The organism is Rhizobium sp. AN68 (assembly GCF_030758035.1).
In the GTDB taxonomy this organism is placed as follows: Bacteria; Pseudomonadota; Alphaproteobacteria; order Rhizobiales; family Rhizobiaceae; genus Agrobacterium; species Agrobacterium tumefaciens.
Genome location: NZ_JARWMI010000003.1, coordinates 347567 through 404084, shown reverse-complemented (window position 1 = coordinate 404084; position 56518 = coordinate 347567). Strand labels below are relative to the sequence as shown.

The 56518-nt window shown below is 58.7% G+C and carries 54 protein-coding genes, 3 tRNA genes, 1 pseudogene and 1 riboswitch (2 of these 59 cut by a window edge); of the genes and pseudogenes, 24 read left to right on the top strand and 34 right to left on the bottom strand.

Annotated elements, in window-relative coordinates:
• The 4 genes in view from RBH71_RS14985 to mnhG are tightly spaced (each overlapping or abutting the next) and all read left to right on the top strand, a layout consistent with a single transcriptional unit that may run on beyond the window.
• Positions 1–83, top strand: the 3' portion of a protein-coding gene (locus RBH71_RS14985) for a monovalent cation/H+ antiporter subunit D (protein WP_003514992.1). 1564 nt of this gene lie to the left of the window's left edge; 83 of the gene's 1647 nt are visible here — the last part of the coding sequence; its start codon lies beyond the left edge, outside the window; it ends in the stop codon at positions 81–83.
• Positions 80–568, top strand: coding sequence for a Na+/H+ antiporter subunit E (locus tag RBH71_RS14980; RefSeq protein WP_003514990.1), 489 nt, complete (start codon positions 80–82; stop codon positions 566–568). Before RBH71_RS14985 ends, RBH71_RS14980 begins: the two co-directional genes overlap by 4 nt.
• On the top strand, positions 565–846 hold the full coding sequence (locus RBH71_RS14975) for a K+/H+ antiporter subunit F (protein ID WP_003514989.1): 282 nt from the start codon (positions 565–567) through the stop codon (positions 844–846). The genes RBH71_RS14980 and RBH71_RS14975 overlap by 4 nt, the downstream gene beginning before the upstream one ends.
• The gene (mnhG, locus tag RBH71_RS14970; protein ID WP_003514988.1) at positions 843–1187 is read left to right on the top strand and encodes a monovalent cation/H(+) antiporter subunit G; all 345 of its coding nucleotides are present in this window, start codon (positions 843–845) and stop codon (positions 1185–1187) included. Before RBH71_RS14975 ends, mnhG begins: the two co-directional genes overlap by 4 nt.
• Before the next feature lie 246 nt (positions 1188–1433).
• On the opposite strand, the gene RBH71_RS14965 is transcribed toward mnhG, so the two are convergent.
• The 6 genes from RBH71_RS14965 to RBH71_RS14940 all read right to left on the bottom strand — a co-directional run bounded on the left by RBH71_RS14965 (position 1434) and on the right by RBH71_RS14940 (position 7897).
• A tRNA-Phe gene (locus tag RBH71_RS14965) sits at positions 1434–1509 on the bottom strand.
• A 285-nt stretch (positions 1510–1794) separates the two neighbouring features.
• Positions 1795–2217, bottom strand: coding sequence for a hypothetical protein (locus RBH71_RS14960; protein ID WP_013635445.1), 423 nt, complete (start codon positions 2215–2217; stop codon positions 1795–1797).
• A gap of 169 nt (positions 2218–2386) precedes the next feature.
• Complete coding sequence (locus tag RBH71_RS14955; protein WP_323687404.1) at positions 2387–4603, bottom strand: 3-hydroxyacyl-CoA dehydrogenase NAD-binding domain-containing protein; 2217 nt, start codon at positions 4601–4603, stop codon at positions 2387–2389.
• A 33-nt stretch (positions 4604–4636) separates the two neighbouring features.
• A complete protein-coding gene (locus RBH71_RS14950; protein ID WP_003514982.1) occupies positions 4637–4849 on the bottom strand; it encodes a hypothetical protein in 213 nt (70 codons plus the stop codon).
• Positions 4850–4859: 10 nt separating this feature from the next.
• Entirely contained in the window at positions 4860–6068 is a 1209-nt protein-coding gene (locus tag RBH71_RS14945) for an acetyl-CoA C-acetyltransferase (protein ID WP_003514969.1), read from the bottom strand.
• Between the two features lie 32 nt (positions 6069–6100).
• On the bottom strand, positions 6101–7897 hold the full coding sequence (locus tag RBH71_RS14940; protein WP_003514967.1) for an acyl-CoA dehydrogenase C-terminal domain-containing protein: 1797 nt from the start codon (positions 7895–7897) through the stop codon (positions 6101–6103).
• A gap of 376 nt (positions 7898–8273) precedes the next feature.
• Here RBH71_RS14940 and podJ point away from each other — a divergent pair, with 376 nt between their 5' ends.
• The 4 genes from podJ (at position 8274) to RBH71_RS14920 (ending at position 14657) form a co-directional block, all read left to right on the top strand.
• On the top strand, positions 8274–12047 hold the full coding sequence (podJ, locus tag RBH71_RS14935; protein ID WP_003514965.1) for a cell division protein PodJ: 3774 nt from the start codon (positions 8274–8276) through the stop codon (positions 12045–12047).
• A gap of 263 nt (positions 12048–12310) precedes the next feature.
• On the top strand, positions 12311–13237 hold the full coding sequence (locus tag RBH71_RS14930) for a sulfite exporter TauE/SafE family protein (protein WP_003514964.1): 927 nt from the start codon (positions 12311–12313) through the stop codon (positions 13235–13237).
• Positions 13234–14058 (top strand): TIGR02186 family protein, encoded by an 825-nt coding sequence (locus tag RBH71_RS14925; RefSeq protein WP_003514962.1) that lies wholly within the window; start codon positions 13234–13236, stop codon positions 14056–14058. Before RBH71_RS14930 ends, RBH71_RS14925 begins: the two co-directional genes overlap by 4 nt.
• 161 nt (positions 14059–14219) lie before the next feature.
• Positions 14220–14657 carry a universal stress protein gene (locus RBH71_RS14920; protein WP_003514961.1) on the top strand — a complete coding sequence of 146 codons (438 nt, stop codon included), beginning with the start codon at positions 14220–14222 and terminating at the stop codon, positions 14655–14657.
• 18 nt (positions 14658–14675) lie between these two features.
• On the opposite strand, the gene pdeM is transcribed toward RBH71_RS14920, so the two are convergent.
• Together pdeM and RBH71_RS14910 are read right to left on the bottom strand one after the other, a co-directional pair.
• Entirely contained in the window at positions 14676–15404 is a 729-nt protein-coding gene (gene pdeM, locus RBH71_RS14915; RefSeq protein WP_003514959.1) for a ligase-associated DNA damage response endonuclease PdeM, read from the bottom strand.
• A gap of 34 nt (positions 15405–15438) precedes the next feature.
• Complete coding sequence (locus tag RBH71_RS14910; protein ID WP_323687403.1) at positions 15439–18030, bottom strand: ligase-associated DNA damage response DEXH box helicase; 2592 nt, start codon at positions 18028–18030, stop codon at positions 15439–15441.
• A 50-nt stretch (positions 18031–18080) separates the two neighbouring features.
• On the opposite strand from RBH71_RS14910, the gene RBH71_RS14905 reads away from it, so the two are divergent.
• The gene (locus RBH71_RS14905; protein WP_003514956.1) at positions 18081–18578 is read left to right on the top strand and encodes an RrF2 family transcriptional regulator; all 498 of its coding nucleotides are present in this window, start codon (positions 18081–18083) and stop codon (positions 18576–18578) included.
• 101 nt (positions 18579–18679) lie between these two features.
• A complete protein-coding gene (locus RBH71_RS14900) occupies positions 18680–19141 on the top strand; it encodes a carboxymuconolactone decarboxylase family protein (RefSeq protein WP_003514954.1) in 462 nt (153 codons plus the stop codon).
• Between the two features lie 26 nt (positions 19142–19167).
• Here RBH71_RS14900 and RBH71_RS14895 read toward each other — a convergent pair whose 3' ends face one another.
• From RBH71_RS14895 to RBH71_RS14885, 3 genes are all read right to left on the bottom strand, one after another.
• On the bottom strand, positions 19168–19809 hold the full coding sequence (locus tag RBH71_RS14895) for a YitT family protein (protein ID WP_003514952.1): 642 nt from the start codon (positions 19807–19809) through the stop codon (positions 19168–19170).
• Positions 19810–19882: 73 nt separating this feature from the next.
• Positions 19883–20494 carry a YitT family protein gene (locus tag RBH71_RS14890; protein WP_003514951.1) on the bottom strand — a complete coding sequence of 204 codons (612 nt, stop codon included), beginning with the start codon at positions 20492–20494 and terminating at the stop codon, positions 19883–19885.
• A gap of 134 nt (positions 20495–20628) precedes the next feature.
• Positions 20629–21570 carry a class I SAM-dependent DNA methyltransferase gene (locus tag RBH71_RS14885; protein ID WP_003514950.1) on the bottom strand — a complete coding sequence of 314 codons (942 nt, stop codon included), beginning with the start codon at positions 21568–21570 and terminating at the stop codon, positions 20629–20631.
• 169 nt (positions 21571–21739) lie between these two features.
• Here RBH71_RS14885 and RBH71_RS14880 point away from each other — a divergent pair, with 169 nt between their 5' ends.
• Positions 21740–22006 carry a DUF6460 domain-containing protein gene (locus tag RBH71_RS14880; protein ID WP_003514949.1) on the top strand — a complete coding sequence of 89 codons (267 nt, stop codon included), beginning with the start codon at positions 21740–21742 and terminating at the stop codon, positions 22004–22006.
• Position 22007: 1 nt separating this feature from the next.
• Entirely contained in the window at positions 22008–22505 is a 498-nt protein-coding gene (locus tag RBH71_RS14875) for a CAP domain-containing protein (protein ID WP_003514948.1), read from the top strand.
• A 123-nt stretch (positions 22506–22628) separates the two neighbouring features.
• Here the strand turns inward: RBH71_RS14875 and RBH71_RS14870 are convergent, their stop codons facing one another.
• Together RBH71_RS14870 and RBH71_RS14865 are read right to left on the bottom strand one after the other, a co-directional pair.
• Entirely contained in the window at positions 22629–23720 is a 1092-nt protein-coding gene (locus tag RBH71_RS14870; protein ID WP_003514947.1) for a quinone-dependent dihydroorotate dehydrogenase, read from the bottom strand.
• Positions 23720–24073, bottom strand: a complete 354-nt coding sequence (locus RBH71_RS14865) for a DUF952 domain-containing protein (protein WP_003514946.1) — start codon at positions 24071–24073, stop codon at positions 23720–23722. Before RBH71_RS14865 ends, RBH71_RS14870 begins: the two co-directional genes overlap by 1 nt.
• Positions 24074–24317: 244 nt before the next feature.
• On the opposite strand from RBH71_RS14865, the gene RBH71_RS14860 reads away from it, so the two are divergent.
• Complete coding sequence (locus RBH71_RS14860; protein ID WP_003514945.1) at positions 24318–24968, top strand: response regulator; 651 nt, start codon at positions 24318–24320, stop codon at positions 24966–24968.
• Positions 24969–25079: 111 nt separating this feature from the next.
• A complete protein-coding gene (locus tag RBH71_RS14855) occupies positions 25080–25730 on the top strand; it encodes a S24 family peptidase (protein ID WP_003514944.1) in 651 nt (216 codons plus the stop codon).
• A 74-nt stretch (positions 25731–25804) separates the two neighbouring features.
• Here the strand turns inward: RBH71_RS14855 and RBH71_RS14850 are convergent, their stop codons facing one another.
• Both RBH71_RS14850 and uppY read right to left on the bottom strand, forming a co-directional pair.
• On the bottom strand, positions 25805–26557 hold the full coding sequence (locus RBH71_RS14850) for a polysaccharide deacetylase family protein (protein WP_003514943.1): 753 nt from the start codon (positions 26555–26557) through the stop codon (positions 25805–25807).
• Between the two features lie 27 nt (positions 26558–26584).
• On the bottom strand, positions 26585–27880 hold the full coding sequence (gene uppY / locus RBH71_RS14845; protein WP_323687402.1) for a Wzy-type polysaccharide biosynthesis protein UppY: 1296 nt from the start codon (positions 27878–27880) through the stop codon (positions 26585–26587).
• 351 nt (positions 27881–28231) lie between these two features.
• Between uppY and uppX the strand changes: the two genes are divergently transcribed.
• The gene (gene uppX, locus RBH71_RS14840; RefSeq protein ID WP_003514941.1) at positions 28232–29458 is read left to right on the top strand and encodes a Wzx-type polysaccharide biosynthesis protein UppX; all 1227 of its coding nucleotides are present in this window, start codon (positions 28232–28234) and stop codon (positions 29456–29458) included.
• A gap of 40 nt (positions 29459–29498) precedes the next feature.
• On the opposite strand, the gene RBH71_RS14835 is transcribed toward uppX, so the two are convergent.
• Positions 29499–30260 carry a transporter substrate-binding domain-containing protein gene (locus tag RBH71_RS14835; protein ID WP_003514940.1) on the bottom strand — a complete coding sequence of 254 codons (762 nt, stop codon included), beginning with the start codon at positions 30258–30260 and terminating at the stop codon, positions 29499–29501.
• A 166-nt stretch (positions 30261–30426) separates the two neighbouring features.
• On the opposite strand from RBH71_RS14835, the gene RBH71_RS14830 reads away from it, so the two are divergent.
• Complete coding sequence (locus RBH71_RS14830) at positions 30427–32367, top strand: glycosyltransferase family 2 protein (protein WP_323687401.1); 1941 nt, start codon at positions 30427–30429, stop codon at positions 32365–32367.
• A gap of 135 nt (positions 32368–32502) precedes the next feature.
• On the opposite strand, the gene RBH71_RS14825 is transcribed toward RBH71_RS14830, so the two are convergent.
• The 4 genes from RBH71_RS14825 to RBH71_RS14810 all read right to left on the bottom strand — a co-directional run bounded on the left by RBH71_RS14825 (position 32503) and on the right by RBH71_RS14810 (position 34955).
• A complete protein-coding gene (locus tag RBH71_RS14825; RefSeq protein WP_003514938.1) occupies positions 32503–32796 on the bottom strand; it encodes a hypothetical protein in 294 nt (97 codons plus the stop codon).
• Between the two features lie 90 nt (positions 32797–32886).
• Positions 32887–33573 carry an aquaporin Z gene (gene aqpZ / locus RBH71_RS14820; protein ID WP_003514937.1) on the bottom strand — a complete coding sequence of 229 codons (687 nt, stop codon included), beginning with the start codon at positions 33571–33573 and terminating at the stop codon, positions 32887–32889.
• A 154-nt stretch (positions 33574–33727) separates the two neighbouring features.
• A tRNA-Gly gene (locus RBH71_RS14815) sits at positions 33728–33801 on the bottom strand.
• Positions 33802–33857: 56 nt separating this feature from the next.
• On the bottom strand, positions 33858–34955 hold the full coding sequence (locus RBH71_RS14810) for a 2'-deoxycytidine 5'-triphosphate deaminase (protein ID WP_003514935.1): 1098 nt from the start codon (positions 34953–34955) through the stop codon (positions 33858–33860).
• Between the two features lie 73 nt (positions 34956–35028).
• Positions 35029–35107, top strand: a riboswitch (SAM riboswitch).
• Between the two features lie 42 nt (positions 35108–35149).
• Between RBH71_RS14810 and RBH71_RS14805 the strand changes: the two genes are divergently transcribed.
• Positions 35150–36334 (top strand): O-succinylhomoserine sulfhydrylase, encoded by a 1185-nt coding sequence (locus RBH71_RS14805; RefSeq protein ID WP_003514934.1) that lies wholly within the window; start codon positions 35150–35152, stop codon positions 36332–36334.
• A gap of 228 nt (positions 36335–36562) precedes the next feature.
• A complete protein-coding gene (apaG, locus tag RBH71_RS14800; protein WP_003514932.1) occupies positions 36563–36955 on the top strand; it encodes a Co2+/Mg2+ efflux protein ApaG in 393 nt (130 codons plus the stop codon).
• Between the two features lie 38 nt (positions 36956–36993).
• Here the strand turns inward: apaG and RBH71_RS14795 are convergent.
• From RBH71_RS14795 to RBH71_RS14785, 3 genes and pseudogenes are all read right to left on the bottom strand, one after another.
• A pseudogene (locus RBH71_RS14795) lies at positions 36994–37984 on the bottom strand (Hsp33 family molecular chaperone).
• A gap of 223 nt (positions 37985–38207) precedes the next feature.
• On the bottom strand, positions 38208–39125 hold the full coding sequence (gene argF / locus RBH71_RS14790) for an ornithine carbamoyltransferase (RefSeq protein WP_003514928.1): 918 nt from the start codon (positions 39123–39125) through the stop codon (positions 38208–38210).
• Between the two features lie 54 nt (positions 39126–39179).
• Positions 39180–40382, bottom strand: a complete 1203-nt coding sequence (locus RBH71_RS14785; protein ID WP_003514925.1) for an aspartate aminotransferase family protein — start codon at positions 40380–40382, stop codon at positions 39180–39182.
• A gap of 430 nt (positions 40383–40812) precedes the next feature.
• On the opposite strand from RBH71_RS14785, the gene RBH71_RS14780 reads away from it, so the two are divergent.
• Positions 40813–41346, top strand: coding sequence for a GcrA family cell cycle regulator (locus tag RBH71_RS14780; protein WP_003514924.1), 534 nt, complete (start codon positions 40813–40815; stop codon positions 41344–41346).
• Between the two features lie 298 nt (positions 41347–41644).
• Here RBH71_RS14780 and phoB read toward each other — a convergent pair whose 3' ends face one another.
• From phoB to phoR, 7 genes are all read right to left on the bottom strand, one after another.
• Positions 41645–42328 (bottom strand): phosphate regulon transcriptional regulator PhoB, encoded by a 684-nt coding sequence (gene phoB, locus RBH71_RS14775; protein ID WP_003493692.1) that lies wholly within the window; start codon positions 42326–42328, stop codon positions 41645–41647.
• Between the two features lie 31 nt (positions 42329–42359).
• Positions 42360–43085 (bottom strand): phosphate signaling complex protein PhoU, encoded by a 726-nt coding sequence (phoU, locus tag RBH71_RS14770; RefSeq protein WP_003514921.1) that lies wholly within the window; start codon positions 43083–43085, stop codon positions 42360–42362.
• Positions 43086–43183: 98 nt separating this feature from the next.
• Positions 43184–43999, bottom strand: a complete 816-nt coding sequence (gene pstB, locus RBH71_RS14765) for a phosphate ABC transporter ATP-binding protein PstB (RefSeq protein ID WP_003514913.1) — start codon at positions 43997–43999, stop codon at positions 43184–43186.
• Positions 44000–44013: 14 nt separating this feature from the next.
• Positions 44014–45336, bottom strand: a complete 1323-nt coding sequence (pstA, locus tag RBH71_RS14760; RefSeq protein ID WP_003514911.1) for a phosphate ABC transporter permease PstA — start codon at positions 45334–45336, stop codon at positions 44014–44016.
• Entirely contained in the window at positions 45333–46817 is a 1485-nt protein-coding gene (gene pstC, locus RBH71_RS14755) for a phosphate ABC transporter permease subunit PstC (protein ID WP_003514909.1), read from the bottom strand. Before pstC ends, pstA begins: the two co-directional genes overlap by 4 nt.
• 274 nt (positions 46818–47091) lie before the next feature.
• A complete protein-coding gene (locus RBH71_RS14750; RefSeq protein WP_003514907.1) occupies positions 47092–48126 on the bottom strand; it encodes a substrate-binding domain-containing protein in 1035 nt (344 codons plus the stop codon).
• Between the two features lie 195 nt (positions 48127–48321).
• On the bottom strand, positions 48322–49581 hold the full coding sequence (gene phoR / locus RBH71_RS14745; protein WP_050923853.1) for a phosphate regulon sensor histidine kinase PhoR: 1260 nt from the start codon (positions 49579–49581) through the stop codon (positions 48322–48324).
• 240 nt (positions 49582–49821) lie between these two features.
• Between phoR and ppk2 the strand changes: the two genes are divergently transcribed.
• A complete protein-coding gene (gene ppk2, locus RBH71_RS14740) occupies positions 49822–50703 on the top strand; it encodes a polyphosphate kinase 2 (RefSeq protein ID WP_003514903.1) in 882 nt (293 codons plus the stop codon).
• A 61-nt stretch (positions 50704–50764) separates the two neighbouring features.
• On the opposite strand, the gene RBH71_RS14735 is transcribed toward ppk2, so the two are convergent.
• A complete protein-coding gene (locus RBH71_RS14735; RefSeq protein ID WP_003514901.1) occupies positions 50765–51910 on the bottom strand; it encodes a hypothetical protein in 1146 nt (381 codons plus the stop codon).
• A 255-nt stretch (positions 51911–52165) separates the two neighbouring features.
• Here RBH71_RS14735 and RBH71_RS14730 point away from each other — a divergent pair, with 255 nt between their 5' ends.
• The 4 genes from RBH71_RS14730 to RBH71_RS14715 all read left to right on the top strand — a co-directional run bounded on the left by RBH71_RS14730 (position 52166) and on the right by RBH71_RS14715 (position 54238).
• On the top strand, positions 52166–53128 hold the full coding sequence (locus RBH71_RS14730) for an NAD(P)H-dependent flavin oxidoreductase (protein ID WP_003514899.1): 963 nt from the start codon (positions 52166–52168) through the stop codon (positions 53126–53128).
• A gap of 138 nt (positions 53129–53266) precedes the next feature.
• A tRNA-Thr gene (locus tag RBH71_RS14725) sits at positions 53267–53342 on the top strand.
• Between the two features lie 167 nt (positions 53343–53509).
• Positions 53510–53668, top strand: a complete 159-nt coding sequence (locus tag RBH71_RS14720) for a YqaE/Pmp3 family membrane protein (protein ID WP_003514897.1) — start codon at positions 53510–53512, stop codon at positions 53666–53668.
• Positions 53669–53995: 327 nt separating this feature from the next.
• Complete coding sequence (locus tag RBH71_RS14715) at positions 53996–54238, top strand: DUF982 domain-containing protein (protein ID WP_003514896.1); 243 nt, start codon at positions 53996–53998, stop codon at positions 54236–54238.
• 60 nt (positions 54239–54298) lie between these two features.
• Here RBH71_RS14715 and RBH71_RS14710 read toward each other — a convergent pair whose 3' ends face one another.
• From RBH71_RS14710 to RBH71_RS14700, 3 genes are all read right to left on the bottom strand, one after another.
• Entirely contained in the window at positions 54299–54691 is a 393-nt protein-coding gene (locus tag RBH71_RS14710) for a PRC-barrel domain-containing protein (RefSeq protein WP_003514894.1), read from the bottom strand.
• Positions 54692–54818: 127 nt separating this feature from the next.
• On the bottom strand, positions 54819–55700 hold the full coding sequence (locus tag RBH71_RS14705; RefSeq protein ID WP_003514892.1) for a helix-turn-helix transcriptional regulator: 882 nt from the start codon (positions 55698–55700) through the stop codon (positions 54819–54821).
• Positions 55701–55801: 101 nt separating this feature from the next.
• Positions 55802–56518: the end of a TonB-dependent siderophore receptor gene (locus RBH71_RS14700; protein ID WP_075807505.1), read on the bottom strand. Its footprint extends 1473 nt past the window's final position; 717 of the gene's 2190 nt are visible here — the last part of the coding sequence; the start codon falls outside the window, past its right edge; it ends in the stop codon at positions 55802–55804.

The window sequence follows — 56518 nt, the reverse complement described above, 5'->3', positions numbered from 1 at the left end:
GTATTCTCGATCTGCCGGCCAGCTACATTCAGGGCGTCATTTCCGCCCCAAGAGCGGGAACCAATCCGGAGGCGCAGCCATGATAAGCCGTGTCCTGCCCTACCCGCTGCTGACGGTTTCGCTGATCATCTTCTGGATGACGATCAACAGCTTTTCAGCCGGACATCTGCTGCTAGGCACCGGTGTGGCCCTCATCGCCTCCTGGGCTATGGCGTCGCTCCGGCCGGCAAAACCGCGCATCCGCAACTGGCACAAGCTCGTCAAGCTGATCGCGATCGTGCTTTACGACATCGTCCTGTCCAATATTTCCGTCGTGAAGATTATTCTGTTCCAGCGAGAGAGAGATCGCAAATCCGGTTTCCTCGCGGTGCCGCTCGATATTCGCGATCCGATGGGATTGGCCGTTCTGGCGACAATCCTCACCTCGACACCGGGAAGCGCCTGGCTCGAATATAATTCCAGCCAGGGCACGCTTCTGCTTCATGTTCTCGACGATGAGGATGAGGCGGCCTGGATAAGCCTCATCAAGAACCGATATGAAAAACTGTTGATGGAGATATTCGAATGAGTTCGATTATCCTTTTCTGGTCCTTTTCGCTCGCGCAGCTGATGCTCGCCATTGCCATGACGATTTCCGTTTACCGCATCGCCATCGGCCCACGCGCCCAGGACCGGGTGCTCGGCGTCGACACGCTCTATGTCAACGCCATGCTGCTTCTCTTGACCTTCGGCCTGCGCACCGGCAACGACATCTATTTCGAGGCCTCGCTGCTCATCGCGATCCTTGGCTTCGTCTCCACCGTTGCCCTGTCCAAATTCATGATGCGTGGCGAGGTGATTGAATGAACAATGCCGCAGAATTTCCGCTCTGGGCCGCCATTCTGGTGGCGTTCTTCGTCCTTCTGGGCGCCTCGCTGACGCTGATCGGCACCATCGGCTTTGCCAAGCTCAACAGCTTCTACGAGCGCCTGCACGCACCGACGCTCGGCACCAGCTGGGGCACCGGCGGCATCGTCATGGCCTCCATCATCTATTTCTCCGTCTCCGGCGACCGCTTCGCCTTCCACGAGATCTTCATCGGCATCTTCGTGACGGTGACGACACCGGTTTCCCTGATGCTGCTCGGCCGCGCCGCGCTTTATCGGGACCGGGCGGAGCAGAATACGGATAACCGGGAGCATCTGTAGCACCGCGGACTAAGATAAGTTTTGCGTGAATTACCTTCCTGAAGGTCAAGGAAACTCTCCTGCGACGGGTCTTATCCGATGATCCACTTGCGGGCGGCTTTCCGATTGTTGGACAAGTAGGCAGACGTAACGCATCGAGTTACATCGTCCGCGCTAAAAAACTGATGACAACGGAAGCAATCTGATCTCGCCAGCGCGGGGGAGGCAACACGCATCCAATTCAGGAAAAAATGAAATTAAGAAGAATGGTGCCCGGAGGCGGATTTGAACCACCGACACGCGGATTTTCAATCCGCTGCTCTACCAACTGAGCTATCCGGGCACTTCAGGTCCATGAAGAACCTCCGCTTTTGGCGGGCGGGGCTGTTTGGTGCCCCGAAAGTGAGCGGGGTTATAACATCTTGTTCGGACATGGCAAGCGCCATAGCGAAGTTTTTTGACAGTTTTTTCACGGCGCCTGTGGATGGCTGGAATACTTGCGCTGTGAAGGCCTTATCGTGGCTGGAAACGCGCTATCGGCAATCCGCCAGACCTGATCGACATCAGTCAGGTGGCGGGTTCAGGCGCGGCTGATCCGGGCGAGCGGCGGTTGGGCGGCTTGGGGCAATTATGCCCCTTCCCTGCGCCGTGCGGCAAGTCCAAGCGCAAAAGGCACCACAGCCACCAGAGCCGCCATGACGGGTGAGGACGCGAAGATGCGGCTGGCAAGCGAGGTAACGGCAACGGAGCGCACAACCATCATCAGGCGCGAATTCTCGTGGTCTTTCTCGTGCCTGATATCTGTGGGTTTGTGGCGGGTTGGATGGGACGCCGATTCCAGCTTTTTCACATCGCGGCGCAGCTTTTCCAACTGTTTGCGGAGTTCGTCCAGTTCCGCGCGTATCGACTGGTCCACCGTAGCGGAAGCACGCGCCTCTCGGACAGCGGGCTTTTCTGCCTCTTTCTCCGCAGCTTCTTCATCAAGTTCAGCCAAGTGGTCGTCAAGGTCCGATGGTTTGTCGAAACCATGGGATCGCAGCGATGTCTTCATTGCAGTCTCCTGAAGTGTCCTGAATTGCGGCACCGGGCGCGCATCGCCCGTTCACGCCTTCTCAACGCCCCAGCCGGGCAAAGGATGCACATAAAGCGACGGTATCGGCACGATAGGCCGATAAAAAAACAGGCCCCGAAGGGCCTGTTCATTTGTATGTCTTGAAGGCTTATGCCGCTTTCGCGGTGCTGCCATAGGGATCGAAGCGACCGTAGAAGGTCTCGCCCTTGGCCGCCATGTCCTTCAGAAGCGGCGTCGGCTTGAAGCGTGGGCCATAGGTCTCGCTCAGCTTCTCGGCCAGCGCCACGAAGGTCTTCACGCCCATGCCGTCGATATAGGAGAGGGCGCCGCCGGTGTAGGGCGCAAAGCCGAAACCGAGGATGGAGCCGACATCGGCCTCACGCGAATCGGTGACAATGCCCTCCTCCACGGTGCGGGCGGCTTCCAGCGCCACGGTGACCAGAAAGCGCTGTTTCAGCACTTCCATATCCACATCCTCCGGCTTCTGCTGAGGATAGAGATCCTTCAGGCCGGGCCAGAGGGACTTCTTGGCAGGCTTTGGCGGGTAGTCGTAAAAGCCCTTGGCGTTCTTGCGGCCAAAACGGCCCTCGCCTTCCACCAGCTTCTTCACCAGTTCCATATGGCGCGGATCGACAGCCTTTTCACCGAGATCGGCGACGGTTGCTTTCAGGATCTTGTAGGAAAGATCGATTGCCACCTCGTCGTTCAGCGCCAGCGGGCCGACCGGCATGCCGGCGAATTTCGCGGCATTCTCGATCATGGCGGGCGGCACACCCTCGATCAGCATGTCGTAGCTTTCCGCCATGTAACGCAGCACGCAGCGATTGACGAAGAAGCCGCGCGTGTCGTTGACGACAATCGGCGTCTTCCTGATCTTGGCCACATAATCCAGCGCGACGGCCAGCGCCTTATCGCCCGTTTCCTTGCCGAGGATGACTTCCGTCAGCATCATCTTCTCGACCGGCGAGAAGAAGTGGATGCCGATGAAATCCACCGGGCGCTTGGAGTTCTTCGCAAGCCCGGTGATCGGCAAGGTGGAGGTGTTGGAGGCGAAAATTGCGCCTTGCGGCAACACGGCTTCCACGGCCTCGATGACGGCCTTCTTCACGTCGCGGTCTTCGAAGACGGCCTCGATGACGAGATCGGCGTCGGAGAGCGCCGCGTAATCCGCTGTCGGGGTAACGAGGTCGAGCAAGGCCTTGCCTTCATCCTGCGTCAGCCTGCCCTTGCCGATGGCGGCCTTGACGCTTTCCTCGCAATGGCCCTTGCCCTTGTCGGCGGCTTCCTGATCGCGGTCCACCAGCGTGACGGGGATACCGGCTGCGGCAGTGACATAAGCAACGGCGGCGCCCATGAAGCCCGCGCCGACGACGCCGACCTTTCTGAACTCCGTCTTCGGCTGACCGGCCGGGCGGCGCGCGCCCTTGCCCAGTTCCTGCATGGAAACGAACAGCGAGCGGATCATGCCGAAGGCTTCCTTCGAACGAAGGATTTCGGTGAAATAACGCTGCTCCACCTTCAACGCCGTATCGAACGGCAATTGCAGACCCTCATAGACGCATTTCAGGATAGCAAGTGCGGCCGGATAGTTGCCGGCGCTTTCACGGCGCAGGATCGCCGGAGCGGCCGGCCAGAGCTGGGCAGCGGCCGGCGTCCAGATGCCGCCGCCGGGGGCCTTGAAGCCTTTTTCATCCCAAGGGGCAACCGGCTTCAGGCCGTCCTTGATCATTTGCTTGGCAGCGGAAATGAGCTGATCCGGCTCCACCACCTGATGAACCAGCCCCATGGCCTTGGCGCGCGCACCGGTCAGCGACTGACCGGTGGTCATCATCTGCAAGGCAGATTGCGCATCGGTCAGGCGCGGCACGCGCTGGGTGCCGCCGGCACCAGGGAAAATGCCGACCTTGACTTCAGGAAGGGCTATCTTGAGGCTCTTGGCATTCGACGCGACGCGACCGTGGCAGGCAAGCGACAGCTCGAAAGCGCCGCCCATGCAGGTGCCGTTGATGGCTGAGACCCAGGGCTTACCGTTGGTCTCCAGCTTGCGGAACAAGCCGGTCATGCGGCCGACCAGTTCGAACAGCTTGGCGGCTGCCTGATCCGGGTCCTTCGCCTTCTCGTCATTGTAGAAGGAGAACATCGACTTGATCATCGAAAGATCGGCACCGCCTGAAAACGTGCTCTTGCCGGAGGTGAAGACAACACCCTTGACTGCGCTATCGGCGACAGTCGCGTCAACGATGGCGTTCAGCTCATCCATCACTTCCGACGTGAAGACGTTCATGGACTTTTCCGGCATGTCCCAGGTGACAAGGGCAATGCCGTCTGCGTCCGTCTCGATGGTGAAATTGGTATAAGTGCTCATTTTGGGATTCCTCTTCCCTGAATTTCCCTGAGGTTATGACAGGCCGATGGCGAGGCCGAGAGAACCGACCACGAGAACGAGAAACACAATCAAACCCCAACGTTCGGCTCGGAGGCGGCGGACATGTGCAGAAGAAACGGGGCTGACGAACGCCCTATGATCCTGCGCCATGTCCTTTTCCAGATTGTGCCTAGCCAGTTGCTGTTCGATCTCGTTCTTGGGTCGCTCGTAAACCTCGCGCCTCATGACCAGCCTCTCAAACCCGCTCGATAACGGTCGCTGTGCCCATGCCCGCGCCGATGCAGAGCGTGACGAGCGCGGTGTTCAGATCGCGCCGCTCCAACTCGTCAAGCACCGTGCCGAGGATCATCGCTCCTGTCGCACCCAGCGGATGGCCCATGGCGATTGCGCCGCCATTGACGTTCATCCTGTCGTGGCTGATGTCGAAGGCCTGCATGTAACGCAGCACGACGGCGGCGAAGGCCTCGTTGAGTTCGAAAAGATCGATATCGGCAAGCGACATCCCGGTCTTTTTCAGAAGCTTCTCGGTCACATCCACCGGGCCGGTCAGCATTAGCGCCGGATCGGAACCGATATTGGCGAAAGCCCTGATGCGGGCACGCGGTTTCATGCCCATAGCCTCGCCGCCCGCCTTGGAACCAACCAGAACGGCGGCCGCGCCATCGACGATACCGGACGAATTGCCCGCATGGTGCACGTAGTTAATACGCTCCACTTCCGGGTGCGCCATGATGCCAACGGCTTCGAAGCCGCCCATTTCACCCGGCATTTGGAAAGAGGGGTTGAGTGAGGCAAGCGCCTGCATGTCCGTACCGGGGCGCATATGTTCGTCGCGGTCGAGGATCGTCAGGCCGTTGCGGTCCTTCACGGGGATAACGGACTTGCTGAAATAACCCTTTTCCCAGGCATGTGCAGCGCGCTTCTGGCTTTCGACAGCATAGGCGTCGACATCGTCCCTGGAGAAACCGTATTTCGTGGCGATGAGATCTGCCGACACGCCCTGCGGCATGAAGAAGGCGGGGAAGTTGACCGAAGGGTCCATGTACCAGGCGCCACCAGACATGCCCATGCCAACGCGCGACATGCTTTCCACGCCGCCGGCAATGACGATATCGTCGGAGCCTGCCTTGACCTTGCCGGCCGCGAAGTTGATGGCATCGAGACCTGAAGCGCAGAAGCGCGAGATCTGCATTCCCGGTGCCTTGTTGGAATAACCGGCCTCGAAGGCGGCGGCTTTCGGGATAACTGCACCGGCATCCATGACGGGATCGACACAGCCCATGATGATGTCATCGACAGCAGACGTATCGAGCCCGTTGCGGTCGCGGATGGCTTCCAGCGTCTTGGCGGCAAGGCGAACGGAGGGCACCTCATGCAGGCTGCCATCCTTCTTGCCGCGTCCGCGCGGGGTGCGGACATGGTCATAAATGTAAACGTCGGTCATTAACTCTCTCCCTCGGCGCGTGACACGCCCTGTCAGAATGCTTCCGCAGCCAGTTCCATCATGGTGTCCGCGCCGGTTTCGATGCGGGCCTTGCGTAGCGCCGTTTCCGGCATGATGCGCTCCATATAAAACTTCGCCGTGACAAGCTTGGTCTTGAGGAAATCCTCGTCCGAAGTGCTACCTGCCGCAAGGGCTTCGCTCGCCGCCTTCGCCATGCGGGCCTGCATGTAACCCAGCACCACGATACCGAAGAGGTGCATGTAGTCGGTCGAACCGGCACCGGCATTGTCTGGCTTGGCCATGGCGTTCTGCATGAACCACATGGTTGCGGCCTGTAGATCGTTCAAGCCCTTCTTCAGGCCCTTTGTGTAAAGGCTGAGCTTTTCGTCGGCGCGGTTTTCCTCGCAGAAATCGCCGATTTCCTTGAACAGCGCCATGACGGCACGGCCGCCATTCATGCCGAGCTTGCGGCCGACCAGATCGAGCGCCTGAATGCCGTTCGCACCCTCATAGATCATGGTGATGCGGGCATCGCGGACATATTGGCTCATGCCATGTTCCTCGATATAGCCGTGACCGCCGAAGACCTGCTGCGCCATCACGGCATGGTCGAAGCCCTTGTCGGTCAGCACGCCTTTGAGGATCGGCGTGACGAGACCGAGCAGGTCATCTGCCGTCTGACGCTCTTTCTCATCGGTCGACCGATGGGCGATATCGGATTGCAGCGCGGTCCACAGAAGGAAGGCGCGACCAGCCTCGTTATGGGCCTTGATAGTCATCAGCGTACGGCGGATATCCGGGTGCACGATGATCGGATCGGCCTTTTTATCGGGGAATTTCGCACCGGAAAGTGAACGGCCCTGAATGCGCTCGCGGGCATATTCGACCGCATTCTGATAGGCGATCTCACCCACGGACAGGCCCTGAAGGCCGACGCCGAGGCGGGCTTCGTTCATCATCACGAACATGGCAGAGAGACCCTTGTTCTCCGCACCCAAGAGATACCCCGTCGCATCGTCATAGTTCATGACGCAGGTGGCGTTGCCGTGGATGCCCATCTTGTGTTCGATCGCGCCGCAGGTGACGCCGTTGCGCTCGCCGAGCGAACCGTCCTCCTTCACGAGGAATTTCGGCACGATGAACAGCGAAATACCCTTGGTGCCTTCCGGCGCGCCCTCGATGCGGGCAATCACCAGATGGACGATATTGTCAGTCATGGAATGTTCGCCGGCCGAAATGAAGATCTTCTGGCCGGAAATCTTGTAGCTGCCGTCGCCCTGCGGAACTGCTTTTGTGCGCAGCAGGCCGAGATCGGTGCCGCAATGGGGTTCCGTCAGGTTCATGGTGCCGGACCATGTTCCCTCGACCATCTTCGGCAGATAGGTTTCTTTCTGCTCCTGCGTGCCATGGACGAGGACGGCAGCGATGGCGCCCTGCGTCAGGCCGGGATACATCATCAGCGACAGGTTGGCGGACGACATATACTCGCCAATCGCCGCATGCAGCGTATAGGGCAGGCCCTGTCCGCCGAATTCCGGCGGTACGGCGAGGCCGATCCAGCCGCCTTCACAATAGGCGTCGTAAGCCTCCTTGAAACCATCAGGAACGGAAACCGAACCATCATCTGCACGCTTGCAGCCCTGTTGATCGCCAGACAGGTTCAGCGGGAAAAGCCGCTCCTCGGCAAGTTTCGCCGCCTCGCCGGTAATAGCCTCGATCATGTCAGGGGTTGCATCCTCGAAGCCGGGCAGGTTGTTATACCGCTCGAGGCCAAGAACGTCGTTCAGAATAAAAAGCGTGTCTTTAACTGGGGCCTTGTAAACAGGCATTACCGATGTTCCTCCGCATCGTGAAAGCCGGAGCCGATCCGGCCGATATGGGATGACAATATTTGACGTGCGCGTAAACGTCAAATAAATTCCGGTCGAATGTCATGGCCCTTTTTCCGCGCAATGCTTGGCCAGCCCCACGCGAAAGCGTTACGCGCCGCAAAAGTTAAAAAATTCCAACCATAGTTAACCACTTCTTTACCACGTTTCGTGAATTCTCCGACACGAGGTAACTGCTTCGTCAATCGAAGCATTTTCCTCCATGGGGGCAAATACCGGCTCTAGAATTGCTGCATGTTGTGCGACGGCATTATCAGGCGGGTAGCCGTTGCAACAAACACCGGGCACGCCGGACGGAAGCGAAGCGAGCGAGAAGATGAACGGATTGCGATCGAAAAACCAAAGCCCGAGCGACAGGTCGTCTCTTGATGCTCTCAATCGCACCATTGAAGGCCTTGAAGCCCGCATCGAAGGGCTGATGAGCCAGAAATTTCCGCGCGACCCCCGCGCCACGACAGCCGAGCCGAAAAACGAGGCCCATGCCGCGCCGCGCGAGCCACGCGCCACCGTCACCCCGCCGCAACTCGACCCGGTCAACGAAATCCGCCAGCGCCAGCGCCTGCTTGAGGCAAGCTTCCAGCGCCCGCAGGAGCCCGTAGCGCGCCCGGAACGAACCATTACCAGACCGCTTGCGCCTGAATACCGGCCGAACGACGTGCAGAACGCGGCGGCCAACCCCGCACCGCGCGCGCGCTCCATCCCGCCCTATCAGGAGCAGCAGCGAAACGACGCGGCCTTGCAGGAGATCGCGCAGGCGCTCGTCAACCTGCGGCATGAGCTGAAGCACGATATCTCGGAGGGCGTGGCGCGCGAAGCGCAAGGGCTGCGAGCCGAAATCCGCAATATTCGCGCGATCGCGGAAGACCAGCAGTTCATCGGCGACCTGCGCGACGATATTGCAAGGCTTGCCGGCAGCATCGACCAGCTCGGCAATCTGGCCTCTCCCGATGCCTACGGGCTGCGCAATGAATTCGATGACCTGCGCCTCACCATCGATCAGCTTGCGCGTGAAGACAGCGTACATCGGATAGAAAGCCGCTGGAACACCGTGGAAGACACGTTGCGCGGCTTCGACACGGCCTCGCTGCAGGATGAAATCGTCTCGCTCGCCTATCGTCTCGACGACATCAAGACCCAGCTCGGCGGCATGAGCAACAATCCCGCCGTGCGCGTGCTTGAGGAAAAGCTGATCACCATCGCAAGCGCGGTGGAGCAGCTCGGCAAGCATATGCAGCCGAACGAGGCTGCCTTTACCGAACAGTTTTCCGGTCTGGACCAGCGACTGGATGAAATCAGCCGCGCCATTGCCGCTACTGGCGCCCGCTCCAACAATGCACAGGCCACCGACAACGCACTGGCACAGCGGCTGGAAACCCGCCTGAACGGCCTTGCCGAACAGCTCGGCGATATCAATCGTATTGCCGCCGCAAAGCCCGATCCTGCTGTGGATCTCACCGCCCGTCTTGAAACGCTGGCCGCCAAGATCGACGAATTGAGCACGGCGCGCGACGCGGCACAGCTGCACGAGCGACTGGACCAGCTTTCCCTGCTTCTGGAGCGTTCGCAGCGCCCCTCACAGCAGGCGGAACTGACATCGTTCCTCAGCGACATTTCCCGCAAGATCGACGCGCTGGATCACGGCACCGTCAATGACGGCCTGGCGGAACGGCTCGACACGCTTTCCCGGCGCATCGAAGACCTTGACTATCGCTACAGCCAGCCGCAGCCCGTTGCTGGTTTCAACGAAGGCACTTTTTCGCGCCTGGAAGAACGGCTTGGCGATATCGCGGCCCGTCTGGACGAGACCGCCCATGCCGCACCCGCCGACAGCGGCGCTTTGCTCAGCCTCGAAAATCAGATCGCCCATCTCTCCTCGCTAATCAGCCAGCCGGGTCATCACCAGCCGGCGGGCATGTCGCCGGAACTCGATGCCCGCATGTCGGCGATCGAGGACTACATGGCGTCCAACGATGAATATATCATCGAAGCGGCTCGACAGGCGGCCGAGGCCGTTCTGGACGCCTTTACGCGCAACAATGTCTCCTCCGGCGCAAACCTCGCCGATATGACGATGCTGACCGATCTTGCCACCGATCTTCGCAGCCTCGAGGCGCTGAGCCGCAACACGGAAGAACGCACGCACCGCACCTTCGAGGCGCTGCACGAAACGCTGGTGCAGATTGCCGGTCGACTGGACAGCCTTGATAATCGCGCTCCCGCTCCCGCCTATCGCGAAGAGGCAGCGCCACGCAACGTCGCGCAGCATATGATTACGCCCGCCCGCGAAGACGTGGCCATGCCGGCCGCCATCTTCCCGCAAGAGGGCTACATCGCCGAAGAACAGCTTATTCTCGAAGACACGCGCGATGCCGGCGAAAACGGCGCGGATGCGATGGCAATCGTGCCGCCCGCCGCTGCAAAACCCGCAAAAGCAGAGAAAAAGAGCCTGCTTGCCGGCCTGACCAAGCGTTTCAAAACCGGCACGGCGAAGACCGCCAAATCGGCAGAAGAACCCGTATCGGCAACCACCACCCGCACGCAGGTGGAACCCGCCCCTTCGCTCGATCCGATCGACGTGCTGCCCGCGGGCCAGGAGAACGAACTTCTGGAGCCCGGCTCTGGCGCACCTGATATCAAGAAAATACTGGAACGGGTGCGCGCCAGCCAGGTCGCTTCCAGCGGCAAGGCGGCGGACGCAGAAGGCCGCACGGATTTCATCGCCGCCGCCCGTCGCGCAGCGCAGGCTGCCGCCATGGAAACCTCACCGGAGAAGCTTGAGACCGGCAAGAAAAATCGCAAGCCAGACGCTTCGGCGCTTTCACGTTATCGTCGCCCGCTGCTGCTCGGCATCGGCGCCATTCTTCTTGCGATGATGGCCATGCCGCTCGTCAAGACGATGATGGGCGGCGCGGAAGCCCCGGCACCGGTCATCGAAGAGAAGATGGGCGATGCCCCGGTCTCCGCACTTCCCGAGACCGGCGACAAGGCCGTGACCATTCCGTCCGAACTGGCTATCGATCCGCAAGAGGCAGCATCCGCCGACAGCATCGAAAACGCAGCACCATCGGAAAACACCATCGATCCGCGTACCATTGGCGGCGCGCCGCTTGCCAATGAACCGCCTGTTGCCGATGCGCCCGCTGTGGATGCGGCGACATCAGGCACTGTCGCACAGAGTGAGCCGCAGGCACCGGTGCAGGCCGCTACCACAACTGCCGCCGCCCAGGGCGCGATTGTAGTTCCCGCCGGTATCGAGCCAGCATCGCTGGCGGAAGCCGCAGCGAAGGGCGACACGCAGGCGCTGTACGAGATCGCAGCACGCTACACCGAGGGTCGCGGCCTTGCCGCCGATCGCGCGGAGGCCGCCAAATGGTACAAGCTGGCTGCGGATCGCGGCCTTGCTCCCGCACAATATCGTCTCGCCAACCTTTACGAGAAGGCGAATGGCGTCGAGCGCAACCTTTCCGAGGCGAAGCGCTATTACACGCTGGCAGCCGAACAGGGCAATGCAGGCGCCATGCACAATCTCGCCGTCCTGCTCGCCTCCGATGCGGCCGGCCAGCCGGATTTCACCACCGCCGCGCAATGGTTCATCAAGGCTTCCGAACTCGGTGTCCGCGACAGCCAGTTCAACCTTGCCATTCTCTACGCGCGCGGAAGCGGCGTGAAGCAGGATATCGAGGAATCCTACAAGTGGTTCTCCATTGCGGCCAAGGATGGCGACACGGACGCTGCCCAGAAGCGTGACGAGGTTGCGGGAGCGATGAACCCGCAGCAGCTTCAGAGTGCACGTGCGAAAGCCGACGCGTGGAAGGTCAAGCCGCTTTCGGAAGACGCCAACAGTGTCAACCCGCCCGAGGAATGGGCTGGCAAGGACGGCGTGAAGACTGCCTCCGTGGACATGGAAAAGGCTATCCGCAACATTCAGGCAATCCTGAACAAGAACGGTTTCGATGCCGGCCAGCCCGACGGCAAGCTTGGCAAGAACACGGTTACCGCCATCAAGGATTTCCAGAAATCCGTTGGCCAGACACCCGACGGGCGCATCACCAACGAGCTGGTGACAGCGCTGCTCGCCCGCAACAAATAACCGTTTCGCAACGGATGAGGCGGCCTTCCCGGCCGCTTCCCTACAGTTTGGCGCCGGAATGTGGCGCTGCTCCCACGCCTGATCGCTATCTTTCCAAATTATCAACGTATTTACCGTTGAATGTTGACACGTCGGACCCTCGCGGGCATGACGGATGAAGGCTGGGCATGCCCGGTCTTTTCAGACAGAAAATGTAAATCGCGGCGCGGCCCCACACCCGGACAAGCCCTGCCGCCCGGAACCATTTGCCCGAGGTCCGAGCCGTGACTGTCTATCTGCCGATTGCAGAACTGTCGGTGAACATTTTCATCATTCTCGGCATGGGCGCGGCCGTCGGTTTTCTTTCCGGCATGTTCGGTGTGGGGGGCGGTTTTCTCATCACCCCATTGTTGATTTTTTACAATATTCCGCCCGTAGTGGCTGTGGCGACGGGCGCAAACCAGGTGGTGGCCTCTTCCGTCTCCGGCTCGATCACGCACTTCCGGCGCGGAACGCTGGATGTGAAGCTTGGGAGCGTCCTGCTGGTCGGCGGTCTTGTAGGCGCGACGGTGGGCGTGTGGATATTTTCCTTCCTGCGCAGCATCGGCCAGCTCGATCTCATCGTTTCGCTGCTTTATGTCATCCTGCTCGGCACTGTCGGCACCTTGATGCTGAAGGAGAGCATTTCCGCCCTGCGCCGTGCTGCCCGTAATGAGACGGTGACACTGCGCCGCCCCGGCCATCACAACTGGGTTCACCGCCTGCCGCTGAAAATGCGGTTCAAGAAGTCGAAGATCTATCTCAGCATCATTCCCGTCGTCACGCTGGGTTTCGGTATCGGCATCCTGACCTCGATCATGGGTGTCGGCGGCGGCTTCATCATGGTGCCGGCCATGATCTATCTTCTGCGTATTCCGACCAACGTCGTTGTCGGGACTTCGCTGTTCCAGATCATTTTCGTCACCGCCTATACGACCATCGTTCAGGCCGCGACGAACTATTCCGTCGATGTGGTGCTGGCCTTCATCCTGATGGTCGCGGGCGTCATCGGCGCGCAATATGGCGTGCGCGTCGGGCAGAAACTGCGCGGCGAACAGCTGCGCGCGCTTTTGGCGCTTCTGGTGCTTGCAGTCGCCCTTCGCCTTGCCGTGGCACTGGTTGTTCGCCCCGAAGACCTGTTTTCGGTCGCCGTCGGAGGGTTAGGTTATTGACCCACCGCCTGCTGCTTTGCGCCTTTCTGCTTATCGGTTCCTGTCTTGCCTTTAACGCTTCGGCGCAGACACCGCCGCTTGCCCTGCCTCCCGGCACACAGCAGCGGTCCTTGCAGGAAAATATCGAAATCGGCGCATCGACGACGGAGATTCCGATCACCTCCGATTTTCGCGGGGCGGATTTCACGCTTTTCGGCGCTCTCAACAATACCGACCAGTTGCTGCTCGCTATCGGCCAATATGATATCGTCGTCACCCTCGAAGGCCCTAGCGACTACATGACGGTGCGCAAGAAGGAGCGCGTGGCCGGTATCTGGATCAATACCAGCGCCATCACCTTCACGCCGCTGCCGGAATCCTATTCCATGGCCAGCACGCGCGATATCAGCGCCGTCGCTTCGCCTGGAACCTTGCGGGCAATGGGGCTGGGTGTCGAACATCTGTCGCTCAAAAGTGCGGTGTTTTCCGGCGTGCCCGACAATGTCTTCGATTTTCAGGAGGCCTATCGGCGCCTGCGGCTTTCAAGCGGCATCTATCGCAACGACACGACCGGCGTGCGGCTTGAACGCACCGGCCTGTTCTGGGCAACCCTGCGCCTGCCCGCCAACGTCCCGAACGGCGTGCATACGGCCCGTGCCTATCTCTTCAAGAGCGGCAATTTCATCGCCCAGCGCGAGCTGAAACTGCGCGTCGTCAAGACCGGCATGGAACAGGCAATCACCGATGCCGCGCATCAGACACCGCTTGCCTATGGCGCGCTGTGCGTTCTCCTCGCCGTCGTCACGGGCTGGAGTGCCAGTATTATTTTCCGCAAGGACTGAGTGTTTTTCATTCCCGTAAAAGAGCGCGTCTTTCGCCCTCGGCGTAAAAGATAGCGTTCGCTTCCTTCAATGGTTTGCGGTAAAATTCAAGACGTTACAACCACGTACGCAGCTTATGGCGGCAAGTGCGGTTGTGACCGGGATGAAAAAGGAGAAATGTCATGTTCAAGCACATTCTCATTCCCACCGATGGCTCGCCGCTGGCGCAGATCGCAATCGACCAAGGGTTCGCTCTCGCCAGAGAGGCAGGCGCAAAGGTGACCGTCGTAACGGTGTCCGAACCCTTTCACGTGATTGCCAGCGATGTCGAGGACATTGCCGCCATTGCCGAAGAGGAATTCCACCGTTGCGAGGAGGCGGAGCATTTTCTGAGAGATACGCAGGCGCACGCCGCATCGATGGGGCTGGATTGCGAAGCCCTGCTGGCGCGGGCGGGACGGCCGGATGAGGCGATTGTCGAAATCGCCAACAGGACCGGCTGCGACCTCATCGCCATGGCTTCGCACCGGCGCAGAAGCTTCGTCGAGATGCTTGTCGGCAGCGTTACGGCCAAGGTGCTGAAAAACTCGAAGATACCGGTGCTGGTATACCGCCAATAGACGGGCGGAGCGATGCGCTCAGCCGAGCAGATTTGAAAACCGTACCGAATAGATGCGGTCCCGCCCCATCAGATGCGCGACGAGTGCAGCGTGGTCAAAGAGACCGCGCATGGCCTTGTGCCGCAAATCCAGTCCGCCGCTCATCACCCCGAAGGCCGGCATCAACAGGCGGGAACCATCGGTGGCGAAACAGGGACGCCGCACCGTTTTTTCGCGACGGCGAACAGTGGCGGAGGGATGCAGATGGCCTGCGATTTCACCCGCAGCATCTCCTACCTTAGGCTCGTGGCGGAAAACGAGATTGCCATAAAACATCTCATCTACCGAAGAACCCGGCAGATCGACCGTGCCATCCGGATCGTGGTTGCCGTTGATCCATATCCAGTCACGGCCACGGGCCATCTCGCGGATCAGTTCGCGCAGCATAAGCGGCAGATGCTCGGACCCGACCCGATCGTGGAAATTGTCGCCGAGGCTGACGACGATCTTCGGATCGTAACGGCTGACAAGGGAAGACAGGATTTTGAGGGTAGCGATCGTGTCGTAAGGCGGCAGCATGCGCCCGCGCCGGGCAAAGGCCGCACCTTTTTCCAGATGCAGGTCCGAGACAACCAGCAGCGACTGATCGGGCAGGTAAAGCCCACCCAACGGGTCACACCAGGCGGCGACGCCGTTGATGGCAGTTTCGCTGCCAAGGCATTCGAAGCCATTGGAAAACCTGTCGCTCAATGTCAGTCGGCTTAGCACTTTTGTGGTCGTTCCTTCATTCCAGTTTGATGCTTCAGGACATGGCTTCGGCGATAAGCTCGTCTGCGGCCTCGGCCAGCACCTGATCCATCGCCTCGCCCGCCACCGTCTCGCGGCCGATTTCCAGCATGACGGGAACGGCAAGCGGCGAGACGTGCTCCAGTGCACGATGGGTGGTGTGACCCTTGATTCGCTTCAGCATATCGCCAAGACGGCCAATGTCCAAAAGTCCCGCCGCCGCATCACGTCTGGTTGCCTCCAGCAGAATATGATCCGGCTCATGGCTGCGAAGAACGTCATAAATAAGATCGGCGGAGACCGTGACCTGACGGCCCGTCTTTTCCTTGCCGGGATGGCGGCGTTCGATGAGGCCGGAAATGACGGCACAGTTGCGGAAGGTCCGCTTCAGCATGAAGGATTCGTCCAGCCACGCCTCCAGATCGTCGCCCAGCATGTCCTCGTCGAGAAGTTCCGCCAACGACAGGCGGCGGGATTTCAGCCGCCTGCCAATATCCTCCATGGCCCAGATGGCGAGCGAATAATCGGTGGCAACGAAGCCCATGGGCTTTGCGCCTGCCCGTTCCAGCCGCCGTGTCAGAAGCATGCCGAGGGTCTGGTGAGCCAGCCGCCCTTCAAAAGGATACATGACCATGAAGAAGCGTTTGCGGAAGGGAAATGTCTCGACCAGCAGCTCGTCGCGCTTGGGAATGATCGATTTTTCCTTCTGGATTGCCAGCCAGTCGCGCACCTGATCCGGCAGCGACTGCCAGCGGGCGGGATCGGACAGCATGGAGCGCACCTGGTCCGCAAGGTAGGTGGAAAGCGGAAACTTGCCGCCGGCATAGGAGGGTATCTTCGGGTCCATCGAAAAGGCCTGCGACACCAGGCATTCATTCTCCCGGATGCCTTCGAAGCGCAGAACCTTGCCGGCAAACAGGAAGGTATCGCCCTGCACCAGCTGCTCGAGGAAATATTCCTCGACCTTGCCGAGCGACATGCCGCCGCGTCCGACCGAGCCCTTGGCATTGCGCTTGACCATGCGGACATTGAGTTCCGCAGCCTCGACGATGGTGCCGAGGTTGAGGCGATATTGCTGCGCGACCGCCGGATTGGAGACACGCCAGCGGCTGTCCTTCATCTGGCGGATGCGGGCGTAACGTTCATAGGTGCGCAGTGCGTATCCACCGGTAGCGGTAAAATCCACGACGCGGTCGAAGGTAGAACGCGGTAGATTGGCATAGGGTGAAGCGCTGGTCACTTCACGATAGAGATCATCCGCATCGAAAGGTTCGGCGCAGGCCATACCGAGCACATGCTGGGCAAGAACATCCAGTGCGCCTTCGGCAATGGGGGGCGTATCCTGCGCGCCGATATAGTTCGCATCGAGTGCGGCCCGGCACTCCATCACCTCGAAACGGTTGGCGGGAACGAGGATTGCCTTTGATGGCTCATCCATGCGGTGATTGGCGCGGCCGATGCGCTGGGCAAGGCGGCTCGCCCCCTTTGGCGCGCCGACATGCACGACGAGATCGACATCGCCCCAGTCTATCCCGAGATCGAGCGTGGAGGTGGCGACGACGGCGCGCAATTTGCTTTCAGCCATCGCGGCCTCCACCCGGCGGCGCTGTCCGGCATCCAGCGAACCGTGATGCAAGGCGATCGGAAGATTATCGTCGTTTACAGTCCAGAGTTCCTGAAAAATCCGTTCCGCCTGCGAACGGGTGTTAACGAAGATGAGCGTCGTCTGGTGCGCCTTCAGAGCAGGATACAAATCCTTCATGGCGTAGCGCGCGGAATGGCCGGACCATGGAATACGCTCCTCCGTCTGCAGAATGGCGATGTTTGGCTTGGCTCCGCCTTCCACTGTTATAAGACCTGCGGGCGGTTCTCCCTGCCCCTGCGGTGCCAGGTAACGGCGCAAATCCATCGGCTCCGCCACCGTGGCGGAAAGGCCAATGAAGCGGACATGCGGCGCGTGCCTGCGCACCCGCGCGAGCGCGAGCGACAGCAGATGGCCACGCTTGGAGGTGACGAGCGAGTGCAGCTCATCCAGCACCACATATTTCAGGTCGCGGAAAAAGCGCTCGGCTTCCTTGTTGGCAAGCAGCAGCGACACCTGTTCCGGCGTCGTCAGGAGAATATCGGGCGGTTTGACCTTCTGGCGCTGGCGTTTTGCCTGCGGCGTATCGCCGGTGCGGGTTTCGATTAAGATCGGCAGGCCCATTTCCGTGACAGGCTTGGTGAGATTGCGTTCGATATCCACCGCAAGTGCCTTGAGCGGCGAGATGTAAAGCGTGTGCACGCCGACAAAGGCGGAGCCCGGCGGCACCTTGCCGCATTCAGCAAGATCGGTGAGCGACGCCATGAAGCCGCCCAGCGTTTTGCCGGCACCCGTCGGTGCAATCAGCAGCATGTTTTCGCCGCCACGCGCCCGAGCCATCAGCTCCAATTGATGCGCGCGCGGGGACCACCCTTTTTCGGCAAACCATTTCTGGAATGAAGGGGGCAAGATGCCGACATGCGTGCCGGAATTGGGAGACTCAGCGTGTTTCACGCCTTCAAGGTAGTGAGAAACCTTGAAAAAAGAAGAGCGGAACAGAGCCGCTTGACAGGAATGCATAATCATGGATAAATAATATCCATGATACTAAAGCAAACCAAACGTGAGCAAATCGGATGAAACTCGGCGACGGCGTTGAACAGGCCATTCACAGCGTAGGCATGTTAGCGGGACTTTCCGAAGGCGGCGTGCTTTCGGCGGCGGCGCTGGCAGAATTCCATGGCGTTTCCACGAGTTATCTCTTGAAGCACCTGCAATTGCTTTCCGGTGCCGGAATAGTTTCCACTGTACCGGGGCCGAAGGGCGGTTATCGTCTGGCCCGGACAACCGACAAGATTACCCTGCTTGATATTGTTCTGGCCGTGGAGGGACCACAGCCTGCCTTTCGCTGCGCGGAAATTCGCCAGCGCGGGCCGAACCCCTTGCCGGGACGTTATTTCACCAAGCCCTGCGGCATCAACGCCGCGATGCTGAAGGCGGAGAAAGCCTATCGGGCGGAACTCGCTAAAACCAGCATTGCCGACATTCTGGGCGACCTTGCCGCCACTGACGACGGCGGCATTGCGGCACGCGGCTGCGCCTTTCTGGAGCTGAACGAGCGCAGGACGCGCTAGAACCTAAAAAGACCCAACCATCTGAAATACCGGAGAGCTTCGCAGCTTCCCGGAACGATGACACGTGCCCCTCAAACTGAACCACGAATGGAGAGAGACACATGAAAACCCGTTTGAACTATGCCAAAGCATCCCCTGAAGCCTTCAAAGCCGTGATGGCGCTCGAAACCTACGTCCAAAGCAGCGGCCTCGAGCGCCGCTTCGTTCATCTCATCAAGCTGCGCGCATCAATCATCAATGGCTGCGCGTTCTGTGTGGACATGCATGTGAAGGAAAGCCGTCACGACGGTCTTTCCGAACAGTGGATCAACCTGATGAGCGTTTGGCGGGAATCCCCGGTATATACCGAACAGGAACGGGCGTTGCTCGGCTGGGTGGATGCGGTAACGAAGATTGCCGAAACCGGCGCTCCGGATGACGCCTTCGAGGCCCTGAAGGCGCATTTCTCCGATGAGGACATCGTGAAGATCACCGTTGCCATCGGTGCCATCAACACCTGGAACCGCATCGCCGTCGGCTTCCGTTCGCAGCACCCGGTCGAAACGGCAGCAAAAGCAGCCTGATCCGCTTTACCTGCACCGGACGACCGTTACATGGCGATGTAGCGGTCGTTTCTATGATTGATGGCGAGCGCGAGATTCATGACCAGCGCGCCGAGGATGGAGCAGAGGATGACGAAGGGTGTCGCCACGAAGAATGAGCAGGCCAGCACCATGCCATCGAAGGCGAGCTGGACGAGACCGGCGCGCCAGCCAAAACGGTCCTGGAGATAAAGCGCCAATATGCCGAAGCCGCCGAGGCTGGTGCGATGGCGGAACAGTGCCAGCATGCCTGCCGCAACCGTCAACCCGCCGAAAAGGGCGGCCGCGACGGGATTGATGCTTTCGAAAGCGAAGAAGCCCGGCATATATTCCGAAAGCAGCGCCGTCATGGCAATGGCGCAAAAGGTCTTGACCGTGAAAGCAAGGCCGAGACGGCGGAAGGCGAGATAATAAAACGGCAAATTGACGAGGAAGAACACCGCGCCGAAGCTAAAGCCGATCGAATAGTGCACCAGAAAGGCAATACCCACCACACCCCCGGTGAGGAGGCCCGCAGCGGAAAGCAGTGTCACGCCGAGCGAGACCAGCATGCTGCCCGCCAGAACGCCCTGGGCATCTTCCAGCAGCGAATGGCGATCGGGCGCGGAAGCCCAGATATTCACGCGCTTTCGCGTAGTCGTATCGCCCATGCCTGTTCCCCTGATTTTCCGGCCTTGATCGAGCTATTGCGCCCAAGCGCGAGAGATTTCAAGCGTACTTTCTTCAGCGCACAACGATGTATCTGTCCGAGCGGTGGTTGATGGCGAGAAACATGTTCAGCACGAAGGCGCCGACAATCGAATAGACGACGGTGGCCGGATCGATGACGAGGAAGGCGCAGAGCATCACGAATGCATCGAAGGCAAGCTGGATCAGGCCGGCGCGGATGCCGAAGCGGTCCTGAATATAGATGGCCAGAATGCCGATACCGCCGAGGCTGGCGCGATGGCGATAAAGCGCCAGCAACCCGTAACCGAGGAGCAGGCCACCGAGCAGCGCCGCCCAGAGCGGGTTGATGCTGTCAATGACCATCCAGCGCGCTTCCACTTCCGTCAGCACCGAAACAAGACCGATGGCAATGAAGGTCTTGATGGAAAAGGCAAGACCGAGGCGGCGGAACGAGAGGTAATAGAAGGGCAGATTGACGAGGAAGAACAGGAGGCCGAAGCTGATGCCGAAGGCATAGTGAATGAGGAAGGCGACGCCGGCGGTGCCACCGGTCAAAAGGCCGACCTTGTTCAGCAGATAAAAACCGAGCGCCGATACGATAGCTCCGGTGACGATGCCCTGCACGTCTTCCACCGGCGCATGTTTGGCCGGATCCGAACTCCACATGCTGTAAACGCTTCTCGTTCTGCTCACGCTTTTTCCCTCAGGTTTCCGCGCATTTTGCACTGCAACAAACACGCGATCAAGATGGATACGTAAGGACGACTGACCTATCGTGAAAAAGGCAAGAAACGAAATGTTCAGGCTTTGGCGCGGGCAAGAAAAAGAATGCCGGAAAGGGGTTTTCCGGCATCCTTGCGAATGGTGGTTTTGCGGATTTCGATAAGAGAATAGCCCGCCCGCTCAAGAAGGCCGCTCACATAGCTTTTCGAATGTGCGTAACGCAGCGATTCCCGCAGCACGAAACCATCTTCATCCCCTGCGTCCTCCACCGAAAAGGCGAAGAAGCCGGAGGGCGCAAGCAGGGCCGAAACGAGGGGCATGACGGTTTCAAGACTGCCGAGATACATCATCACGTCGGCGGCGGCGACGAGGTCCGCGCGGTGGTGCGGCATTGCCGGCGCGAACAGTCCCGAGGCGTCAGCTTCCAGCGATAGATCGGCCTGGCCGAGATGGTCGTAAAGTCCCTTTTCCTCCGCCTTGGCGAGCATGTTCTGGGAAATGTCGAAACCTTCCAGCCGCTTCGCCAGGGAGCGGATTTCAACGCCGAGAAGGCCGGTGCCGCAGCCAATATCGACAATGGTGTCGAAGACGCCGCCTCCCGTCGCCTTGCCGATCAGTTCCGCCAGCTTCTGCGGTACGCTGTAATCCAGTTTCTCGACGAGCGACGTTTCGAAACGGTCTGCATAATCGTCGAACAGCCCTTCCACATAACGGCTCGGCGGCTGCTCCGGTGTGTCCGCGGCGCCGAGAACCGCGAGTTTCAGTTCGGCTGCAAACAGCCCTTCCGTATCCAGTTCGGCGACTTTTTCGTAAGCCGCCACGGCTTTGTCCGTTTCCCCCGCCTTTTCATGATATTCCCCGAAGCGAAACCAGCCCGCCGTCCACCGCGGCGCAAGTTCAAGCGCCTGCTCCATGAGTTCGGCGGCGGCGGGATAATCACCGCTCTCCGCCAACATGCGGGCATAGTCCGCCCGGCGGTCGGCAATGACGTCACCGGAAGAAAACTGGTTTGGGGCCATTCAAGATTTCCTGGAGAAGATGTCGGCTGTCATTTATCAAGCCATAAAAAAACTCAAGTCCTATTTCATGGCGCACTCATGGAATTGCGAATATGACGCGATATAGTGCACCGAAACTTGCATCGAAGCAGCGTGCTTCATATGTCAGGACAAAACAGGAGACTTGCTGATGGCCGGTGAGGTCAACAAAATGCTGGGTGATACGGTGGCCCGCACCGTGGTGAAGCTGCTGGTGGTTTCATTGCTCGTCGGCTTTCTGATGGCGATCTTCGGATTGACGCCATGGAATATCATCTATGGCGCACGCGACTTCGTGGTCGATCTGTGGCGCAGCGGTTTCCACGCGCTTGGCGCAATCGGCGACTATCTGATCCTTGGCGCGACGATCGTCATACCCATTTTCATCATCCTGCGCCTCCTGAGCTATCGCCGCTGACATGACCGACACATCTTTCCAGACGCTTACGCGGCGCGGCTTCGTGCTGATTTCCGCCGGTTCCGTTCTTTCCGCCTGTGTTTCCGTGCCTACAAACAAGGACATGCCGTCAGGCACCCGCGATGAGACCGCGGCAGCGCTTCCAATGGTCAACGAGTTGCGCCGCTCGAAAGGGCTTTCGCCACTCTCCTTCAGTAGTGCGGCAAGTGGTGCGGCCGCTTATCAGGCCGGACGCATGGTCAAGGCGCAGAAGATGGCGCACCTGATCGGCCTGACCGACAGTTTCCTCATCCGCATGAAGGACGGCAATGTGCCGCTACCGGCAGCGGAAAACGTGGCGGCCGGGCAGGACAGCGTGGAGCGTGTCGTCAAGGCCTGGATCGGCTCGAAACATCATCTCGAAAACATGCTCGGACCATATAATGGCCTTGGCGTCGCGGTTGCCTATGATGCCGCAAGCCGCAACCGGCCCTATTGGGCGATGGTGCTCTGCGCGTGAGATAACGGGGGCGCCCCCTCCACCCTCATTCCTGTCCCAGTCACAGGGATGAGGCAGGAGAGCACACCACCACGATAAGCACTTATCTTAACCGACGCAGCGTCTCGACCGTTCAGGTCATCGTCATCCAAGCTTGCGGTCGGCCCAGCGGTCGACCGTGCTGTCGCGTAGGTCACGGATGGACTGCACACCTTCGCGAGAGACCAGCTTCGACAGGCCTTTGACGATGGACGACGGCAGGCCGGGGCCTTCATAGACCATGCAGGAATAGAGCTGAACCAGATCCGCCCCTGCCCTTACCTTTTCCAGTGCCGTTTCCGGCGAAGAGACGCCACCGACGCCGATGATGGGCAGATTGCTGCCGACGCGCCGGCGCATCTTGGCGAGAACAGTGGTCGACAGCTCGAATAGCGGCTTACCGGACAATCCACCCGCCTCACCCTTATGCGGACCGGGCCGCAGGCCTTCACGCGAGAGCGTGGTGTTGGAGACGATCAGGCCATCGAGATCATGGGCCAGCGCCTCTTCCGCCACGTCATCCAGCCCTTCCTCGGTCAGATCGGGCGCAATCTTCAGGAAGATCGGAATGCGTTTGCTGAAGCGTTCGGCTTCTGCCCTGCGGCGCTCCAGCACGGCGCCAAGAAGTGCCGCGAGGCTTTCGCGCGCCTGCAAGTCACGCAGACCCGGCGTATTGGGCGAAGAGATGTTAACAGTGAAATAGGATGCGACCGAATAAAAGGCCTCGATGCCCTGCACATAATCGGCGATGCGGTCTTCGCTGTCCTTGTTGGCACCGATATTGACGCCGACGATACCGCGTAGCTGCGCCTGCTTCAGGCGCTCCAGCGCTGCGGCATGGCCTTCATTGTTGAAACCGAGGCGGTTGATGACGCCTTCATCCTCAACCAGACGGAAGATGCGCGGTTTGGGATTGCCGGATTGCCCACGCGGCGTGACGGTGCCGATTTCAGTAAAGCCGAAACCGAGCCTCAGAAGCGGTCCCGGGACTTCCGCATTCTTGTCGTAACCCGCCGCCATGCCGAGCGGATTGGGGAAAACGAGGCCTGCAACGGTCTGCTGCAGACGCGGATCGTGCGGCACCATGCAGGTGGGCAGAAAGCCGCTTTTCAGCGCCGCCACGGACAGGCCATGTGCCTTTTCCGGATCGACAAGAAACAGGCCCTTGCGGCCGATTGAGGAAAATAATCCGCTCATCACAAAATCTCCGGAAACTGGTGCTGGCCATCATGGCCGAGTGAAAGCGGCGTTTCCCAAAGCACGGCGGTCAAGGGAAGAGACGCATAGAGATGGGGGAAAAGGTCGCCGCCTCTCGAGGGTTCATAAACCAGCTTGTCGCCAAGTGCTGCACCATCAACAGCGATCAGAAGCAGGTCGGTCTGGCCGGAAAAATGCCGGGCGGCAGTCTCGGCCGCCTGCTTTGCCGTTGAAAAATGAATGAACCCATCCGTCAGATCGATGGCGGCGCCTTCGAAGACGCCTTGTGCCCTGGCTGCATTCCACAACGTCTCCGGCACGATTTTATAAATGATCGCGGGCGTTTCGTGCATGGGGCTCTCCGAAGGCTTTCCAAGGCTTTTCAGTCTGGGCGGTTTGCCGCAAAGCGGGTCGATTGTCCACAGTTTCCACGGCATTTTTATTGCCGCGACGGCTGTTCCCAAGCTTTTTCTTGTAATACGCAACCGATTAGAGCAACCTTTCAGAAGAGGAGCCGGAAGCAGTCTAGACTGCCGGCAAACGGGAGTGCGCCATACCTTTCAAAGAACCGCATAACGCCCTTGGGAGGGGGCCAGAATGTCGGAACTTGTCATTATCATCGCAGACGACCACCCGCTTTTTCGCGGTGCCCTCAAACAGGCCGTATCCGGTCTCGACGGGCAGCAGACAATCATGGAAGCCGGGGATTTCGAGGCTGCCAGAAGTGCCGCGACGGCATGCAACGACGCCGATCTGATGCTTCTGGACCTCGCCATGCCGGGTGTCAGCGGATTTTCAGGCCTGATGGCGCTGCGGGCGGAATTTTCCAGCCTGCCCATCGTCATCGTTTCGGCAACGGACGACGCGACCACTGTTCGCCGGTCCATCGAACTCGGCGCTTCCGGTTTTATTTCCAAATCCTCGGGCATCGACGATATCAGGGATGGCATTCGCGCGGTTCTTGAAGGCGATGTGTGGATACCGGCAAGCTGTCAGGGCGAAAAGGAGCATGATCCTGACGTGGCTGATCTCATCGGCCGGCTCAGAACGCTGACGCCGCAACAGAGCCGGGTTCTGGGCATGCTGGCGGAAGGCCTGCTGAACAAGCAGATCGCCTATGCGCTGAATGTTTCGGAAGCCACCATCAAGGCGCATGTCTCCGCTATTCTGTTGAAGCTTAAGGTCGATAGCCGTACACAGGCGGTGATACAGCTCAGCAAGATAAACACATCGGCCATGGTGGCATAATCGAGGATTTTATTCCTTTCTTTTCTTTACTCCTGACGGGATATGGTCTAGATTCCGCGGAGTAAACGACAGGAGCTTTTCCGCCACGGGCTCCACCTGCGGGCTTTCATCATGCTTTCACACGAGACGATCTGGAGCGCCATCGATACGCTTGCCAAACGTCACCAGCTGACGCCTTCGGCCTTGGCGAAGCGTGCCGGTCTCGATCCCACTTCGTTCAACAAATCGAAACGTTTCGGCCCGGATGGCCGCAAACGCTGGCCTTCGACGGAATCGGTATCCAAGGTGCTGGAGGCGACGGGGGCAAGCGTCGACCAGTTTTTTGGTTATGCTTTCGGCAGGACGCAGACAATGCAGCCTTCCGGTGCGGACAATGCCATCCCCCTGCTCGGTTTTGCGCAGGCGGGCTCCGGCGGCTTTTTCGACGATGGCGGTTTTCCGGCCGGTCAAGGCTGGGATGTGGTGGAGTTCCCCTCTTCTCCCGAACGCAAGCAGGGCGTCTACGCGCTGGAAGTACAGGGCGAAAGCATGATGCCGCTTTACCGCGACGGCGATATCCTGATCGTGGAGCCGGGCGCGCAGGTGCGGCGCGGCGACCGCGTGGTGCTGAAAAGCCGAGACGGCGAAGTGATGGCCAAGGTGCTGGCGCGGCAAAGCCCCAAGAATATCGAGCTTCTTTCGCTCAATCCCGAACATCCGAACCGCAGCTTCGACATGGCCGATGTGGAATGGATCGCCCGCATCATCTGGGCCAGCCAATAGACACCCGCCATTGCGAAGACAGGCGTCCTACTTGCCCGGGCACAACTCAGAGAGCAGGCGTCGATACTATCCCTTTACAGACCGAGTGACGTTGCCGCGGCATCAACCGTCATGATCTTCGCACCGCCGGAAGCTGCCCTGCGGACAAGGCTCTGAAGTTTGTCTTCCGGGCAACCGTAAAAGCTCGGCGTCTGCGAAACATCATGGGTGAAAATGATGAGCCAGCCGCCATTTTGCAAAACATCCTCGAGCCAACGATCGGCGGCATCGAGATAGTTTTGGTCCGCGCGCAACTCCACCCCGGCAAGATTGTACGGATCGATGCTGCCCCGGTTGATGCCAGGCATGATGCCGCGAGCGGTCTTGAACCTTCGTCGCAACAGGGGCTGCATGACGGGCGAGGCCATGCCGAAAGGAACGGAGAAATTTCGCCTGCCTCGGTTTTCGGCGAACGATCCCAGTACGGTTTCGTTACGGTCAAGATCCTCTTCAAGCCCGCGCCGTGAAAAGCTCGAGAGTTTGCGATGGGAAAAAGTATGGCAGGCAAGCTCGTGGCCGGCCGCTGCAAGTTCCGAACAGCCTTCGGTTGAAATCATGTCCTGCTGTTCATAGTGCTTGTCGATAAAAGTACCTGCGAGATAAAATGTCCCGCGAACACCCTCGCTTTCCAGAATGCGCGCGCCCTTTGTCGAGGCGGTCGCCGGCACATCATCGAATGTGAAGGAGACGATTGGTTCGGACGTTTTGATCAGCGACGCCGGTCCTGGAAAGTACTGCACCAGCCGGTTATTGATCCTGTCTGCAAATGTCCCGATTTTTTGTGTCATGCATAAGCCCCCCGGCCTGTCTGCAAATTACTGCCCCTGCTCAAGTATGTCGTACGCCTGATGCCTCAAACAATAGATTGCAATCAGTAGAGAAGACCAGATAGGCCCGGTTCCGGTAAAGAAATTACTCTCAAGACACGAAGAAAGCAGTGCATACACCCAAATTCGTGCAAAAAGCCGCGTTAATGCCGGATCGGTACCCTTGTTCACAGCTATACGAAAATCGTTTGCGGGTATGATGACGAGCCATATGACGATGAGAACAAAGGCCGGCAGGCCGCCATTCAGCAGGCTTTCGACAAAGCCGTTATGGGCATGGAAGGCGGTGACCGCCCAGGTGCCGGCAGTATCGGCCTGCGCCAGAAGCCGGTCACTCGTCCAGAATGCCTGAAAACCCTGCCCGAAGATCGGCGATTGCGCAAATGTGTCGAAGGACAGGCGCCATATATCCGTTCGGCCGGTAAAGGTGGAATCGATTCCCAGACTATCGACCACATGCCGTATGCTCGGAAAATAGGTGGAGCCGACCGCGAGGATGTTGAGGAAAGCCAGAAGACCTCCGATCATCAGCAATGTCCGACCGGCATGTCTTTCCATGACCCAGACCAGCGCAACAGTGACGGGCAACAGCATTGCTGCGGTTTTCCCGTTGGTTTTCCAGAGGAAGAACCCTGCCAGAAGCGTGATGACAATGCCGCCAACCGTCGACCAGCTATTGCGCAGGTAAAGCCCGATCATGACGAGAATGATCATGGCCGGAGCGGCGGCATTCTTGTGATTGAAGATGCCGCGCCAATCGCCGGCGAGCGCCGTTTCATCGAGATCGTAGGGCTGGTGGATCGAGCGCGAGCGCAGGAAGATCACCCCGAAGTAGCAGAGCGCCAGCAGGATGACGGCGAAGATGGCCATCATCCGGTCGAACTGCCGCCTGTCGCGCGGCATGACGACGAGGACACTGGTGATGAAGCACATAAGGCTCGTAAAGAGCAAACGTTGCAGCGAAGTGCCAGGCTGGGAGCCAAGCACCGAACAAATCACCAGCCAGGAAAACAACAGCAGAATGGGCAGACGCGGCCGCAACAAAAGCCCCGTCAGCCGATGACGCAGGGCAAAAACACCCAGCATCAGCGCAATCACCAGCCCGGTCAGCTGGTTTGCGGCGGCGTGCGGCACGGGTGCAGCCGCAAGATTTTCGAAAGGCGCAACGGAAATCCAGATATAAAGCATCGTGACGACGAAAAAAATCGCGTCGCGACGGCCGCCCGTAAGCGACATGCTGTTGCTTTGTACAGGAATGGACTGCGTATCAGTAAAAGGCGGCATCGTCGGCCACATCGAAAAAGGATAATCGGATCATTGGCCTGCCTTGTGACGAACAACGAAACCCTTTTTGAAACCGGGCCATGTCCAAATAACCATAACAGTCATTATCATCATTATTATACAATTGCTTTAACCCTCTCTTACCTCAAGAAGGCTAAGACTGGGCAACTGCCATTCATAGAGGTCAACGGCCTTCGAATTATTGCCCCCTTGCCGGGTTTTTCCAGTTCATCAATTTTAAAAACACGGCAGTTATCTTGAATTCGCCCGGCGACGCCGGAAAGCACGGAGAATAAGGTGTCGTTGAATACGCCGCGGTTCAGCCATCTAGTCAGACTGGGATTGACCTATATGGCATCCGGCGGGGCGCTTTTGATGTCCAGCGCCGCCCAGCTTTTGACCTTCGCCCTGCTTGCCCGCCATCTCGGCGTGGAACAATTCGCGCTCTATGCCTCGATCACGGCCGTGACCAATCTCGGCGTACAGATTTGTGGTTTCGGTTCGCAGGAATCGCTGATCCGCCGCGTGGCGCAGGATCGCAGCATGTTTCCCGTGATGCTCGGCCACAGCTATCTCTTGAGCGCCGCTACCGGCATTGTGTTGACCATCATCGGCATGGTCACGATCCCGGTGTTTTTCCCGACGTCGGAAACATTACTGCATACCCTCATCACCACTTTCGTGATCCTGGTGACGAACCTCATCCTTCTGAAAGTCATTTCGCTTTCCACCCAAAGCTTCATCGCCCATTCCGACTTCGCCTCCGCCAACAAGCTGGAAGTGATGTTCGCCGTTGCCCGCACAATTGCCGCCGTGGTCGCTTGTCTCATCTTCAAGGTGGAGACGGTGGAGGCCTGGGCCCTGTGGAACCTGGCTGCCCATACGATTGCGGCAGTGATTTCGCTGAAGGCGATCGGCAGGCTCGGTCGGCCGGTCTTCCGGATCGTTCGCGATGAAATCCGCATTGGCATCCTGTTTTCCACCCAGTTCCTGTTCAAGGCCGTGCGTGGCAATGCCGATATTCTCGTTCTCGGTGCCGTTGCCAGCGCCGAGGTTCTGGGCAGCTACTCCATTGCCCGGCGAATTCTCGACAGCTCCTACCTCTCCGTCGAGGCTCTCAACCGGCTGATCTATCCGGGATCGGCCTCAGCCGCCCTGCAGGGTATCGGAAAGACCATAGAGCGCGCTTATAATGTGCTGAAGGCAGCGCTTGTCATCGCAGTCGGCAGCGCGCTGGTCATCTTCATCATCGCGCCCTTCCTGCCGCTACTGTTCGGCGACGAATACGTCTCGCTGCCGATCATCACCCGTATCCTTTGCTGGGTCGTGCTGCCGATGGCCGTTGCGGCAACCGCGCTTGAGGCGCTTGGCGCATCCGGACGGCAGGATATCCGCGCCAAGATATGGAACAGCGGCAATCTCATCGGCTCCGTTATCGTCGCCTTCCTCACCTGGTCGTTCAGCATTTCCGGAACGATCGGCAGCTATTTCTTCGTGGAAGCCGCCATCGCCGCCGCCGTTTGGATCGCTCTTTTGCGATTGCGGCGCAACGAAGAAGCCTTTGCGCCCGCCAAATAGAACGTCATCTGGGCCCCGATCCGAGTGAAACCGGATTTCTCTAGTAAAGCCCGTAGGGGAAATAACGCCGGTAGATTTCTTCCAGCCGGCCATTGCGCGAAAGTGCGGCAAGCGCCTGATCAAAGGCCGGTACAAGCACATCGTCCGGATCAACTGCCATGATGGAAAGGCCTTCGCCAAGAAATCTGTCGGATAAATAAGGTCCGCCGAAAAGCGCACAGCAAGCACCGGACGTGCTTCCCGAAACCCAGAAAGGCAGGCGCAGCCCATCCGCAAAAACCGCGTCCACCTTGCCCGTCTTCAACGCCTCGTACATGGGTTCGTAACCATTAAAGCCTTCGGCCGAGGCTTTGGGAAAAAATGCCTTGAGCATCTGTTCGTGCCGCGAGCCCGTGACCACACCCACCTTCTTTCCCGACAGGGCATCTGCGCCGGAGCCAGTGAATTTCGCCGCCTTGTTGACGGCAAGACGCGCGGGCAACAGCAGATAGGGTCGCGAGAAGGTGAAACTCTTGCGCAGATCGGCGGTAGTGGCAATGCCGGAAATCACCGCTTCGCCCTCTCCCATTTCCAGCGCTGCCTCCAGCTCGTCAAACGGCAGTGCCTGCACTTGGCATTTGCTCTCAACCTTCAGCTGGGCGCAGATTTCGCGCACCAGATCGACATGAAAACCGGCAAGCCGGCCTTCCTGATCGGTAAAATTGAAGGGTGGGAAATCGACGGACATCAAAAACCTGATCCGGGGCACGGAGGAGAGATCGCCACCCGGAAACCGCTCCTGCGCATCAAACAGCACCGGCATGCGGTTTCTGTCCGAGAGACCTTCCGCGTGAAGTTTTCCCAAATTACCACCGAATTGTAAAGCGACAGCTAAAGTAAAACCAATAACTATATCTCGCGTTACATTCATCATTCTCATCTATACTGTCCGTAGCAAGAAGCAAGGCGTTACCAAGGCGGCGGCGGCGATGCATGGATATTTTAGGCACTATACACGAGAATCGTTCCGCACGACGTCAGCGGGGCGAAAAATTGCGTTTTCGCTCATCGGCGACAATCCGCTTTGGACAGCGCCCGAACCGGACGAGCATGGGTCAACACGCTTTCTCTCTTCGCTGGGGTTCGGCAAGCCTTATATCGCTGCATTCGAAGAGCAGGCCCTCAAAAACGGCTCAACCGTGGAAGACGAATTGCTGGCGAGCGGCCTGGTCGATGCGGATGCGTATTACGGTGCTTTTGCCAGATTGTTGCGATTGCCGTTCCGACCGGAAATCGATCCGGGTCGTGTGGCAGACCTCAATCACCTGGACGCGCAACTAGCCGAACCACGGCTCCTGCGGTTGACACCGCTGAATGGTAAGCCAGTGCTGCTGATCGTGCCGGAACTGGCAAGGATGGAATTGCTGAAAGGCATCCTCGATCAGCGTCCGTATCTTCTCGAAGAACTTGCCGTGACCACGCCACAGGCCATGCGCAGCGCAATCTGGAAGGCCGGCGAAGCACGCCGCTGCCGAGACACGCGACATCAGCTTTTCAACGCGGCGCCGCAGCATTCCGCAAGGATCACGCTGCATGGCGAGCAGGGTTTTGTTAGCGGCATTTTCGTTACCCTGCTCGTTCTGTCGCTACTGTTTTATACGCAGGCGGCCATGGCCTATATTCACGTCACCCTCACGATGCTTTATCTCTCCACCTTGCTTTTCAGGTTGTTTGCACTCGTCCATACGCCAAAAGGAAACGATGCGAAAACCGTCATACCACTCCAGCAGGACGGGGAGCTGCCGGTCTACACTATTCTTGTGGCGCTTTATCGCGAAGAGGCGGTCGTTGAGCAGCTTATTCATGCGCTGGAGCGGCTGGACTGGCCCAAATCCCGGCTCGATATCAAGCTCGTATGCGAGGCAGACGACGTAGCGACGATCGAGGCCATCCAGCGGATAAATCCCGGTCCGCATATCGAGATCGTCAAGGTGCCGCCATCCATGCCACGCACGAAGCCCAAGGCCCTGACCTATGCGCTTTCCGGCGCGCGTGGCACTTTCGTTGCCGTTTACGACGCCGAGGACCGGCCGCATCCGCTGCAATTGCGCGAAGCCTACGCCGCCTTCCGCGGCCAGCCGGACGAGGTGGCCTGTGTGCAGGCGCCGCTTATTGTCAGCAATGCCAGCTCCTCTTGGCTCAGCGCCTGTTTCGCACTGGAATATTCCGGCCTTTTCCGCTGCATGTTGCCCGTTCTTGCAGCGTGCAAGCTGCCGCTGCCGCTTGGCGGCACCTCCAACCATTTCCGCACTGCCGTGTTACGCCGGGTGGGAGGATGGGACCCCTATAATGTGACGGAAGATGCCGATATGGGCCTCCGGCTGCACAGGCTGGGTTATCGCTGCGGTGTCATCCGGCGACAGACACTGGAGGATGCTCCGACCTCCCTTTCCGTCTGGCTGAACCAGCGCGCGCGTTGGTACAAGGGCTGGCTGCAAAGCTGGCTGGTCATGACCCGCTCGCCCTTCACGACCGCGCACCGCATGGGATGGATCGCCTATATCGTCTTTCAGCTGCTGATTGGCAGCATGCTTCTGTCGTCGCTGGCCCATCCCTTGCTGTTTGTTTCATTCGCCTTCATGGCCATAGCAATCCGGGAAAACGGCGCGGATATGCTGCTTTCCTGGCAGGGCATTCTGTTTTTCATCGATACGCTGAATATTTTCGGAAGCTACGCCATCTTCGTACTGATGGGCAGAAACAGGATGATAGCTCATGAGAAACAACAGGTCGGACGGCGCTGGTTGGCGATCCCGCTCTACTGGCTGATGCTGTCACTCGCCGCATGGCGCGCCGTGGTGGAATTGAAAACCAAGCCGTTCGTCTGGAACAAGACGCCGCATATGCCGGTCATCAGGAACAAGGCCTGACGACCAGATTTTATAAACGAATTCCGGTTCCGTCAGCGCCGCCACTGCGGATATGGCACAAACCAAAACGCCTTGCCGATCGAGGTTTCTCCATCGGCAAGCTTTATCGCTTCGCAAAAGATCGGCCGAGCAGCTCTATTTGGTAACGAGCTTGTTCTTGATGAGGCCGACAATGATCTGGACAATCAGGCCGCCGACGCCGCCGCCAACAAGCTGGCCGGCAAGAGCGCCTATATCCATGCCGCCGGCGGCAGCAGTTTCCGCCGTCCCGAGCAGCGATCCGAGCACGGTTCCTCCGCCGATGCCGCCAATAGCGCCGGCAATCAGGTTGCCGAGCGCACCGAGATCGGAATCCTTGAGTATTTTTCCGCCGGCCGAACCGCCAACCGCACCGCCGACAATTTGGGCCAATATCGAAGTAAGATCCATGTCATCCTCCTCACAGGTTTCCCCGACCATTCGGGGAAACAATGCTTCCCATTCATGTCTGTTCGGGCCGGAGAAAGCGGGCCTTGAGCCTTAGTCTTTCTCGCCGAAAAGTTTCCAGACCACGGCGCCGATTGCGGCGCCGAGGATCGGAGCGAGCCAGAACAGCCAGAGCTGTTGCAGCGCCCATCCACCAACAAACAACGCCTGTCCCGTCGAGCGGGCCGGATTGACGGATGTGTTGGTGACCGGAATGGAGATCAGATGAATAAGTGTGAGAGCAAGGCCGATGGCGATCGGCGCAAAACCAGTGGGAACCCTGCCATGCGTCGATCCCAGAATGACGATCAGGAAAAATGCCGTCAAAATGACTTCGATCAGCAGTGCCGACACGAGCGAATATCCACCCGGCGAATGTTCCCCGTAACCATTTGCGGCAAAACCGCCAATATCGGCACCGGCTTTGCCGGTAAGGATGACATAAAGCGCCCCCGCCGCGACAATCGCCCCCAGAACCTGCGCCACTATGTAAGGAGCGAGGTTCGATGCCGAAAATTTGCCAGCAACGGACAGACCGACGGAAACGGCCGGATTAAAATGACCGCCCGAAATACCCCCGACCGCATAGGCCATGGTCAAAACCGTCAGACCGAAAGCGAAAGCGACACCGAGAAAGCCAATGCCGAGTTCAGGAAAAGCAGCGGCAAAAACCGCACTGCCGCAACCTCCGAACACGAGCCAGAAAGTGCCAAGAAATTCCGAAAGAAGCTTGCGACTCATAACACTCCCCCAATAATGTTACGACCGCATCAACTATTACGTGCAATTTAATTGTAGTCAAGCTAAATCGCATAGTCGCACGTTTGCCGGAGCGATGGCGGTGACATGCGCGCTTTTGGCTGGCCAGGAAGTTGTTTGGATTGCCTTGAAAATATGGAGCGGGTGAAGGGAATCGAACCCTCGTATTCAGCTTGGGAAGCTGCTGCTCTACCATTGAGCTACACCCGCGCCGCGCACAAGACATCGGACAGTTCTTACCGGGTGTCAAGCACCCGACAGGACCATTACTCCGCGCGGAAATGCTTGGAGAGCTTCAGGCCCTGTGCCTGATAGTTGGAGCCAAGGCCGCTGCCGTAGAGGCCATCAGGTTTTTGCAACATGTGCTCGTAAACTAGCCGGCCGACGATCTGGCCGTGTTCGAGGATGAAGGGCACCTCGTGGCTGCGCACCTCGAGAACGGCGCGGCTGCCCGTGCCGCCCGCCTGCGCATGGCCGAAGCCTGGATCGAAGAAGCCCGCATAATGCACGCGGAACTCGCCCACCAAGGGATCGAAGGGTGTCATTTCGGCCGCATAAAGTGGCGGTACATGCACGGCTTCACGCGAAACGAGAATATAGAACTCATCCGGATCGAGGATCAGTTCGGCACGGCCGCGGGCGTATAGAGGTTCCCAGAAATCGAGAACATCGTGCTGAGCCTTCTTGTCGACATCTACCACCGCTGTGTGATGCTTGCCGCGATAGCCAATCAGCCCTTTTTCGCCAAAACCCTTTAGGTCGATGGAAAGCGCGATGCCGCCGCCGGTCACATTAGGGGTTTCGCTGGCGACCAGCATCTCCGTCTCGTGCAATTTCAGAAGCTCGGCTTCGTTGAGCAACGAGTGGCCGATGCGGAAACGGATTTGCGAGAGGCGCGAGCCACGGCGCACGACGACCGGGAAGGTGCGCGGGCTGATTTCCAGATAGAGCGGGCCGGCATAGCCCGCAGGTATCTTGTCGAATTCCTGCGCATTGTCGGTCATGACGCGGGTGAAGATATCAAGACGCCCCGTCGAGCTTTTCGGATTGGCCGAAGCCGACATATCCGCCGGCAGCTCCAGGCTCTCCATCAAGGGCACGATGTAGACGCAACCGGTTTCCAGCACCGCCCCCTCGCTCAGATCGACCTCGTGCAGGCTGAAGCGGTTGAGCTTGTCGATGACTCGGGTTCCGGGGCCGGGCATGAAACTGGCGCGCACGCGATAGGCTTTGGAGCCCAGCCGCAGATCGAGGCTCGCGGGTTGCACCTGATCGACATCGAGATCAGCCTCGCTTTTCAGCTTGCCGCCCGCAAACAGCGCCCTGATCGCGCCATCCGCCAAAATGCCCGTGGTTCTGGTCATGATCATCATTCCTTTTTACGGCGACAAAACCAAAAGGAAAGCATTGACGCAAGCCGGTAACGGCAGTATGGCAAGCTTATCCCGTGGTGATTTGGCCGGTCGGCTTGCAGCCACGTTAAACAAGTGGCTAAAAAGACCGGGTGCTAGGAACCGGTCTGCTTTTGCGACCGGTTTTTTTGTTTTGAGGTGATCACATGAGCAATAAATGGCGCCCGGCAACCCAGCTCGTTCACGGTGGTACGCTACGCTCACCCTATGGTGAAACGTCGGAAGCGATCTATCTGACCCAGGGTTTCGTTTACGAAAACTCCGAAGCCGCCGAAGCGCGCTTCAAGGGCGAAACGGATGGCTTCATCTATGCCCGCTATGCAAGCCCGACCAATGACATGTTCGAAAAGCGCATGTGCCTGCTGGAAGGTGCGGAAGACGCCCGTGCGCTTGCCTCCGGCATGGCCGCCGTGACAGCCGCCATCATGTGCCAGCTGCGTGCCGGCGATCACATCGTTGCTGCCCGCGCGCTTTTTGGCTCCTGCCGTTGGGTGGTAGAAACGCTTGCACCCAAATACGGCATCGAGTGCACGCTGATCGACGGACGCGATCTCAACAATTGGGAAAAGGCGATCCAGCCGAACACCAAGCTGTTTTTCCTCGAAAGCCCGACCAACCCGACGCTCGAAGTGGTAGATATTGCCGGCGTGGCGAAGCTCGCCAACCAGATCGGCGCGAAAGTGGTTGTCGACAATGTTTTCGCCACACCGCTTTTCCAGAAGCCACTCGAACTCGGCGCCCATATCGTCGTTTATTCGGCGACGAAGCATATTGACGGTCAGGGCCGCTGCCTTGGCGGCGTGATCCTTTCCGACAAGAAGTGGATTGAGGAAGAGCTGCAGGACTATTTCCGCCACACCGGCCCAGCCATGTCGCCGTTCAATGCCTGGACGCTACTGAAGGGCATCGAAACCCTGCCGCTGCGTGTCAAGCAGCAGACGGCCAATGCCTCGAAGATCGCCGATTTCCTCGCCGACAGCGGCAAGGTTGCCAAAGTGATCTATCCTGGTCGCGCCGACCATCCGCAGGCAGACATCATCGCGCGGCAGATGTCGGGCGGCTCGACGCTCGTGGCTTTCGAACTGAAGGGTGGCAAGGAAGCGGCATTCGCACTGCAGAACGCGCTTGATATCGTGAAGATTTCCAACAATCTCGGCGATGCCAAGAGCCTCATTACCCACCCTGGCACCACGACGCACAAGAACTTGACCGACGAGGCGCGTGCCGAACTGGGTATTTCCGGCGGGACCTTGCGTCTTTCCTGCGGTATCGAAGATACGGACGATCTGCTGGAAGATCTGGCGAAGGGTCTTGCGGCCGTTTCAGTTTAAGGATTCAATCGCCATGGCCAGACTTCCCCGTCGGGCCATGGCACGCATCCCGCTTGGGTGAAAGCCCGCGTCGGGCAACCAATATTTACCTTTACCGTTATCCCTAACGGTGAAAAAACGGCGCAACAGAAGATGCACGTGGTCGTCAAGTCATTCATTTTCTTGACGATAGCCAGAACCTGTAGTGTAGGATGATGGCAGCAGGGAAAATATCGAGGTGTGGCGCGTATGTATCGTGCTCTGACAAGGGATATCGAGGTAACGGTCGATCCGTATTATCTCGAGGAGCAGTCCGACCCGGATGACGATCGTTATGTCTGGGGCTATAAAGTCGTGATCTCGAACAATTCCGATGTTCCGATAACACTCGTCAACCGCTATTGGCACATCACCGACCAGAACGGACAGGTGGATGAGGTCTACGGGCCGGGTGTCGTCGGCGAAAAACCGCATCTGAACCCCGGCGACAGTTACGAATATTCATCCGGCTGCCCGCTGGATACGCCGTCAGGCCTTATGTTTGGCCATTATGAAATGGAAACGGACAAAGGCGAGGTGTTCAATGTCACCATCCCCGCCTTTTCACTGGATTCACCCGGCCTGTTGCGGGTGCTGAACTGACAAAAAAGCCGCGCCATTCACAAGCGCGGCTCTCCTCGTCAGACGTTTTCAAACTCGCTGACATCGTAACGATAGGTCGTGGAGCAGAACTCGCACGTCACGGCAATCGCACCGTCTTCCTCACTCGCCTTGATCTCTTCAGCGGTGAAACCGGACAGCACACCCTTGATCTTGTCCCGTGAACAGCTGCAACGGTCGAAAATGACCTGCGGATCGTAGATGCGCACGCCGCTCTCGTGGAAAAGCCTGTAAAGGAGACGCTCCACTGGCACCTGCGGATCGGTCAGCTCGTCGGTATCCACCGTATTCAGCAGCGACACTGCCTCTGTCCAGGCATCGTCCTCCGCCACTTCATAATCGCCCTCGTCGCCGTCACCGCCATGGAGATCGCGCATGCGCAAACGCTCGGGCGCCTGCGGCAGGAACTGGGCAATCACGCCGCCTGCACGCCAGCTATGGCGCGGCTTCCCCTTCGCCGTCACGGTCGAAGAACTGGGCAACGCCGAGGCGCACGCGGGTGGGAAGCTGTTCCGACTGACGGAAATAAACCCCGGCGATTTCTTCCAGCGAAGAACCGTCCAGCGGCACAATGCCCTGATAAGGCTGCATGCCGACGCCCTGATCGATGGTGAAGGCCAGAATGCCGGTTCCGAGCAGTTGTTCGGGCGAGGTTTGCCCCGCAGCAACAGCTTCCGCCAGCCGCTCCTCATCGAAACGGGCATAAGCGCGCATGCTCTCGGGGGCTGTGAAATCCGCCACCAGAAGGTCAACCGGGCCGTCGCCCTTGGTCTGCACAGTCAGCTTGCCGGAAAATTTCAGGGATGTGCCGATCAGCGCCGTCAGAACCGTTGCTTCCGCGAGCAGGCGGGCGACAATCTCGGGATATTCGTGACGTTCGAGGATGGCATTCAACAGCGGCCCGACCTGTACGGCGCGACCGCGCACGTCCAGACCTTCGACCTGAAAGGGCACAACCTTGTCGTCGCCAGCTAAATCGAGATTGTCCAGTTCAACCGTTACATCTGCCATGTCATAACTCCTTGGCGAAGCCGTTGCGCCGCTACCGTCCAAAAGTCCGGCTTTTAAAATGTACTTTTTCAGCTTGTCGCACAGAGATCCGGGAAGCGAAACCGCCTCCGGGGACAATCGTGCAAATCGTGAGGTGGCCCGCCAGCGAAAAGCCGACGAGCGTCTTCGAAGCCCCACAGATGGGAATGTGCATCGCCGAGTTCAAGCACCTGGCCGATAGCGGTCAGATGACGCCCATGCACCATGCGATAATGGACTTCTGCGCATGGAGCCGGTTTTCCGCCTCGTCGAAGACCACCGATTGCGGCCCGTCGATCACTGCATCCGTTACTTCCTCGCCGCGATGCGCCGGCAGGCAGTGCATGAACAGCGCTTCCTTGTTGGCCTTCGCCATCAGCGCTTCATTGACCTGATAAGGCTGGAAGATATTGTGGCCGCGCGCCTTGTGTTCCTGGTTCATGGACACCCAGGTATCGGTGACGACGCAATCAGCGCCCGCCACTGCCTTGTCGGCATCGTGGTACAGCGAGATTTCGCCACCATTGTTGCGTGCCCAGTTCAGGAACTTGTCGTGCGGTTCCGAACCCATCGGGACTGCCATCGCCATGCGGTAACCGAAACGGGCGGAGCCTTCCACGAACGAATGCAGCACATTATTGCCGTCACCCGTCCAGGCAATGGTCTTGCCCTTGACCGGGCCGCGATGTTCCTCAAACGTCAATATATCCGCCATGATCTGGCAGGGATGCGTGTCGTCCGTCAGGCCATTGATAACAGGCACGGTGGCGTGTTCGGCAAGCTCGAGCAGACGCGAGTGATCCGTGGTGCGGATCATGATGGCATCGACATAGCGCGACAGCACCTTGGCCGTATCGCCAATCGTTTCCGCGCGGCCCAGCTGCATTTCCGTGCCCGACAGGAAAAGGGTCTCACCGCCGAGCTGGCGCATGCCGACATCGAAGGAGACGCGGGTGCGTGTGGACGGTTTTTCGAAAATCATTGCCAGCATCTTGCCAGCAAGCGGCTTTTCCGCCGTGCCGGTTTTGGTGGCAATCTTGCGCGTGCGCGCATCATCAAGAATTGTCCGCAGATCCTCCGACCCGACGGCCGAGAGGTCCAGAAAATGTTTTGGTGAACCCATTCTAATCTGTCCCATGCTTGCGAGCCCCTGAAGAGAGGCCCGCTCTTGATTTTTTCAGGCGCTTTTTGCCTGTTTCGCAACCGTCAGGGAGGCGGCAGCCGCGTCGATACGTGCAAGACCCTCACGGGCCTCTTCCGCCGTGGTGACGAGCGGCGGCAGAAGACGGATGACATTGTCGCCCGCAGGCACGCCAAGCAGATGCTCTGCGCGCATGGCCTGCAGCAATTCGCCCGAAGGAATCTTCGCCTTGATGCCCAGAAGCAGACCTTCGCCGCGAATTTCGTCGATCACGTCAGGATAACGGTCCTTGAGCGAGGCCAGACCCTGCCGGAAGACCAGCGCGACGTCACGGACCTTCTCGAGAAAACCTTCGGAGAGAACGACGTCAAGCACGGCATTGCCGACTGCCATGGCCAGCGGGTTGCCGCCATAGGTGGTGCCATGTACGCCCGCCGTCATGCCGGAAGCGGCATCTGCCGTAGCAAGGCATGCGCCGAGCGGGAAACCGCCACCGATACCCTTGGCGACCGCCATGATATCGGGCGCAACACCGGTATGTTCATAAGCAAACAGCTTGCCTGTGCGGCCGACACCCGTCTGGACCTCATCGAAAATCAGCAGCAGGCCGTGCTCGTCGCACAATCCGCGCAGGATTTGCAGGAATTCCTTGCTGGGCGAGCGAATGCCGCCCTCGCCCTGGATGGGCTCGATCAGAAGTGCTGCAGTCTCAGCCGTGATGACGGCCTTGAGGGCATCGACATCACCGAACGGAACCTGATCGAAACCTTCGACCTTGGGACCGAAACCTTCGAGGTATTTCTGCTGGCCACCCGCGGCGATCGTCGCCAGTGTACGGCCATGGAAAGCGCCTTCGAAGGACACGATGCGGAACTTCTCCGGATGGCCCTTGGTATAGTGATAACGGCGGGCGGTCTTGATGGCGCATTCCAGGGCTTCCGCGCCTGAATTTGTGAAGAATACCTTGTCCGCGAAAGTCGCTTCCGTCAGGCGCCTGGCGAGTTTTTCCTGTCCCGGTACTTCATAAAGGTTCGAGACGTGCCAGACCTTCTCGGCCTGCGTCTTGATCGCATCAACGAGGTGAGGATGGGCGTGGCCCAGCGAGTTGACAGCAACACCGGCCGCAAAATCCAGATATCGCTCGCCGCTTTCCGTGAACAGCCATACACCCTCGCCGCGCTCGAAGCGCAGGGGGGCTCTTGAAAACGTATCAAACAATGGCGCGCCGGCTTCGGCCATGGCTGTATCACTCCTTGCGCAGATGCGCTGTCAAACTGTTGTCAATAGGCTTGCGGGGTTATCCCTCGCCTGAAAATCAAAATGCCGCCTTGCGGCGGCAGGGGCACTATTGTCACTTCGTTTGCCGATGTCAACAAAAGTCAGCGTTTCCCGGGCTTCTCAAGCACTAGTATGCGGCGGCGGGCCAGCCCCAAGGTGTTGCCTTTCAGACTCAATACGCCAGCAAGTTGGGGAAAACCGGAAAATCGATTCCAGATGATTCCCGCGACTCTTGCCACGGAGTCGGGCTGGCACTAGGTTAATCGCTAATTACTAGACTGCATTGCGGCGGAACTAGTCACCGAAAATCTGGCGGAAACCACGCTTGCGGCATGCGCGCGAGACGGAGAGGGATTCTGCCGAAAATACACGCGACAAGCGGAGAAGCGGCATGAACTGGACAGACGAACGAGTCGAAAAGCTCAAGAAATTGTGGTCCGAGGGCCTTAGCGCCAGCCAGATTGCAGCGCAGCTGGGCGGCGTCAGCCGTAATGCCGTGATCGGCAAGGTCCATCGTCTCAATCTGCCGGGACGCGTCAAGGCTGGCGGTCCAGTGACTTCGGCACGCTCCGCGCCGAAGCGTACCGCTGCCCCTGCACCGCGTGCGACGACTTTCGCAGGTCGCGTCAACGCGGCTCCGGCGCGCATCCTCACCCGTTCGAACGCGGCAACGGCGCTGCACGAGGAGATCGATATCGAGACCGCGCAGGTTCTCGATTACGTTCCTTCCAAGAACGTTGTCACGCCGATTTCCCGTCGCCTGACGCTGACGGAACTGACCGAGCGCACCTGCAAATGGCCGGTTGGCGATCCGCTGAAGGACGACTTCCATTTCTGCGGTTGTGAAGCGCTGGAATCTTCGCCCTATTGCAAGTTCCATGCGAAACTCGCCTACCAGCCGGTGAGCGAACGCCGCAAGGCTTGAGTGTTGCGGCACGCATTCAGCACTCAAAAATTACGGGCCTTCGGGCCCGTTTTTTTTGACAAAAATAAAGCCGCTTTCTGGGCGGCTTGATGGCAGGCCTCACACTTTCCCCTTACCATTGGGCGTGACCCTTCAATCCGGATTTCAACGCGCCGCCGATCTCCTACGGTCAAAACGGACAATGGCATCGAGTTTGGCGGATATTCATATTGAAAAAGCCCGAAACCGTTTCAGATTTCGGGCTTCCTGATTTTTTGGTGCATTACTTCGCCAGCGAAACTATCTGGTTTCGCTTCGCTCAGGCTTCCATCGAATATCCCGCACCACGCACCGTGCGGATGACATCCTGCATGTGCGAGAAATTCAGGGCCTTGCGCAGACGTCCGACATGCACATCGACAGTGCGCTCGTCGACATAGATATCATGACCCCAGACGCCATCCAGCAATTGCGAGCGGGAAAACACCCGACCCGGCGACGTCATCAGGAATTCCAGCAAGCGGAATTCCGTCGGGCCGAGGCGCACTTCGCGGCTTTTGCGGTGAACGCGATGGGTCTCGCGGTCCAGTTCGATATCGCCGCATTTGAGCACCGACGACAGAACTTCCGGACGGGCCCGGCGCAACATGGCCTTGACCCGGGCCATGAGTTCCGGCGTCGAGAACGGCTTGACGACATAATCGTCAGCGCCGGTAGCGAGACCGCGAACCCGTTCGCTCTCTTCGCCACGCGCCGTCAGCATGATGATGGGCAGGCGTTCCGTTTCCGGCCGCATTCTCAAGCGCCGGCACAGTTCGATACCGGAGACACCGGGCAACATCCAGTCCAGGATAAGAAGATCCGGAATGCGCTCCTGCAGCCTGATTTCCGCCTCATCGCCACGGGGTATCGTGTCGACGTCGTATCCCTCAGCCTCGAGATTGTAACGAAGCAGGACGCTCAACGCTTCCTCGTCTTCCACAACTGCAATCTTGGGCACCATATGCTGAACTCCGCAAGCTTCTGCTTGTCTGTTACTCGGTCACCGAACCAAGCGTGTTGGAACTGTCGTCCTTCGGACGCTCGCCCTCCGGCTGGCTGCCGGTGGTCATGTAATAGATCGTCTCTGCGATATTCGTCGCATGATCGCCGATACGCTCGATGTTCTTGGCGCAGAACAGAAGATGCGTGCAGGTGGTGATGTTGCGCGGGTCTTCCATCATGTAGGTCAGAAGCTCCCGGAAGAGCGACGTGTACATGGCATCGATTTCCTCGTCGCGTTCACGGATCGCATTGGCCTTTTCGGCGGAACGCGTGGAATAGACGTCGAGGACTTCCTTGAGCTGCACCAGCGCCAGGTCGGACAGATGCTCGATGCCGCGGGCGAGCTTGCGCGGAACGCCGGTGCCGGCGACAGCGATAACGCGCTTGGCCGTGTTCTTGCCAAGATCGCCGACGCGTTCGAGATCGGCGGCGATACGCAGGGTGCCGATGATCTCGCGAAGGTCTGCCGCCATCGGCTGACGCTTGGCGATGGTTACGATCGCCTTGTCGCCGATTTCGCGCTCAGCGTGGTCGAGAATGGTATCGTCCGAAATGACTTTCTGCGCAAGCGCAGCATCGGAATTGACGAGTGCGCGCACGGCGTCACCGCACATCTGCTCGGCAAGACCGCCCATTTCGGCGATGCGGCGCGTCAGAAACTTCAGTTCGTCGTCATAGGCAGACAGGATATGCGAATGGGTCGTTGTCTGTGTCATGGTCTATTCCTCCGGCTTGGCCTGCATGCGCGTGCCCAACAGCGGGGCACGGCAGAGGCACCAGTCTTGTACGGTTACGATAAAGCACCGGCCGGGGATCAGCCGAAGCGGCCCATGATGTAGTCCTGCGTGCGCTGGTCGTCCGGATTGGTGAACATCTTGTCGGTTTCGTTTTCTTCGACAAGATGACCAAGATGGAACATGGCCGTACGCTGGGAAACGCGCGCCGCCTGCTGCATGGAGTGCGTGACGATGACGATGGTGTAGTTGGTGCGCAGTTCGTGGATCAGTTCCTCGACCTTCGCAGTCGCGATCGGATCCAGCGCCGAGCACGGCTCGTCCATCAGGATCACTTCCGGGCTGACGGCAACCGCGCGTGCGATGCACAGACGCTGCTGCTGGCCACCGGAGAGGCCCGTGCCGGATTCCAGCAAACGATCCTTCACCTCGTTCCAGAGACCCGCTTTCTGCAGGCTATGCTCGACGATCTGGTCCATATCCGCCTTGTTGCGGGCGAGACCGTGGATACGCGGGCCGTAGGCGATGTTCTCATAAATCGTCTTCGGAAACGGGTTCGGCTTCTGGAACACCATGCCGACGCGGGCACGCAGTTCCACGACGTCGATCTGCTGATCGTAGATATCGTCGGTATCGAGCGTGATCTTGCCGGTGACCCGGCAACCGTCGATCGTGTCGTTCATGCGGTTCAAGGTGCGCAGGAAAGTGGATTTACCGCAACCGGACGGGCCGATAAGTGCAGTCACCGTGTTTTCGCGGACATTTAGGTTCACGTCGTAAAGCGCGCGCTTTTCGCCGTAATAAACCGAAACATCCTTGCCGATCATCTTGTATGAGACTTCATTCATTTTCTTGTCCAGCGCCTTTTCAACTGCTGCTTCCGACAACATGTTCATTGCTCTAGCTCCCTCTACCAGCGCCGCTCAAAGCGGCGACGCAACAGGATTGCGCCAACATTCATGAGAATGAGGAACAGAAGCAGGATGATGATAGCGCCAGATGTCCGTTCGACAAAGGCACGCTCAGCTTCGTTCGCCCACATGTAAATCTGCACCGGCAGGGCCGTGGACGGATCCATAGGCGTTGTCGGATAGTTCGCGACGAATGCCACCATGCCGATCAGAAGCAGCGGCGCCGTTTCGCCCAGTGCGTGGGCGAGACCGATGATGGTGCCGGTCAGAATGCCAGGCATTGCCAGCGGCAGGACGTGATGGAAAATCGTCTGCATCTTGGAAGCGCCAAGACCGAGTGCGGCGGCGCGGATCGACGGCGGCACGGCCTTCAATGCAGCGCGGGTGGCGATGATGATCGTCGGCAGGGTCATCAGCGTCAGGACGAGGCCGCCGACCAGCGAGGCCGAGCGTGGAAAGCCCATGAAGTTGATGAAGACGGAGAGACCGAGCAGACCGTAAACAATGGAGGGAACAGCCGCCAGATTGTTGATGTTGACCTCGATAAGGTCCGTCAAACGGTTCTTGGGGGCAAATTCCTCCAGATAGATGGAGGCCGCAACACCGATCGGCAGCGACAGCACCAGCACGATCAGCATCATGTAGAACGAGCCGATCAGCGCAACGCCAACACCCGCGGCTTCCGGACGGCTCGAAGCGCCGTTGACGAAGATGCCGGTATTGAAATGCTTGCCAAGCTGTCCGCTTTCCACGAGCTGGTTCATCCAGCCGAGCTGCTGGTTCGAGATACGGCGGTTTGCTTCATCCCCCGACATGTCGACCTGGCCCTTGAAGGCGCTGTCGACATCACCCGACGCCAGAAGCGTGACGCTGCGCGTGGTGCCGATGACGGACGGATCGGCGACGACGATATCACGCAGCTGGGTGCGTACGCTGTCGGAGATCATGACGTTGACGGCGCGAAGACCGGCCTTATCCGTCGGCGCGACGCCGAGAACCTTTGCCACCGCATCACGGGCGAGGACGGGATAGTTGGCCGTCATCAGCTTTGCCGGATTGGTTGCGCGCTCGTTCTTTGGATCGATGATCAGTTCGGAAAACTCGACCGGAACGGTGATCATCGTCTGCTGGAAGGCGGTGTGACCCTTGGATACGACCGACCAGAGCAGCAGAAAGAGGAAGATGAGGCCGAACGAGATTGCTGCCAATCCATAGGCGCGGAAGCGGCGTTCAGCTGCATAGCGACGCTTGATGCCGATATCACGGCGCGTGGCCTTGTTCACGGCGGCAGCACCGGCCGCCGGAGAAACGATGTCGGTCATTCATATTGCTCCCGGTATTTGCGCACGATGTAAAGCGCGTAGATATTCAGGCAAAGCGTGATTGCAAAAAGAGTTATGCCCAGCGCGAAGGCCACCAGCGTTTGCGGCGAGGTAAACTCAAGGTCACCCGTCAGCTGGCTGACAATCTTGACCGTCACTGTTGTCATGGGTTCGAAGGGGTTGAGCTGCAGGCGGGCAGCGACACCAGCCGCAAGAACCACGATCATGGTCTCGCCGATCGCACGCGACGCCGTCATCAGCACGGCGCCGACGATGCCGGGAAGAGCGGCGGGAAGGATGACCTTCTTGATGGTTTCAGAGCGCGTGGCGCCGAGACCGAGAGAGCCATCGCGCAGCGAACGCGGCACGGCGGTGATGATGTCGTCAGACAGCGACGAAACATAAGGGATCAGCATGATGCCCATGACGAAGCCGGCAGTGATGACGCTCTGCGCCTGGATGAAGTTGGCGTAGTTGCCTGTCGCAAGACCGCTGATCTGCGTGGAAATGTCTCGCAGGAAAGGACCAACGGTCGTCAGCGCGAAGAAGCCGTAGACGATTGTCGGGATGCCCGCGAGCACCTCGAGCAGCGGCTTTACAATCGAGCGAAGGCGCGGCGTCGCATATTCCGACATATAGATCGCCGAAAACAGCCCGACCGGAACGGCGACCAGCATGGCGACGAAACCAATATAGAGCGTGCCGGCGAGCAGCGGGATCAGGCCGAACTGGCCGGAAGAGTCGGTCGCACCGGCAGCGGCAAAACGCGGATCCCATACCGTTCCGAAGAAGAACTGGTGCGCCGGAACCATGGTGAAGAACTGGATCGCTTCTGAAAGCATCGAAAGGACGATGCCGATGGTCGTCAGGATGGCGATGGACGACGCGACGACCAGAGCCGCGAGAATGACCCGCTCCACCCTGTTGCGTGCCCGAAAACGCGGCGCGATTGAACGCAGTGCATAAGCGGCACCCGCGAATGCGGCCAGCAGCACGGTGGCGATCATGCCCAGGCGGCTGGTGGAGGTCATCGCATTCAGCGTCTGGGCGGCATCGACCATGAAACGCTGGGGTTCGCCGGCAATTGCCACGCCCTTCGATGCCAGAAGCGATCTTACCGCAGCCGTATCCGCATCAACCTTTGCGGTTTCTTCCGGCGTCAGACGCTGAAGACCGCGGGCGATGGACGTTACCATGCCGTAGGTCAGGCTCTGCTGCGCTTCGGATTGGGAGCGCACATCTTCGGGAAATTCGCCACGCACCGCAGAGGTAACGATCAGCGGGCTGATAACAAGCCAGATACAGAGAATGAGCGCTGCGGGCAGCACCGCCCAGACGACAGCGTAGGAACCGTGATAACCGGCACGGGAATGCATGCTGGAGGGACGCCCACCAGACAAAGCAACGGCGCGGCGGCTGCCGAGCAGATAACTGCCGATGCCGATCAACACCAGTATCAGCAAAAGGATCGATGTGTTCATTAGAGTTCCCTCGTCGTGCCTCAAGAGCACGGTGCGATATCGGGCAAATCAAAAAGTCATCAAAACGAGACCGCTGGACCATCCAGAGATGCTTGCCGCCTGACTGTAACAAAGTCTGGCAAGCGTCAAGGTTGATACATCCTATCCATCTGTAATCCATCAACAATTATGTGGACGGCGATGGATGGGAACTGTCAACCGTAGACAGCCGCCTTAAGCACAACGGTACCGGAGCGGAGAGAGGGGTGCGGCAGGCCGCACCCCTCCTTGTTTATTACATCGAAGCGCCGGCAGCGAACTTGGAGCGAATTTCTTCGCGTTCTTTTTCCGGAGCGGCAACGAGGCCGTAGTTTGCGAGCGGGGAGTCGGGGCCGATCATTTCGTCAGAAACGAAGAACTCGACATATTCCTTGAGGCCCGGGATAACGCCCAAGTGAGCCTTCTTCACGTAGAAGAACAGCGGGCGCGAAACCGGGTACTTGCCGCTGGCAACGGTTTCCGTGGACGGAACAACGCCGCTGACGGTCGCAACCTTCAGGCGGTCAGCGTTGTTCTCGTAAAATGCGAGGCCAAAAACGCCGAGGCCGGTCTTGTTGGCGTCGATGCGGGCAAGCGTCTCGGTGTAGTCGCCGTCGATGTCGACTGCAGCGCCGTCCTTGCGAACTGCAACGCACTTGGCAGCAGCCTGCTTGGCGTCGGTGATCAGCGCCTTGATGGCGTCGGTCGCCTTGGCTTCCTTGCAGCCGTCAGCCATGATCTTCTCTTCGAAGACTTCGCGCGTGCCGTGCTTGGAACCCGGAATGTAAGCGGCGATCGCTACATCAGGCAGTTCCTTGTTGATTTCCGACCACTTCTTGTAAGGGTTGGCAACGAGCTTGCCGTCCTTGACGATTTCAGCGGCGAGCGCGAGGTACAGATCCTTCGGCTCGAGCTTGATGTCCTTGTTGGAAGAGTCCATTGCGAAGACGATGCCATCGTAGCCGATCTTCACTTCCTGAACGTCGGCAACGCCAGCGGCCTTACAAGCGGCAAGTTCGTCGCTCTTGATCGGGCGCGAAGCGTTTGCAATGTCGATGGTGCCTTCGCCGACGCCGGAGCAGAACGCCTTCAGACCGCCGCCCGTGCCGCCAGACTCAACAACCGGAGCCTTGAAGTTCGGGAAAGTCTCAGCAAAAGTTTCGGCAACGATCTTGGCATAGGGCAGAACCGTGGAGGAACCAGCAACCTGGATCTGGTCGCGAGCAGCGGCGGCGCCAGCGAAGGCGACAGAAGCCACCAGAGCTGCTGCGGAAAATTTAACGAAGTTCATTTGTCTCTCCCGTCGTGGGCTTGTTTGTGGACGCAGCCGATAGCGGCAGACGCTCTTAGCATGCGCTCGGCGGTCTCTTCTTAACCACCGTAACCACTTCCTTTTATGTCACTTCGGTGAAAGATTTGTGACAGCCTAAATTATTGATTTTATTTATAAAATTTTTCGAAGCTAAAGACTGTAATGTACTCTATGTCAGAATCTGACGGTAAAGTCCGTGCCATTGCCCAGTTCCGATTTAATGATGAGGCGGGCGCGGTGGCGGGTGAGGATGTGCTTGACGATGGCAAGCCCGAGGCCGGTCCCTTTTTTGGAGCGACTGTCAGCGACACTGACGCGGTAAAACCGTTCCGTCAGACGCGGCACATGTTCAGCAGGAATGCCCGGCCCCTTGTCAATGACGCTCACCTCCACCGGCTTGCCGGGTTCGGCACGCAGCCAGACATCCACGACCTTGCCTTCCTGGCCATATTTACAAGCATTTTCAACGAGGTTCTGAAACACTTGCACCAGCTCGTCGCGGTCGCCCTGCACTTCTGCCGACCGGTCGGGCAGATGCAGCGTAATAACCACATCCAGCTCGTTGGCGAGTGGCAGCAACGCATCCCGGACATGGCCGATGACTGGGACGAGATCGACCTTCTGGTCCGGCGCAATATTCGCCCGCAATTCCAGCCTTGAAAGCGACATGAGGTCATCCACCAGCCTGCTCATGCGTGTGGCCTGATCGAGCATGATGGCGAGGAAACGTTCCTGCGCTTTGGGGTCGTTGCGGGCCGGCCCCTGCATGGTTTCGATGAAACCGCGCAGCGAGGCGAGTGGGGTGCGCAATTCATGACTTGCATTGGCAACGAAGTCGCTGCGCATGCGGTCGATGCGGCGAAGCTCCGAAACATCGCGGAACGACAGGATGTAGAACGGTGGACCCGCTGCCTCTCCCGCATCCGCCCGGGCAATGCGGACGATGAAGACCCGCTCTGAGGGAAAACGCTCGGAATGCTCGACCTGGTTGGGCTGGCCGGTGGTGATGGTCTCGCGAATGACATCCAGCAAGCCCGGCGAACGCAGCCGGGCGGAAATATGCGCGCCGGCCGGAAGCTGGCCAAAGGCGCGTTCCGCCGCGCCGTTCTGATAAAGAACGCCTGCGTTTTTATCGAGGATGAAGACCGGCGTATCCAGAACGGCCAGACCCGCCCTCACCCCGGAAATGACGTTTTCGCCGGGCACATCAGGCTCTTCCGCCTCAGCAGCTGCGGTTTCATCCTTAGCCGGCTCCTCCGGCTTTTGCCGAGCGGTCAAAATAGCGATGACGGCGCAGAGCCACAGGACGGCGGGCATGTAGGGCGTTTGCAACTCAGAAACGGCAGCAACGGCAAGCATGCTGACGACGAGAACAGGCAACCAGTTTCGGCCAAGCTTTTTCGCAAAAAGCTTCAATCCACTCTCGCCTTTCATGACTGCCATTTCAGCACACTTTCCACTTTCACCTGACAGCGCATCGGAGTCTCATAGGCCAGCTTCATGACAGAGATTCATCATCGCGTATTTTCCACAGCGTATATGCGCAAAATCTGCGCCGCAATCGTCACTGCGGTAGCACTCCGGCTAACCAATCCTCTTTCACTTGAATTATGCGGGTGGATATGAACTCATTGGCAGCGAGTTGCCTTTACACAACAACATCAGGAGGAAAGCATGGGCGAAGAAACGAAGAAGCGATCGGTGGAGATCACCATTGGCGGCAAGCTGCGCAGCTTCGACATCGACGATCCGGTTCTTCCCGACTGGGTGGAGGAAAAAAAGCTTTCCGCCGGAGATTTTCCTTACGACAAAAAGATGAAGCGGGAGGAGTACGACGCCACCCTCGAGGCGCTGCAGGTGGAGCTGGTCAAGGTGCAGTTCTGGCTGCAGGCCACCGGCAAACGGGTGATGGCAGTCTTCGAAGGACGCGATGCCGCCGGAAAGGGCGGCGCGATCTTTGCGGCCCACGCTTACCTCAACCCCCGCTATGCCCGTGTCGTGGCGCTGACCAAACCAACCGAGACCGAGCGTGGCCAATGGTATTTCCAGCGCTATATCTCGCATTTCCCGACGGCTGGAGAATTCGTCCTGTTCGACCGTTCCTGGTATAACCGCGCCGGGGTGGAGCCAGTTATGGGCTTCTGCACCCCGGAAGAGCACAAGCGCTTTCTCAAGGAAACACCACGCCTCGAAAAGATGCTGGTCCATGAGGGTGTTCATCTGTTCAAGTTCTGGCTTGATATCGGCCGCGAAACGCAGATCGAGCGCTTCCATGACCGTCGCCACAGCCCGCTGAAATGCTGGAAGCTTTCCGACATGGATATCGCCGCGCTGACGAAGTGGGACGACTACACACAAAAGCGCGACGAGATGCTGGAAAAGACCCACACCGATGTCGCCCCGTGGACGGTGGTGCGCGCCAACGACAAACGCCGTGCGAGGGTGAACCTCATTCGCCACATCCTCAATACGCTTGACTACGACGGCAAGGACAAAAAGGCGATTGGCGAAATCGACGACAAGATCCTGGGATCAGGACCGGGTTTTCTGAAATAAGACTGGAAGACGTCAACAAGCGCCCTGGCTGCGGCGCTTGTTCCCTCTTCTTGCTGGATTCTTACTGACCCGGCAAAATGCGCACGGAGTACAGGTTCACCGGGCGGGCATTACCATCGATATCGCTGTTGATGAAGATCTTGCCGGGCGCATTCGGGGCAAGCGAACGCTCGAACGTCGTGTTCAGCAGCATATCCGCACGCTCGGCCGTGGCCGTGAAACGGTGACGGGAGCAATCGCCCAAGGTGGCGAAATCGCATGCTACGGAAACCTGCGTTTGCCGATCGCTGGAGGATTGCAGCGTGATCGAGATGGTCGAGGATTTACCCGCCATGTCGCGCATCACTTCCACCGGAACCTCGACGCTGATTGCGCCGTCCTGAGAGACGCTTCTCGAGGTCACCCGTATCGCCTTGCCGGCGGGTGTGGCGATGTTCTCGACATTGGCGCGGGGGCCTGCCGAAACTCCGGAACTGCCGCGCTCCGCATTAAATACTTCCACCCAGTCGTCGGAAAAACCGCGGCCGGCGGAAAGACTCGGCGCGGGCTCGGTACCGTTGAAGTCCTCCGCCTGGACTTGTGCCGGCGGATTGGGCACGCTGGTATCGCGCTGCTCCGGCGTGAGCAGCAGGCCGGAGGAATAGACCCACCAGGCGCCGAAACCGACAAAGGCAAGCAGTGTCACGAGCATGAAAAGCCGGGCGAAAAGTCCGCGACGCTTGCGGCGCCCAACGGCACCCTCCGGACGAAACGCGAGCGAGGCGTCACCTGCGCTGGAGCCTCTTCTTGGCGGTTTTCCGTTACGACGTCCAGCACTCAGAGGTTCCGGAGCGGCAGCGGCGCCCGGCCGCACATCGCGCGTTTCGCCACGCAATTCCGGCTCGACGGCCATATCGCCGTGATGCTGCGATTGTGAGACGGGATCGACCGAGGGGCCGTCATGCGCCGCACTTTCCGGCACAGGCGGCCGCAACTGCTGCTCCACCCTGTCCAGAAGACGATTCCGCTCTTCATTCTCTATAACATGGATCAGGCTTTCGAGCCGCTGGCGCTGCTGGCCCACAATCTGCGGGTCGTCTATGCCCTGCTTGCGCAGGCCCGCTTCCAGTGCCTGACGGGACGATTGGTAAATTCGTGCACGAACTTCGGCGTTCGATCTGTCCGATTTTTCCAGAGCATTTCTGATTGCCGTTTCCAGTCCGCTCACGACCGATCCTTATTCTACTGCTCTTCGCAAAAAATATGTGGCAGTGCGCCATTGGTTTACGATTCGGTAACGGCTATGCCGCGCCTCCGCAAGCATCGTTTGCGATAAAGACCGGATTGCCTTGGGGAAAATCGATCCATTGTGGCGCTGCGAGCGCAGGTCTGCCAGGCCAGTGCGACGCTGTTTTCGCTTTCAATCCGCCGCCGAACACGATATTGACTTACGTGCGCGTAAACGTAATCCGTGGGAGGAGACATGCTGCCGTCCGTGCTGAAAGACAATCTGCGTCTTCCGGTCATAGCGTCACCGCTATTCATTATTTCGCATCCGCAATTGACGCTGGCACAATGCAAGGCGGGCGTCATCGGCGCTTTCCCGGCGCTGAATGCGCGGCCCGAAAGCCAGCTGGACGAATGGCTGGCAATGATCACCGAGGAGCTGGCCGCCCACAACAAGGCCAACCCCGAGCGCCCGGCCGCTCCTTTCGCCGTCAACCAGATCGTACATATGTCCAACCGGCGGCTGGAACACGATCTCGGCCTCTGCGTCAAATACAAGGTGCCGGTGGTGATTTCCTCGCTCGGTGCAGTACCGGAGGTCAATGCGGCCGTGCATTCCTATGGCGGTATCGTGCTGCATGATGTCATCAACGATCGCCACGCCCGCTCCGCCATCCGCAAGGGCGCGGACGGGCTGATTGCAGTGGCAACGGGTGCCGGCGGACATGCGGGCACGCTTTCACCCTTCGCCCTGGTTCAGGAAATCCGCGAATGGTTCGATGGTCCCCTGCTGCTGGCCGGCGCCATCGCCAATGGCGGCTCCATCCTTGCGGCACAGGCCATGGGCGCGGATATGGCCTATATAGGCTCCCCCTTCATCGCGACGCAGGAAGCCCGGGCCTCCGACGCTTACAAGCAGGCGATCGTGGAGGCACAGGCCAAGGACATCGTTTATTCGAACTATTTCACGGGCGTACACGGCAACTACCTAAAAAGCTCGATCGTCGCCTCAGGCATGGACCCCGACAACCTGCCGGAAGCAGACCCTTCCAAGATGGACTTCGAAACCGCCACCGGCGGCGCAAAGGCCTGGAAGGATATCTGGGGCGCCGGACAAGGCATCGGCGCGGTCAAGGTGGTGGAGCCGGTGGCTGACCTCGTCGATCGGCTGGTACGCGAGTATGAAGCAGCCAGACAGCGCATCTGCGCGAGAGGCTGAGGCCACTTATAAACAACGGGCAGGCAAAGCTTTTTTTTCGGATTTTTCGAAACCCGCGCATTCAAGGCTTGAAATCCGTCAGCATTGCCTGTATCAGCCCGCCATGAAGCTGATCCGTAACAAACGGGTCACAATCGGGCCGCTTTAGCTCAGTTGGTAGAGCACGTCATTCGTAATGACGGGGTCACGTGTTCGAGTCACGTAAGCGGCACCATTTCTTCCTAAAAAATTCATTTCCAACATTTAGTTGCCTTTGGCGCGGCGTTGTCCACTGGCGCAAATCGTCATTTGGCGCTGCTGCTGCAATCATAAAACCTTTGAAACCAAACAGGCTTCCGCACGTTGAGCAGCAAGTCGCAATCAAATGGAAAGCCTGCCATCGTGGATGTCCTTCGTATTCTTATCGCCATCATTCTTCCGCCGGTTGGCGTGTTTCTCCAGGTCGGACTTGGCCTGCATTTCTGGTTGAATATCCTGCTCACGCTTTGCGGTTACATTCCCGGCATCATCCACGCGATCTGGGTGATCCTGCGCAAATGAGATTTGCGCGGCATATGACGGGACAACCATCAGATGCGCACAATATTTTAGTACGTGATTAAATTCGTAACACCGACTGGAACCTCATCTTCTCCCTCACGTTATGGTGATGACACCAGCTAAGGAGAAAATCATGAACCAGATCATCTACATCGTGGGCCTCGTCGTCATCGTTCTGGCGATTCTGTCGTTTTTCGGCTTTCGTTGATCACCGTTGTCAATTCGATCGCTTGCGCTTATTCTAATCAGCGGTAACACACGGCTGCGTTCATGGGTTGCTTTGCTGTCGGGTGTATTTCGGGATCGCGTTGCTCTGGGAGGTGCACGATGAAGAACGAGAGATGGACAGAGCCTGTCGAGGTCAATCTCGAGGCGAAGGGCAAAAGCGTTATCGCCGGCCCGTTCGAGGCACTGATGTTATTGACGGAAGGCTGGCCCAAAATTCGCGGATTGAGTTTCGTTAGAGCCAGAAGCGCCTGCCGCGCTGCGCTTGATGGACGCAAATCGCCGGAGGAAGCGCGCAAGTGCTTTACCGATGCGGTTTCCGAGATGCAGAAAAATCCGCACTGACCAGACGACAAATGGCCCCTCGAAAGGGGCCATTTTCATGCTTGCTATATTTCGTTCGATCTACATCCAGTAAGGTGCGACGCCGTAGTAGTCGTAAACCTTGCGGTCTCGCGCATGCAGCAGGTCATCATCGTCCAGGTTGGCGAAGTGAGGCGCATTTTCGATCTGCTCTTTGGTAAGATCGATGCGATAGCCGTCAAGCTCTTCGTCATAATGCAGCTTTTCCCACGGCAGCGGATAATAGTCGTCGCCGATTCCGAAAAAGCCGCCGAAGCTCAAAACCGCATAAGCGACACGGCCGCCGCGTTTTTCCAGAATGATCCGCTGGATCGAGCCGATATGCTTGCCATCGGCGCCATAGACGCGCGTGCCTTCAACCTTGTCGCTGGCGATCAGGCTCGGTGTATCCTTGACGTAAGGGTCCTGCCCGGCACGGGGTTCTTGATGCAACATAACGTCTTTCCTCCTTGGTTTTTCCTCGTGAGTATTACGTCTGGTAAACCCCTCCACCGGAAATTCGTTCCGAAGCTTTTCGCGCGCTGCAGACTGAAGACGCGGATCAGGAGGCGCGGAAAAAGCCCTATTGGCGGATTTTTTGCCAGACGGAAGGAGAAACGCCGACCATTTTACGGAAGACGCGGGAAAAATGCGCCTGATCCGAAAACCCGGCTGCGATGGCGATGTCGGTCAGCGCCATGTCGGTTCGCATCATCAGGTCCTTGACCCGATCGATACGCGCCTGCATCTGCCATTGATGCGGCGGTACGCCTGTCGACGCCTTGAAGGCGTGGCTGAAATGGGATTGCGACAGGTTGGTGAGTTCTGCCAGTTCCTCCAGCCTTATCGACCGCAGGCAATGTTCGCGAATGTAATCGGTCGCCGCCCTCAACTGCCAGGAGGCCAGCTTGCTGCGTTTTTTGACCGGCTCCCGCTTCACCTTGAGGAAATCCGTCAACAGCGCCAGCACGAGGCTTTCGCCGTATAGATCGTGCAAAGGGTCTGGATTATCACATTCGGCGGCGATCAGCCGCGCAAGCACCAGCAGGCGCTCATCCTCGAACATCAGGTGCGGATCGAGCAACCCGTGCGGATCGAACCCCTGCACCAGCCGCGCCCCCAGCAATCCCGCATCGAAGTGCAGATCGAGATGGCGCACGAAGGAAACATTGCTGAGTTCCGCATGTACATCCAGGTCGGCCGGTACGAAGGAAATGCGGTTCGCTTCGGATGACGCGTAATTGTCGCGGCGGCTACGGTTCATCATGAACCGGCCATCATCCGTCCCATCCATATCGAGCAGGAAAACGAAACGCGGGTCCTTGCCGACATACCGGCCACCCGCCTTCGATGCGCAACGCACGTCCCAGAGATCGGCGACGATGCCGTTCCACACCCGCGAGCGTGGGCCGCCGATGACGGCAAAGCCCTCGATCTCATTTTCCATCCGAACGCGGAAAGCCATGGCCTCTCGATCCCGCAAGGCGCAAGGCGCCCCTATAAACATGATAAGATTATTCATGTTTATAGGGGCAAACTATTTTTCCCGCAACTACTAGCTACCCGTTACCACTTCTTGGAAAGCTTGAAGGTGATGGTGCGGCTGTCACCCCAGCCGCAAACCGAGACGCCGGCGCAACTCTTGACGTATTCCTTGTCGAAGACATTCGCGACGTTGACGGATGCCGTCCAGTCGTTCTTCTCGTAGCGGATCGCGGCATCGAAGACCGCAGCATCCGGAACACGCAGCGTGTTTGCCGCATCTGCCCAGGACTTGCCCTGATAACGCACGCCGCCGCCTATGCTGAGGCCTTCAAACGTATCATCGGTGAAGGCGTAATCCACCCAAAGCGACGCGGTGTGAGCAGGCACGATCCACGGCGATTTGCCGATCAGGTTAGGATTGGCGTCCTTGGTGATATCGAGATCGGTATAGGAATAGGAGGCGATGGTTTTCCAGTTGTCGGTGAGATTGGCCTTCGCCTCCAGCTCGAAGCCGGTGGACTCCACCTGTCCGAACTGGCCGCTCGTCGTTACGCCGCCGGCGGTATAGGAAACGATGGCGTTGTCCTTCACAAGCTTGAAGACAGAGGCGGTGATGCTGCCATCGAAGAAGGTCGGCTCGTATTTGATACCGGCCTCGAACTGATGTCCTTCCTCGGGTACGGCGGAGCTGCCATCCGCAAGTGTATCGATGAGCGGATTGAAGAAAGTGGCCGCCGAGACATAGGGCGTCAGGCCATTGTCGAATTCATAGGCAAGACCGGCGCGACCGCTTAGCGC

Coding starts and splice junctions, on each gene's coding strand:
- RBH71_RS14980 (WP_003514990.1), top strand. CDS start 80: ATGATAAGCCGTGTCCTGCCCTACCCGCTGCTGACGGTTTCGCTGATC.
- RBH71_RS14975 (WP_003514989.1), top strand. CDS start 565: ATGAGTTCGATTATCCTTTTCTGGTCCTTTTCGCTCGCGCAGCTGATG.
- mnhG (WP_003514988.1), top strand. CDS start 843: ATGAACAATGCCGCAGAATTTCCGCTCTGGGCCGCCATTCTGGTGGCG.
- RBH71_RS14960 (WP_013635445.1), bottom strand. CDS start 2,217: ATGAAGACATCGCTGCGATCCCATGGTTTCGACAAACCATCGGACCTT.
- RBH71_RS14955 (WP_323687404.1), bottom strand. CDS start 4,603: ATGAGCACTTATACCAATTTCACCATCGAGACGGACGCAGACGGCATT.
- RBH71_RS14950 (WP_003514982.1), bottom strand. CDS start 4,849: ATGAGGCGCGAGGTTTACGAGCGACCCAAGAACGAGATCGAACAGCAA.
- RBH71_RS14945 (WP_003514969.1), bottom strand. CDS start 6,068: ATGACCGACGTTTACATTTATGACCATGTCCGCACCCCGCGCGGACGC.
- RBH71_RS14940 (WP_003514967.1), bottom strand. CDS start 7,897: ATGCCTGTTTACAAGGCCCCAGTTAAAGACACGCTTTTTATTCTGAAC.
- podJ (WP_003514965.1), top strand. CDS start 8,274: ATGAACGGATTGCGATCGAAAAACCAAAGCCCGAGCGACAGGTCGTCT.
- RBH71_RS14920 (WP_003514961.1), top strand. CDS start 14,220: ATGTTCAAGCACATTCTCATTCCCACCGATGGCTCGCCGCTGGCGCAG.
- RBH71_RS14910 (WP_323687403.1), bottom strand. CDS start 18,030: ATGATTATGCATTCCTGTCAAGCGGCTCTGTTCCGCTCTTCTTTTTTC.
- RBH71_RS14905 (WP_003514956.1), top strand. CDS start 18,081: ATGAAACTCGGCGACGGCGTTGAACAGGCCATTCACAGCGTAGGCATG.
- RBH71_RS14900 (WP_003514954.1), top strand. CDS start 18,680: ATGAAAACCCGTTTGAACTATGCCAAAGCATCCCCTGAAGCCTTCAAA.
- RBH71_RS14895 (WP_003514952.1), bottom strand. CDS start 19,809: ATGGGCGATACGACTACGCGAAAGCGCGTGAATATCTGGGCTTCCGCG.
- RBH71_RS14890 (WP_003514951.1), bottom strand. CDS start 20,494: ATGTGGAGTTCGGATCCGGCCAAACATGCGCCGGTGGAAGACGTGCAG.
- RBH71_RS14885 (WP_003514950.1), bottom strand. CDS start 21,570: ATGGCCCCAAACCAGTTTTCTTCCGGTGACGTCATTGCCGACCGCCGG.
- RBH71_RS14880 (WP_003514949.1), top strand. CDS start 21,740: ATGGCCGGTGAGGTCAACAAAATGCTGGGTGATACGGTGGCCCGCACC.
- RBH71_RS14875 (WP_003514948.1), top strand. CDS start 22,008: ATGACCGACACATCTTTCCAGACGCTTACGCGGCGCGGCTTCGTGCTG.
- RBH71_RS14870 (WP_003514947.1), bottom strand. CDS start 23,720: ATGAGCGGATTATTTTCCTCAATCGGCCGCAAGGGCCTGTTTCTTGTC.
- RBH71_RS14865 (WP_003514946.1), bottom strand. CDS start 24,073: ATGCACGAAACGCCCGCGATCATTTATAAAATCGTGCCGGAGACGTTG.
- RBH71_RS14860 (WP_003514945.1), top strand. CDS start 24,318: ATGTCGGAACTTGTCATTATCATCGCAGACGACCACCCGCTTTTTCGC.
- RBH71_RS14855 (WP_003514944.1), top strand. CDS start 25,080: ATGCTTTCACACGAGACGATCTGGAGCGCCATCGATACGCTTGCCAAA.
- RBH71_RS14850 (WP_003514943.1), bottom strand. CDS start 26,557: ATGACACAAAAAATCGGGACATTTGCAGACAGGATCAATAACCGGCTG.
- uppY (WP_323687402.1), bottom strand. CDS start 27,880: ATGCCGCCTTTTACTGATACGCAGTCCATTCCTGTACAAAGCAACAGC.
- uppX (WP_003514941.1), top strand. CDS start 28,232: ATGGCATCCGGCGGGGCGCTTTTGATGTCCAGCGCCGCCCAGCTTTTG.
- RBH71_RS14835 (WP_003514940.1), bottom strand. CDS start 30,260: ATGCCGGTGCTGTTTGATGCGCAGGAGCGGTTTCCGGGTGGCGATCTC.
- RBH71_RS14830 (WP_323687401.1), top strand. CDS start 30,427: ATGCATGGATATTTTAGGCACTATACACGAGAATCGTTCCGCACGACG.
- RBH71_RS14825 (WP_003514938.1), bottom strand. CDS start 32,796: ATGGATCTTACTTCGATATTGGCCCAAATTGTCGGCGGTGCGGTTGGC.
- aqpZ (WP_003514937.1), bottom strand. CDS start 33,573: ATGAGTCGCAAGCTTCTTTCGGAATTTCTTGGCACTTTCTGGCTCGTG.
- RBH71_RS14810 (WP_003514935.1), bottom strand. CDS start 34,955: ATGACCAGAACCACGGGCATTTTGGCGGATGGCGCGATCAGGGCGCTG.
- RBH71_RS14805 (WP_003514934.1), top strand. CDS start 35,150: ATGAGCAATAAATGGCGCCCGGCAACCCAGCTCGTTCACGGTGGTACG.
- apaG (WP_003514932.1), top strand. CDS start 36,563: ATGTATCGTGCTCTGACAAGGGATATCGAGGTAACGGTCGATCCGTAT.
- argF (WP_003514928.1), bottom strand. CDS start 39,125: ATGGGTTCACCAAAACATTTTCTGGACCTCTCGGCCGTCGGGTCGGAG.
- RBH71_RS14785 (WP_003514925.1), bottom strand. CDS start 40,382: ATGGCCGAAGCCGGCGCGCCATTGTTTGATACGTTTTCAAGAGCCCCC.
- RBH71_RS14780 (WP_003514924.1), top strand. CDS start 40,813: ATGAACTGGACAGACGAACGAGTCGAAAAGCTCAAGAAATTGTGGTCC.
- phoB (WP_003493692.1), bottom strand. CDS start 42,328: ATGGTGCCCAAGATTGCAGTTGTGGAAGACGAGGAAGCGTTGAGCGTC.
- phoU (WP_003514921.1), bottom strand. CDS start 43,085: ATGACACAGACAACGACCCATTCGCATATCCTGTCTGCCTATGACGAC.
- pstB (WP_003514913.1), bottom strand. CDS start 43,999: ATGAACATGTTGTCGGAAGCAGCAGTTGAAAAGGCGCTGGACAAGAAA.
- pstA (WP_003514911.1), bottom strand. CDS start 45,336: ATGACCGACATCGTTTCTCCGGCGGCCGGTGCTGCCGCCGTGAACAAG.
- pstC (WP_003514909.1), bottom strand. CDS start 46,817: ATGAACACATCGATCCTTTTGCTGATACTGGTGTTGATCGGCATCGGC.
- RBH71_RS14750 (WP_003514907.1), bottom strand. CDS start 48,126: ATGAACTTCGTTAAATTTTCCGCAGCAGCTCTGGTGGCTTCTGTCGCC.
- phoR (WP_050923853.1), bottom strand. CDS start 49,581: ATGAAAGGCGAGAGTGGATTGAAGCTTTTTGCGAAAAAGCTTGGCCGA.
- ppk2 (WP_003514903.1), top strand. CDS start 49,822: ATGGGCGAAGAAACGAAGAAGCGATCGGTGGAGATCACCATTGGCGGC.
- RBH71_RS14730 (WP_003514899.1), top strand. CDS start 52,166: ATGCTGCCGTCCGTGCTGAAAGACAATCTGCGTCTTCCGGTCATAGCG.
- RBH71_RS14715 (WP_003514896.1), top strand. CDS start 53,996: ATGAAGAACGAGAGATGGACAGAGCCTGTCGAGGTCAATCTCGAGGCG.
- RBH71_RS14710 (WP_003514894.1), bottom strand. CDS start 54,691: ATGTTGCATCAAGAACCCCGTGCCGGGCAGGACCCTTACGTCAAGGAT.
- RBH71_RS14705 (WP_003514892.1), bottom strand. CDS start 55,700: ATGGCTTTCCGCGTTCGGATGGAAAATGAGATCGAGGGCTTTGCCGTC.